This is a genomic window from Janthinobacterium amylolyticum (genome assembly GCF_051380655.1).
Classification (GTDB): Bacteria; Pseudomonadota; Gammaproteobacteria; order Burkholderiales; family Burkholderiaceae_D; genus Janthinobacterium.
Genome location: NZ_JBNYXL010000012.1, coordinates 57,672 through 113,627, shown reverse-complemented (window position 1 = coordinate 113,627; position 55,956 = coordinate 57,672). Strand labels below are relative to the sequence as shown.

General features: G+C 63.7%; 57 protein-coding genes (2 of these 57 running past the window's edge). 22 read left to right on the top strand and 35 right to left on the bottom strand.

Features of this window, described 5'->3' with window-relative positions; genetic code table 11:
* On the bottom strand, positions 1 to 646 hold the beginning of the coding sequence (locus ACQ4WR_RS23780; RefSeq protein ID WP_436490301.1) for a M3 family metallopeptidase. It extends 1,535 nt beyond the left edge of the window; only the first 646 of its 2,181 coding nucleotides appear in the window; the start codon lies at positions 644 to 646; its stop codon lies beyond the left edge, outside the window.
* Between the two features lie 129 nt (positions 647 to 775).
* On the opposite strand from ACQ4WR_RS23780, the gene ACQ4WR_RS23775 reads away from it, so the two are divergent.
* On the top strand, positions 776 to 1,282 hold the full coding sequence (locus ACQ4WR_RS23775; protein WP_436490299.1) for a DUF6404 family protein: 507 nt from the start codon (positions 776 to 778) through the stop codon (positions 1,280 to 1,282).
* Between the two features lie 8 nt (positions 1,283 to 1,290).
* Here ACQ4WR_RS23775 and ACQ4WR_RS23770 read toward each other — a convergent pair whose 3' ends face one another.
* Positions 1,291 to 1,509: a SlyX family protein gene (locus ACQ4WR_RS23770; RefSeq protein WP_070290273.1), complete on the bottom strand. Its 219-nt coding sequence runs from the start codon at positions 1,507 to 1,509 to the stop codon at positions 1,291 to 1,293.
* 155 nt (positions 1,510 to 1,664) lie between these two features.
* On the opposite strand from ACQ4WR_RS23770, the gene ACQ4WR_RS23765 reads away from it, so the two are divergent.
* The gene (locus ACQ4WR_RS23765) at positions 1,665 to 2,063 is read left to right on the top strand and encodes a type II toxin-antitoxin system RelE/ParE family toxin (protein ID WP_219726846.1); all 399 of its coding nucleotides are present in this window, start codon (positions 1,665 to 1,667) and stop codon (positions 2,061 to 2,063) included.
* Positions 2,060 to 2,416, top strand: a complete 357-nt coding sequence (locus ACQ4WR_RS23760) for an addiction module antidote protein (protein WP_102296142.1) — start codon at positions 2,060 to 2,062, stop codon at positions 2,414 to 2,416. The genes ACQ4WR_RS23765 and ACQ4WR_RS23760 overlap by 4 nt, the downstream gene beginning before the upstream one ends.
* A 7-nt stretch (positions 2,417 to 2,423) precedes the next feature.
* On the opposite strand, the gene ACQ4WR_RS23755 is transcribed toward ACQ4WR_RS23760, so the two are convergent.
* Positions 2,424 to 4,484 (bottom strand): UvrD-helicase domain-containing protein, encoded by a 2,061-nt coding sequence (locus ACQ4WR_RS23755; protein ID WP_102296140.1) that lies wholly within the window; start codon positions 4,482 to 4,484, stop codon positions 2,424 to 2,426.
* A 209-nt stretch (positions 4,485 to 4,693) separates the two neighbouring features.
* Here ACQ4WR_RS23755 and ACQ4WR_RS23750 point away from each other — a divergent pair, with 209 nt between their 5' ends.
* The gene (locus ACQ4WR_RS23750) at positions 4,694 to 5,179 is read left to right on the top strand and encodes an SRPBCC family protein (RefSeq protein ID WP_436490296.1); all 486 of its coding nucleotides are present in this window, start codon (positions 4,694 to 4,696) and stop codon (positions 5,177 to 5,179) included.
* A gap of 9 nt (positions 5,180 to 5,188) precedes the next feature.
* Here ACQ4WR_RS23750 and ACQ4WR_RS23745 read toward each other — a convergent pair whose 3' ends face one another.
* Together ACQ4WR_RS23745 and ACQ4WR_RS23740 are read right to left on the bottom strand one after the other, a co-directional pair.
* Positions 5,189 to 6,310: an HD-GYP domain-containing protein gene (locus ACQ4WR_RS23745; protein WP_258003076.1), complete on the bottom strand. Its 1,122-nt coding sequence runs from the start codon at positions 6,308 to 6,310 to the stop codon at positions 5,189 to 5,191.
* Positions 6,311 to 6,497: 187 nt separating this feature from the next.
* Positions 6,498 to 7,946, bottom strand: coding sequence for a dihydrolipoyl dehydrogenase (locus tag ACQ4WR_RS23740; RefSeq protein WP_436490293.1), 1,449 nt, complete (start codon positions 7,944 to 7,946; stop codon positions 6,498 to 6,500).
* Positions 7,947 to 8,076: 130 nt separating this feature from the next.
* Here ACQ4WR_RS23740 and ACQ4WR_RS23735 point away from each other — a divergent pair, with 130 nt between their 5' ends.
* Positions 8,077 to 8,967 (top strand): ArgP/LysG family DNA-binding transcriptional regulator, encoded by an 891-nt coding sequence (locus ACQ4WR_RS23735; RefSeq protein WP_436490291.1) that lies wholly within the window; start codon positions 8,077 to 8,079, stop codon positions 8,965 to 8,967.
* A 6-nt stretch (positions 8,968 to 8,973) separates the two neighbouring features.
* Here the strand turns inward: ACQ4WR_RS23735 and ACQ4WR_RS23730 are convergent, their stop codons facing one another.
* Positions 8,974 to 11,013: a primosomal protein N' gene (locus tag ACQ4WR_RS23730; protein WP_436490290.1), complete on the bottom strand. Its 2,040-nt coding sequence runs from the start codon at positions 11,011 to 11,013 to the stop codon at positions 8,974 to 8,976.
* 406 nt (positions 11,014 to 11,419) lie between these two features.
* On the opposite strand from ACQ4WR_RS23730, the gene ACQ4WR_RS23725 reads away from it, so the two are divergent.
* From ACQ4WR_RS23725 to ACQ4WR_RS23670, 12 genes are all read left to right on the top strand, one after another.
* Positions 11,420 to 11,587: a Flp family type IVb pilin gene (locus tag ACQ4WR_RS23725; protein ID WP_102296132.1), complete on the top strand. Its 168-nt coding sequence runs from the start codon at positions 11,420 to 11,422 to the stop codon at positions 11,585 to 11,587.
* Between the two features lie 79 nt (positions 11,588 to 11,666).
* Positions 11,667 to 12,215, top strand: a complete 549-nt coding sequence (locus ACQ4WR_RS23720) for a prepilin peptidase (RefSeq protein WP_436490288.1) — start codon at positions 11,667 to 11,669, stop codon at positions 12,213 to 12,215.
* Between the two features lie 24 nt (positions 12,216 to 12,239).
* The gene (gene cpaB / locus ACQ4WR_RS23715; RefSeq protein WP_436490286.1) at positions 12,240 to 13,073 is read left to right on the top strand and encodes a Flp pilus assembly protein CpaB; all 834 of its coding nucleotides are present in this window, start codon (positions 12,240 to 12,242) and stop codon (positions 13,071 to 13,073) included.
* Positions 13,074 to 13,115: 42 nt separating this feature from the next.
* Complete coding sequence (locus ACQ4WR_RS23710; RefSeq protein WP_436490284.1) at positions 13,116 to 14,579, top strand: type II and III secretion system protein family protein; 1,464 nt, start codon at positions 13,116 to 13,118, stop codon at positions 14,577 to 14,579.
* A complete protein-coding gene (locus ACQ4WR_RS23705) occupies positions 14,572 to 14,859 on the top strand; it encodes a hypothetical protein (RefSeq protein WP_436490283.1) in 288 nt (95 codons plus the stop codon). The genes ACQ4WR_RS23710 and ACQ4WR_RS23705 overlap by 8 nt, the downstream gene beginning before the upstream one ends.
* Complete coding sequence (locus ACQ4WR_RS23700) at positions 14,856 to 16,028, top strand: CpaE/TadZ family protein (RefSeq protein WP_258003229.1); 1,173 nt, start codon at positions 14,856 to 14,858, stop codon at positions 16,026 to 16,028. Before ACQ4WR_RS23705 ends, ACQ4WR_RS23700 begins: the two co-directional genes overlap by 4 nt.
* A 36-nt stretch (positions 16,029 to 16,064) precedes the next feature.
* Positions 16,065 to 17,414 (top strand): TadA family conjugal transfer-associated ATPase, encoded by a 1,350-nt coding sequence (locus tag ACQ4WR_RS23695; protein WP_102299414.1) that lies wholly within the window; start codon positions 16,065 to 16,067, stop codon positions 17,412 to 17,414.
* A 1-nt stretch (position 17,415) separates the two neighbouring features.
* Positions 17,416 to 18,390 carry a type II secretion system F family protein gene (locus ACQ4WR_RS23690; protein WP_436490280.1) on the top strand — a complete coding sequence of 325 codons (975 nt, stop codon included), beginning with the start codon at positions 17,416 to 17,418 and terminating at the stop codon, positions 18,388 to 18,390.
* A 26-nt stretch (positions 18,391 to 18,416) separates the two neighbouring features.
* Positions 18,417 to 19,355, top strand: a complete 939-nt coding sequence (locus ACQ4WR_RS23685) for a type II secretion system F family protein (protein ID WP_436490278.1) — start codon at positions 18,417 to 18,419, stop codon at positions 19,353 to 19,355.
* Positions 19,345 to 19,797, top strand: coding sequence for a TadE/TadG family type IV pilus assembly protein (locus ACQ4WR_RS23680; RefSeq protein ID WP_436490276.1), 453 nt, complete (start codon positions 19,345 to 19,347; stop codon positions 19,795 to 19,797). The genes ACQ4WR_RS23685 and ACQ4WR_RS23680 overlap by 11 nt, the downstream gene beginning before the upstream one ends.
* A gap of 8 nt (positions 19,798 to 19,805) precedes the next feature.
* Entirely contained in the window at positions 19,806 to 20,207 is a 402-nt protein-coding gene (locus ACQ4WR_RS23675) for a TadE/TadG family type IV pilus assembly protein (protein ID WP_180979648.1), read from the top strand.
* A gap of 41 nt (positions 20,208 to 20,248) precedes the next feature.
* Positions 20,249 to 21,442, top strand: coding sequence for a pilus assembly protein TadG-related protein (locus tag ACQ4WR_RS23670; protein ID WP_436490274.1), 1,194 nt, complete (start codon positions 20,249 to 20,251; stop codon positions 21,440 to 21,442).
* Positions 21,443 to 21,508: 66 nt separating this feature from the next.
* On the opposite strand, the gene ACQ4WR_RS23665 is transcribed toward ACQ4WR_RS23670, so the two are convergent.
* The 3 genes from ACQ4WR_RS23665 to hemE all read right to left on the bottom strand — a co-directional run bounded on the left by ACQ4WR_RS23665 (position 21,509) and on the right by hemE (position 25,820).
* Positions 21,509 to 22,204 carry a response regulator gene (locus tag ACQ4WR_RS23665; protein ID WP_436490272.1) on the bottom strand — a complete coding sequence of 232 codons (696 nt, stop codon included), beginning with the start codon at positions 22,202 to 22,204 and terminating at the stop codon, positions 21,509 to 21,511.
* The gene (locus ACQ4WR_RS23660) at positions 22,201 to 23,865 is read right to left on the bottom strand and encodes a sensor histidine kinase (RefSeq protein WP_436490270.1); all 1,665 of its coding nucleotides are present in this window, start codon (positions 23,863 to 23,865) and stop codon (positions 22,201 to 22,203) included. Before ACQ4WR_RS23660 ends, ACQ4WR_RS23665 begins: the two co-directional genes overlap by 4 nt.
* An 869-nt stretch (positions 23,866 to 24,734) precedes the next feature.
* Positions 24,735 to 25,820, bottom strand: a complete 1,086-nt coding sequence (hemE, locus tag ACQ4WR_RS23655) for a uroporphyrinogen decarboxylase (RefSeq protein WP_436490269.1) — start codon at positions 25,818 to 25,820, stop codon at positions 24,735 to 24,737.
* A 198-nt stretch (positions 25,821 to 26,018) separates the two neighbouring features.
* Here hemE and ACQ4WR_RS23650 point away from each other — a divergent pair, with 198 nt between their 5' ends.
* The 5 genes from ACQ4WR_RS23650 (at position 26,019) to ACQ4WR_RS23630 (ending at position 35,592) form a co-directional block, all read left to right on the top strand.
* Positions 26,019 to 27,977, top strand: a complete 1,959-nt coding sequence (locus tag ACQ4WR_RS23650) for a dipeptidyl-peptidase 5 (RefSeq protein WP_436490267.1) — start codon at positions 26,019 to 26,021, stop codon at positions 27,975 to 27,977.
* On the top strand, positions 27,974 to 32,155 hold the full coding sequence (locus ACQ4WR_RS23645; protein ID WP_436490265.1) for an SNF2-related protein: 4,182 nt from the start codon (positions 27,974 to 27,976) through the stop codon (positions 32,153 to 32,155). The genes ACQ4WR_RS23650 and ACQ4WR_RS23645 overlap by 4 nt, the downstream gene beginning before the upstream one ends.
* Before the next feature lie 67 nt (positions 32,156 to 32,222).
* Positions 32,223 to 32,711 (top strand): hypothetical protein, encoded by a 489-nt coding sequence (locus ACQ4WR_RS23640; protein WP_436490263.1) that lies wholly within the window; start codon positions 32,223 to 32,225, stop codon positions 32,709 to 32,711.
* A 176-nt stretch (positions 32,712 to 32,887) separates the two neighbouring features.
* The gene (locus ACQ4WR_RS23635; protein ID WP_436490415.1) at positions 32,888 to 34,747 is read left to right on the top strand and encodes a DUF885 domain-containing protein; all 1,860 of its coding nucleotides are present in this window, start codon (positions 32,888 to 32,890) and stop codon (positions 34,745 to 34,747) included.
* Positions 34,748 to 34,926: 179 nt separating this feature from the next.
* Complete coding sequence (locus ACQ4WR_RS23630) at positions 34,927 to 35,592, top strand: hypothetical protein (protein ID WP_436490261.1); 666 nt, start codon at positions 34,927 to 34,929, stop codon at positions 35,590 to 35,592.
* A gap of 83 nt (positions 35,593 to 35,675) precedes the next feature.
* Here the strand turns inward: ACQ4WR_RS23630 and tatC are convergent, their stop codons facing one another.
* The 26 genes from tatC to ACQ4WR_RS23500 form a co-directional block, all read right to left on the bottom strand.
* Positions 35,676 to 36,431 (bottom strand): twin-arginine translocase subunit TatC, encoded by a 756-nt coding sequence (gene tatC, locus ACQ4WR_RS23625; RefSeq protein WP_102296062.1) that lies wholly within the window; start codon positions 36,429 to 36,431, stop codon positions 35,676 to 35,678.
* Complete coding sequence (gene tatB / locus ACQ4WR_RS23620) at positions 36,428 to 36,970, bottom strand: Sec-independent protein translocase protein TatB (RefSeq protein WP_102296061.1); 543 nt, start codon at positions 36,968 to 36,970, stop codon at positions 36,428 to 36,430. The genes tatC and tatB overlap by 4 nt, the downstream gene beginning before the upstream one ends.
* 47 nt (positions 36,971 to 37,017) lie before the next feature.
* Positions 37,018 to 37,254: a Sec-independent protein translocase subunit TatA gene (gene tatA / locus ACQ4WR_RS23615; RefSeq protein WP_102296059.1), complete on the bottom strand. Its 237-nt coding sequence runs from the start codon at positions 37,252 to 37,254 to the stop codon at positions 37,018 to 37,020.
* Positions 37,255 to 37,333: 79 nt separating this feature from the next.
* The gene (locus ACQ4WR_RS23610) at positions 37,334 to 37,705 is read right to left on the bottom strand and encodes a histidine triad nucleotide-binding protein (protein ID WP_436490258.1); all 372 of its coding nucleotides are present in this window, start codon (positions 37,703 to 37,705) and stop codon (positions 37,334 to 37,336) included.
* A 15-nt stretch (positions 37,706 to 37,720) separates the two neighbouring features.
* Complete coding sequence (locus tag ACQ4WR_RS23605; protein WP_102296056.1) at positions 37,721 to 38,092, bottom strand: phosphoribosyl-ATP diphosphatase; 372 nt, start codon at positions 38,090 to 38,092, stop codon at positions 37,721 to 37,723.
* A complete protein-coding gene (hisI, locus tag ACQ4WR_RS23600; RefSeq protein ID WP_102296054.1) occupies positions 38,089 to 38,526 on the bottom strand; it encodes a phosphoribosyl-AMP cyclohydrolase in 438 nt (145 codons plus the stop codon). The genes ACQ4WR_RS23605 and hisI overlap by 4 nt, the downstream gene beginning before the upstream one ends.
* A gap of 34 nt (positions 38,527 to 38,560) precedes the next feature.
* A complete protein-coding gene (gene hisF / locus ACQ4WR_RS23595) occupies positions 38,561 to 39,322 on the bottom strand; it encodes an imidazole glycerol phosphate synthase subunit HisF (protein ID WP_102296052.1) in 762 nt (253 codons plus the stop codon).
* Between the two features lie 61 nt (positions 39,323 to 39,383).
* Positions 39,384 to 40,157, bottom strand: a complete 774-nt coding sequence (gene hisA / locus ACQ4WR_RS23590; protein WP_102296050.1) for a 1-(5-phosphoribosyl)-5-[(5-phosphoribosylamino)methylideneamino]imidazole-4-carboxamide isomerase — start codon at positions 40,155 to 40,157, stop codon at positions 39,384 to 39,386.
* Positions 40,158 to 40,212: 55 nt separating this feature from the next.
* Entirely contained in the window at positions 40,213 to 40,851 is a 639-nt protein-coding gene (gene hisH, locus ACQ4WR_RS23585; protein WP_436490255.1) for an imidazole glycerol phosphate synthase subunit HisH, read from the bottom strand.
* A 33-nt stretch (positions 40,852 to 40,884) separates the two neighbouring features.
* A complete protein-coding gene (gene hisB, locus ACQ4WR_RS23580; protein WP_436490253.1) occupies positions 40,885 to 41,475 on the bottom strand; it encodes an imidazoleglycerol-phosphate dehydratase HisB in 591 nt (196 codons plus the stop codon).
* 19 nt (positions 41,476 to 41,494) lie between these two features.
* A complete protein-coding gene (hisC, locus tag ACQ4WR_RS23575; RefSeq protein ID WP_436490251.1) occupies positions 41,495 to 42,589 on the bottom strand; it encodes a histidinol-phosphate transaminase in 1,095 nt (364 codons plus the stop codon).
* A gap of 33 nt (positions 42,590 to 42,622) precedes the next feature.
* Positions 42,623 to 43,591 (bottom strand): DNA-methyltransferase, encoded by a 969-nt coding sequence (locus tag ACQ4WR_RS23570; RefSeq protein ID WP_436490250.1) that lies wholly within the window; start codon positions 43,589 to 43,591, stop codon positions 42,623 to 42,625.
* Positions 43,588 to 44,913 (bottom strand): histidinol dehydrogenase, encoded by a 1,326-nt coding sequence (hisD, locus tag ACQ4WR_RS23565; protein WP_436490248.1) that lies wholly within the window; start codon positions 44,911 to 44,913, stop codon positions 43,588 to 43,590. The genes ACQ4WR_RS23570 and hisD overlap by 4 nt, the downstream gene beginning before the upstream one ends.
* Positions 44,914 to 44,937: 24 nt before the next feature.
* Complete coding sequence (hisG, locus tag ACQ4WR_RS23560; RefSeq protein WP_436490246.1) at positions 44,938 to 45,618, bottom strand: ATP phosphoribosyltransferase; 681 nt, start codon at positions 45,616 to 45,618, stop codon at positions 44,938 to 44,940.
* 18 nt (positions 45,619 to 45,636) lie between these two features.
* Positions 45,637 to 46,887 (bottom strand): UDP-N-acetylglucosamine 1-carboxyvinyltransferase, encoded by a 1,251-nt coding sequence (gene murA / locus ACQ4WR_RS23555; RefSeq protein WP_102296041.1) that lies wholly within the window; start codon positions 46,885 to 46,887, stop codon positions 45,637 to 45,639.
* Between the two features lie 4 nt (positions 46,888 to 46,891).
* Positions 46,892 to 47,128, bottom strand: coding sequence for a BolA family protein (locus ACQ4WR_RS23550; RefSeq protein WP_034753824.1), 237 nt, complete (start codon positions 47,126 to 47,128; stop codon positions 46,892 to 46,894).
* A gap of 46 nt (positions 47,129 to 47,174) precedes the next feature.
* On the bottom strand, positions 47,175 to 47,936 hold the full coding sequence (locus ACQ4WR_RS23545; RefSeq protein WP_102296040.1) for an ABC transporter permease: 762 nt from the start codon (positions 47,934 to 47,936) through the stop codon (positions 47,175 to 47,177).
* Complete coding sequence (locus ACQ4WR_RS23540) at positions 47,933 to 48,850, bottom strand: ABC transporter ATP-binding protein (RefSeq protein WP_102296038.1); 918 nt, start codon at positions 48,848 to 48,850, stop codon at positions 47,933 to 47,935. Before ACQ4WR_RS23540 ends, ACQ4WR_RS23545 begins: the two co-directional genes overlap by 4 nt.
* Before the next feature lie 209 nt (positions 48,851 to 49,059).
* Entirely contained in the window at positions 49,060 to 49,407 is a 348-nt protein-coding gene (locus tag ACQ4WR_RS23535; protein ID WP_102296037.1) for an STAS domain-containing protein, read from the bottom strand.
* Between the two features lie 52 nt (positions 49,408 to 49,459).
* Positions 49,460 to 50,095 carry an MlaC/ttg2D family ABC transporter substrate-binding protein gene (locus ACQ4WR_RS23530; protein WP_102296035.1) on the bottom strand — a complete coding sequence of 212 codons (636 nt, stop codon included), beginning with the start codon at positions 50,093 to 50,095 and terminating at the stop codon, positions 49,460 to 49,462.
* Positions 50,096 to 50,166: 71 nt separating this feature from the next.
* Complete coding sequence (locus ACQ4WR_RS23525) at positions 50,167 to 51,039, bottom strand: MlaA family lipoprotein (RefSeq protein ID WP_436490242.1); 873 nt, start codon at positions 51,037 to 51,039, stop codon at positions 50,167 to 50,169.
* Between the two features lie 11 nt (positions 51,040 to 51,050).
* Entirely contained in the window at positions 51,051 to 51,521 is a 471-nt protein-coding gene (mlaD, locus tag ACQ4WR_RS23520) for an outer membrane lipid asymmetry maintenance protein MlaD (protein WP_102296032.1), read from the bottom strand.
* A gap of 79 nt (positions 51,522 to 51,600) precedes the next feature.
* Positions 51,601 to 52,386, bottom strand: coding sequence for a lipid asymmetry maintenance ABC transporter permease subunit MlaE (gene mlaE, locus ACQ4WR_RS23515; RefSeq protein ID WP_102296030.1), 786 nt, complete (start codon positions 52,384 to 52,386; stop codon positions 51,601 to 51,603).
* Entirely contained in the window at positions 52,383 to 53,192 is an 810-nt protein-coding gene (locus ACQ4WR_RS23510; protein WP_102296028.1) for an ABC transporter ATP-binding protein, read from the bottom strand. The genes mlaE and ACQ4WR_RS23510 overlap by 4 nt, the downstream gene beginning before the upstream one ends.
* Before the next feature lie 241 nt (positions 53,193 to 53,433).
* Positions 53,434 to 54,897 carry a glutamate synthase subunit beta gene (locus ACQ4WR_RS23505; protein ID WP_436490239.1) on the bottom strand — a complete coding sequence of 488 codons (1,464 nt, stop codon included), beginning with the start codon at positions 54,895 to 54,897 and terminating at the stop codon, positions 53,434 to 53,436.
* Positions 54,898 to 54,974: 77 nt separating this feature from the next.
* Positions 54,975 to 55,956 carry the end of a glutamate synthase-related protein gene (locus ACQ4WR_RS23500; protein WP_436490237.1) on the bottom strand. It continues 3,719 nt past the right edge of the window, so only the last 982 of its 4,701 coding nucleotides appear in the window; its start codon lies beyond the right edge, outside the window — the gene reads right to left on this strand; its stop codon occupies positions 54,975 to 54,977.

The window sequence follows — 55,956 nt, the reverse complement described above, 5'->3', positions numbered from 1 at the left end:
ACTTGGTCGACAGGGCTGCCAGCTGGCCGTTGTAGGCGCGCAGCTTTTCCTTGTCGGCGGCCGACAGCTTGGCGCCAGCGCGCACGAAATCGGTGTTGTAGCGTTCCAGCAAGCGTTTCGACTCCGCATCCAGACCCAGCTTGTCGCGTTTGGCGTACAGGGTGTCGATGCGCTTGAACAGCTTGTCGTTGAGCATGATCGCGTCGCTGTGGGCGGCCATTTTTGGCGCCAGCTCGCGTTCCAGGCCCTGGATCGTCTCATTCGTGTTCGAACCCGACATCACCGAAAACACGGTGCGCACGCGGCTCAGCAGCTGGCCCGAGCGTTCCATGGCCACGATGGTGTTGTCGAACGTGGCCGCTTTCGGATTGTTGGCGATGGCGTTGATTTCGGCCAGGTGGGCGGCCATGCCTGCCGTAAAGGCGGGCGCGTAATCGGCGTCCTTGACCTTGTCGAACGGCGGGTAGTTGAATGGCAGGCTGCTGGCCTGCGCAAACGGGTTCGACGCGGGCAGTGCCGTCGCCGCGGTAGCGGTGGCCTTGGCGGTAGCGGCGGTGGCTGGCGCGGTGGTGGCGGTAGCGGCAAAAGCGGCGGCTGGTGCCAGCATCAGGCTGGCGGCGATGACGAGCAGGGTTGGACGGGTCATGTCTTCTTTCAAGAAACGCAAGAGAGCCGCGATTGTGTCGCGGGCCAGCCTGAAATAATAACAGCCAGAAACACTTGCGTCACCCGCAATGACCGATGGTAGCGATACAACCGTACATGAAAGGTTTTCATGCCCTATCATCGCGCATGCGTTCCCCTGCGGCAAGTCCAGGTCCATGCCATGGAAATGCCTGTCTGTCCGCTTGCGTTTCTGGCGTATAGTATCCATTCGGCAACGATATACGGAGAAACTATGAGCTTTGAGCAACGTAAGGCACGCGCGCTGGAACTGTTGAGCAGAACGGGCATGGCCCGTAGCCACTATGCGCCACCGCTGGTGCGCCTGTTGTGGAAGGCCGGTGTGCAGGTGCCGCCGCCGCATTTCCAGTCCTTCCTGCGCAACACGCTCGGTGCCGGGTTCTGGTTTGGCACCTTCTGGGGCCTGTTCATGTGGATCTTTTTCGGCTTGTGGAACGATGCCGCCACCCCGCTATCGCCCTTCGCGGCGCTGATCGGCGCCTGCGTGGCCGGTGGCCTGTTTGGCATCGCCATGGCCAGTTCCTATGCGCGCGAACGGCGCAAGCACCAGTTGCCGGCATGGACCGCCCTGGACGAGCAAAAGGCGTCGCCAGCCTAGTTCCGGTCTCAGTAGTGCGGCGGGCGTTCGTTGACCAGCCCGCCATTGGCCTGCTGCGCCCCGTCGCGCACGTGTTCGCCCAGCTTGTGCAGCATCGCTTCAAGCTGGTCGATGCGCTTGCCCTGCTGGTACACCATCTGGTTCAGCGACTCGACCAGGTCTTCCTGCTGCGCCAGCTTGATTTCGATATCGACGAAACGTGTTTCCATCTGTTCTGCATTGTCCATGGTGCTCATTCCTGACTGAAAGGGGGCATTCTACCGCCGCGGCGGCGTGCGCCAGGACAAACAAGCGGCATTCTTCCCGGTGCGGCGCCGATTCCTGCCTATTCTCTCCATATGGCTGCGTCAAACCGCTTGACGAATGAGAACAAACGATTACAATGATTGAACCAACACCAACACCAACCGAGCCACTGCTGATCGACACGCGCAAGACGGCCGAATACCGGCGCTGGGAAGACTCCCTGCACGACGTGGCGGCGGCCGCCATCGATGCGCGTATCAAGCACTTGCAGCACGGCAAAAAGGGCGACTGGCGCGCGGTGGGCGAAGGCGTGTGCGAACTGCGCTTTTTACAGACCGGGCCTGGCTGGCGCGTGTATTTTCACGAAACCAATCTGGGCACCCTGATCTTGCTGCTGCTCGGTGGCAATAAATCGAGCCAGCGGCGCGACATCCAGCAGGCGCAGGCGATACTCAAGACATTGAAGGCCATGCAGGCGGCCATCCGGAAACAGAAAGCGGCGGCCAGCCCACCCACAGGAGCACGCAAAAAATGAGCCAGGATATCTCCCACGACACCTTCGACCTCGACGACCTGGAAGCATTAGGGCTGAGCAAATTTGACCCGACGCAACACCTGACGAGCAAGGAAGCCGTGGCCGCCTACATGAGCGAAATCGTCGCCACCGGCAACGCGGAACTGTTTCAATCGGCCATGAATGACGTGGTGCGCGCCTACGGCATGGGCAAGGTGGCGGCACGGGCCGACATCACGCGCGAAGGCGCCTATAAAGCCTTGCGCGCAGGTAGCAAGCCGCGCTTTGACACTATTTTAAAGATGCTCGATGCGCTGGGCATGCAGCTGGCCATCGTGCCGAAGGCCACGCCGGACGGCGGCGTGGAAGCCTGAACGCCGCTTAGCCTTTCGGCGCAGCCAGCAAGGCCTTCATGCGCGCCAGGCGTTCTTTCGGCGATATCACTTCCGCTTCCGTCGGCACGGCGTCGCCCACGTCGAGCTGCATTTCCTTGATGAAGCGCGACGGGTCGCAATGCACCTGCTCGCCGGCCCGCTTGCGCTTCTTGCACCACGTGACGTGCAAGGTGCGCTGGGCCCGCGTAATGCCCACGTACATCAGGCGGCGCTCTTCCTGGATGCGCGCGGCGATGGTTTCGGCGGGCGCGTCGGCGTCGCCCTTGTGCGGCAAGATCCCCTCTTCCACGCCCACCAGAAACACGTGCGGGAACTCCAGGCCTTTCGACGCGTGTAGGGTGGACATGCGCACGGCGTCCTGCTCTTCGTCCTTGCCTTCCAGCATGGTCATCAGGGCCACCATCTGCGTCAGTTCCAGCACGTTCTTTTCTTCGCCGTCGCGGTCCTTGCCGCCCCGGCCCCGTTCCTTGAGCCAGTTGACGAATTCCAGCACGTTCTGCCACTTGCTTTGCGCCTGGCGTTCCTCGAAGGCATCGTACAGATACGATTCGTAGTGGATTTCCTTCATCATGTCGTCCAGCACTTCGGCCGCGTTGTCGCCGCTGCCGGCCGCGCCGGGCCGGCTGGCGCGCGATTCGAGGTCATTGATGAAGTTGCAGAAGTCGCGCAGCGGTCCCAGCTGGCGGTCCGTCAGCTTGGCCTCGATGCCGCCCTTGAACACGGCCTGGAACAGCGAGCACTGCCACTGCCCCGAGAACGCCCCCAGCACTTCCAAAGTCGACTGGCCCACGCCACGGCGCGGCGTCGTCACGGCACGAATAAATGCCGGGTCGTCGTCTTCATTCGCCAGCAGGCGCAGGTAGCTGATGATGTCCTTGATCTCGGCCTTGTCGAAGAAACTCTGGCCGCCCGAGATGGTGTACGGAATGCGTTCCTTGCGCAAACACTGCTCGATGATGCGCGCCTGGTGGTTGCCGCGGTACAGAATCGCGTAATCGGAAAATTTGTTCTTGCGCTCGAAATGGTCGGCCGAGATCATGATGGCGACCTGTTCCGCCTCCTGCTCGTCCGTCTGCATGCCCAGCACCTTGATCGGCTCGCCCAGGCCGTGCTCGGACCACAGCGACTTTTCAAACAGTTTCGGGTTGTTGCCGATGACGGCATTGGCCGCGTTCAGCACGCGCATGGTGGAGCGGTAATTCTGCTCCAGCTTGATCACCTTCAAATCGGGGAAATCCGTCTCCAGCGTCTTCAGGTTTTCCACGGTGGCGCCGCGCCAGGCGTAGATGGCCTGGTCGTCGTCGCCCACGGCCGTAAACATCGGCTTTTTGCCGATGCCCGTCACCATCAGTTTCACCAGTTCGTACTGGCAGGTATTCGTGTCCTGGTATTCATCGACCAGCAGATAGCGCAGGCGCCGCTGCCACTTGTCGCGCACGGGGCCGTTGTTGCGGAACAGTTCCACGGGCAGGCGGATCAGATCGTCGAAATCGACGGCCTGGTAGGCGGACAGGGTCGCCACATAGCTGCGGTAGATGCGCGCCGCGTTTGCCTCGTCCTCATCCTTGGCTTGCGCCAGCGCCATGTCCGGATCGATCAGTCCATTTTTCCACAGCGACATGGCGTTCTGGATGCCCCGGATAATCTGTTTATCGGTGGTAATGGCCAGGTCTTGCACCAGCGAAAAACAATCGTCGCTGTCCATGATGGAAAAGCGGTCCTTCAGCCCCACGCCATTGGCTTCCTGGCGCAGGATTTTCACGCCCAGCGAGTGGAAGGTCGACACCGTCAACTGTTTCGCCTGGCGCGGTTGTTTCAACAGCTTGGCGATGCGCTCCTGCATCTCCAGCGCCGCCTTGTTGGTGAAGGTCAGCGCGGCGATGGTGCGCGGGTCGTAGCCCCGGTCTTCGATCAGGTGGGCAATCTTTTGCGTGATCACACGCGTCTTGCCCGAGCCGGCGCCCGCCAGCACCAGGCAGGGGCCGTCGAGGTAGGTAACCGCTTCGCTTTGGGGAACGTTAAGACCGAATTGTGGCGCTTTGGACATCAGGGTATTTCCGGAGGGAACAGCAGTCCATTGTAACAGCGTCGCGCCCGCCTTTTGCACCTTGGCACCTGCCTGAAAAACAGGCAATGGCATTGATATATCGCCATATGCCGCCATCTTGGGGCATTCAATGCGTGCGGCGCAGCCATGCCTGGAGTACCATTCCGCCTATATCGCGCACGCGCACTCCCTTACCGAATGGCAGTCCTATGAAATTTGAACACCTGATTGAAATTAACGATCCGCTCAACCCGCTGATCGACACCTTGAGCCTGGAACAAGTGTGGCGCGGCCTTGTCTTGCGCGCCGAATCGCCGAAACTGTTCGTGCCGCACCTGGACGAGTGCAAGATCAGCGAGCATAGCGATACCGGCTTCTGCCGCAGCCTGCGCTATGGCGAGCTGGTCATCAACGACAAGGTGGTGCTGGTGCCGCAGCTGCAAGTGCGTTATGAAGTGCCGGCGCAGGAAGATATCAGCGCCTCGTCGCTGGTGATGACCATCGAAATGCCCGACGAAGCGAGTCTGTGGGTGCGCTTCCAGTACGACGACGGCCACGACGCGGCCACCGATGCTGCCAACGTCATGTACGACGACTTCCGCCGCTCGGCCTACAAGGAGTCCGATATCGACACCGTGCGCATCATGCGCGAACTGGCGCTCGAAGGCCGGCTCGATGCGGGCTTGCTGAATTAAACTCATGCATTAAATTCGTGCGCTGCGGCCCCATAGTTGGTCGGGGCGGAATTGCAGGCCCGCCTGCTCGGCGCTGAGCACTTCGCGGATGGCGTGCAGATCCACGCGCGTGTCGCGCCGCAAGGGCACGTCGAGGCGCGCGCCGCGCGGGCCGATCAGCGACTGCACGTGCGGCGTGGCCGCGCTCAGGCCCTTGCGCGTGACGACGCCGATTTCCCCATTGAGCAATTTGACGAAGGTGCCGACGGGGTAAATGCCCAGCTCGCGCACCAGCAGCGATGCCAGCGGCGCATCCAGGGTAGCCTTGTCCGCCATCAGCATTTCACGCAGGGCCGCGTTCGGCAGCAGGGGCTTGCGGTAGCTGCGCGCGGAGACGCGGGCGCAATAGCGGTCGGCCAGCATGATCAGGCGGGCGCCCACGCCGATATCGGCGCCCTTGATGCCCAGCGGATAGCCGCTGCCATCGATGTTTTCATGGTGCTGCAGCACGGCTTGCAGCCAGACGCCGTCCGAGACGCCGGCGGCGCGCAGCAGGTTGACGCCCGTTTGCGGATGGGCGTGGATGTAGGCGCGCTCGTCCGCGTCAAGCGGGCCCTCCTTGCGCTGGAACTGCGCGTGGCGCCCCAGCATGCCGACATTCATGCTGAGCGCGGCCAGCAGCACGCTGCGCACGGCGCCGTCCTCGAGTTTCAGGGCGCGCGCCAGCAGGGCCGTGATGACGGCCGTGTCGACGCTGTGGCGCACGGCAAAGTCGCCCGCGCCCTGGTTGTGCAGGATGCAGGCCAGCGCCACGTCGGCGTCCAGCGCGACGGCCTCGTCCACCAGTTGCGCCAGCGGCGCCAGCTGCTCGTGCGCCAGCGCTTGCCCGGCGGCGATGGCCGGCAAGACCAGCGCCAGCCCTGCCGTGACCAGGTTCAGCATGCGCAGCGACGAGGGTGCCTCTGTTGGCGCGCGCGGCGCGTCGTCGCTGGTATCGGCGATGACGCCGCGCGCCAGCAGCAGTTCAAGCTGCGTCTCGCTGCTGATCACGTGGCCCAGCCTGGCCAGCAGGCTGCCCGTCTCGCCGTACACGTCCCAAGGCAGGGCCAGGCCCAAGGCCAGTTCCCCCGCGTCAATGCGCCGAATCTTCACATCGTCTCCGTGTCATCGCCAGCCGCTCTCCCTTGTACCATTGCGGCGTGGGCGGCATGAACCATTTGAAATGTTTTTTGCTTTTAATCAATATTTCAATATGGCAGCGATGATCGCGTAATCATGTGAGCTTGTCTACATAATTAATGAAATCGCAAAGTTGCAACAAATTTTCATTCGCTTGTCATCAGACGCCGGGCGAGCAGTCGGCGCAGCCGGGCGCGTGTTCCGGGTCTTTTTCCAGGTGCAGCGCCAGTTCGCGCAGCGCCGTGCGCACGCCTTCCTCGATGACGGGGTGGTAGAACGGCATGTCGAGCATGGCCGGCACCGTCAGCTGCGCCTGGCACGCCCAGGCCAGCAGATGGCCCAGGTGTTCCGCCCGTGGGCCGATCAGCTCGGCACCGAGAAAACGCTTGCTGCCGAATTCCGCATACACGCGCAGCAAGCCCTGGTTTTGCAGCATCACGCGGCTGCGGCCCTGGTTGCCGAACGACACGGCGCCGACGGCGAAGCGGCCCGCGTGGCTCACGCACAATTGCTGGTAGGTGGCGCCCAGGGTGGCGATCTGCGGCTCCGTGAAGGCGATCGTCAGTGGCGTGCGGCGCAGGCCCGGCTGCACGTCGGGAAAGCGCGCCGCATTCTCGCCGGCGATGCGGCCTTCGTCGGCCGCTTCCGGCAAGAGCGGCAAGACATTGTCGGCGTCGCCCGCGATGAAAATGGCGCTCTTGCCGCACTGCATGGTGCGCTGGTCGTGCAGGGGAATGCCGTGGCGGTCGAGCTCGATCTGCGCCGTTTCCAGGCCGATCTGGTCGACGTTCGGGCGGCGGCCGATGGCGGCCAGCACATACTCGAACTGCTCGGTTTTTTCCGCGCCGGCGTCATCGCGACTGGTCAGCAGGATACCGCTGCCGTCCGGCGTTTTTGCCATGTGCGCGACCTTGGTCATGAAACGGATATCGAGTTCGCGCGCCAGCACGGCGTCCGCCTCGCGCAGCACCAGCGGATCGGTCAGCTGCGCGACTTTATTGCCACGCGCAAACAGCGTCACGCGCACGCCCAGCCGCGCCAGCGCCTGGCCCAGTTCCAGGCCGATGACGCCGCTGCCCACCACGGCGACGGACTTGGGCAAGTCCGTCCACTCGAACACGGCGTCGCTGGTGATGACGCGCTCGCCGGCCGCCTGCCACTCGGGCGGCACGATGGCCGTGGAACCGGTGGCGATGACGACACTGCCAGCCTCGACGATGGTATGTTCATCCACCTGCAATGTACCGGGGGAAATAAAACGCGCATGGCCGCGCAGCTTTTCTTCGTCAGGGACGGCATTGACGCCGTCGAGCACGAAGCCGACAAAACGGTCGCGCTCGCTGCGCACCCTGGCCATCACTTGCTGGCCATCGATGCGCACGGGTCCCGGATGCACGCCAAAGCCGGGCGCGGCAGCCACCGCATGGGCCGCCTCGGCCGCCGCGATCAACAGTTTGCTGGGCATGCAGCCGACCCTGGCGCAGGTCGTGCCGTACGGTCCGCTTTCGATCATCAGCACGCGCTTGCCCTGCATGCGCGCCGCCTTGTGCGCCGTCATGCCGGCCGTGCCGCTGCCGATCACGGCCACATCCACTTGTATCGTCTTCATGCTGCCCTTACTCCCTATATACATTGCTCACAGCGTTCGATACTACCCGTTTGCCGAAAATAAGGTTTTACTTTGCTGCAACATATGCATTAGTATAACTAATCATTTCCAAAATTTATAAGCTGAGCTAATGGGATCACTCGATTATCGCGCGCTGGCCGTGCTGGACGCCGTTGCCAGCCATGGCAGTTTCGACAAGGCCGCGCTGGCCCTGGGCATCACCCAGTCAGCCGTCTCGCAGCGCATCAAGGCGCTGGAAGACGCCAGCGGGCGCTTGCTGATCATCCGTGGCCAGCCGGCCGTGCCGACGGGACTGGGGCAGCGCCTGATCGTGCATCACCGCAACGTCAGGCTGATGGAAGCGTCGCTCGACATCGACCTGGGCAACAGCGTCAGCATGCCGGAAATCGCCATCGCCATCGATGCCGACAGCCTGGCCACCTGGTTCCCCGACACCTTGACCGCCCTGCTGGCGCCGCCGCGCTGCCAGCTCGACGTGCGCCTGGCCGACAGCGATGCCGCCTTGCAGATGGTGCGCGACGGCACGGTATTTGGCTGCGTAGCGGCCTCCTCCGGCACGGCGATCGATGCGGCGGCCGCCACCAGCGTCACGCCGCTGGGTACCATGCGCTATGTCTGCGTGGCCACACCCGTGTTCGCGGGCCACTGGTTTGGCGATGGGTTTATTGCCGAGGCGGTACAACTGGCGCCGGCCGTGGTGGGCCAGCACGGCTTGCTGGCGCGTTTTCTCGCGGAACAACTGGAGATGCGCGAACCGTTTCCGCACCACACCTTGCCCGTGGAAGCGGCACGCCGCGGCTGCGTGCAGGACAGCCTGGCCTACGGCCTGATGCCGCAGCGCCTGGCCGCACCGGCGCTGGCGACGGAGCGCCTGGTCGATCTGTTGCCGGGCCGCACCCTGGACGTGCCCCTGAGCTGGCATGCCTGGACCCTGGACACGCCGTTTACCAAGCTGCTGTCGGAGCAAGTCATACAGGCCGGCCGGGCCTACCTGAATTAAATTTGCTCAGATATCCAGCGGGTCCACTTCCAGCGACCATTTCACGCGCGTCTTCATGCCGCGCAATTGAGTGAGCCATTCTTTCAGGAACGCCTGCAGCGCGGGGCGCGAGGCCGATTCCAGCAGCAGCTGGGCGCGGTCGACGTTGTAGACGCGCGTCATGCTCATGGGAATCGGATCGTTGATGGTCACTTGCGGGTGTTCCATGCATTCCTTGGCCGCCTGCAGGAACTCGATGGCGGTGGCCAGCTCGGGCGCCTCGGCGCGCAGCAGGGCCTGGAACAGATACGGCGGCAGCGCCGCCTGCGCCCGCTCTTCCAGCAAGGTGGTGGCGAAGTGGTCGTAATCATGGTTGACGACGGCGTCGTACAGCGGATGGCGCGCATAGCGCGTCTGGATCAGCACTTCGGAAACGCTGCCCCCTTCCGTCTGCGCGGCCCGTCCGGCGCGGCCCGCCACCTGCATCAATTGCGCGAACAGGCGCTCGCTGGCCCGGTAATCCTGCGAGAACAGGGCCGTATCCGGGTTCAAAATGCCCACCAGCGTGAGCTTTTTGAAGTCATGCCCCTTGGCCACCATCTGCGTGCCGATCAGAATATCCACTTCGCCCCGGTGCACGGTGTCGAACGCTTCCTGCGCGCTGCCCTTCTTGCGCGTCGAATCGGCATCGATGCGCAGAATGCGCGCCTCTGGGAACAGTTGCTGCAGTCCCTCTTCCACGCGCTGTGTGCCGCGTCCCAGCGGCTGCAGGTCGACGTTGCCGCAGGTAGGGCAATGGCGGGGAATGCGCAATTCCAGGCTGCAATGGTGGCAGCGCAAACGGTGTTCCGGCTTGTGCAGCACCATGAACGAGGTGCAGCGCGTGCAATTGCTGATCCAGCCACACGACTCGCAGCAGATGACGGGCGAATAGCCGCGCCGGTTCAGGAACAGCAGCGACTGCTCGCCACGCTCCATGCGCAGTTTTAATGCGGCCACCAGGTGCGATGTCAGCCCGTCTTTCGGCTTGTCGCGCTCCATGTCGAGTATCTTGACACGCGGCAACACCGCATTTTTCACGGCCCGCTCGCGCAGCTCCAGCTTGCGGTAGCGTCCCGTCTGCGCATGGTGCCAGCTTTCCAGCGACGGCGTGGCCGAACCGAGCACGATGGGGATCTGCAATTGCCAGGCGCGCCACACGGCCAGGTCGCGCGCCGAGTAGCGCAAGCCTTCCTGCTGCTTGTACGACGGGTCGTGCTCCTCGTCGATGACGATCAGCTTGAGTTTCGGCATCGATGCGAGGATGGCCAGGCGCGTGCCGAGGATGATGCGCGCCTGGCCCTGGTGCGCGGCCAGCCAGTGCAGCATGCGCTCGCCTTCGGACAGGCTGCTGTGCAAGGTGGCCAGCATGACGCTGGGAAAGCGCGCGCGGATATTGCCTTCCAGCTGCGGTGTCAGGTTAATTTCCGGCACCAGGATCAGGATTTGCGCGTCGTCCTCGCGCGCCAGCACCTGGGCGCAGGCTTGCAGATACACTTCCGTCTTGCCGCTGCCCGTCACGCCATACAGCAGGGTGGGCTGGAACCCCTGCGCGCCGCCGATGGCGTCGGCCGCTTCCTGCTGGGCTGCATTGAGCGCCGGCATGTTCAACGGCGTGCCGTCATGCGCGTCGGCCAGCTTGGCCAGTTTCTTGATGGCGCGGTCCAGCGCCACGGTGGTCAGCACGCGCAAGTTCTTCGGCAAGCCCGGCAAAGCCACTTCACCGAGCGGACGCTGGTAGTAATCGGCGGCAAAGGCGGCCAGCGCCAGCCACTGCTGCGACAACGGCGCCAGCTGGCTGCGCACGGCCAGCACGTCCTTCAGCTTGGCATCGGGCACGTCCGTGCTGTCGGCCACGCCAACGATCAGCCCCATCACTTCCCGCCGGCCGAACGGCACCAGCGCCAGCTGTCCCACCTGCGGCAGCGCGGCGTCGGCACCGCCGTTCCAGCGGTAGTCGAACAGGGCGTTCAGGGGCGTGTCGAGCGCAATTTTCAAAATGCATTGCGGCGTGGGGCACTGCGGCATGGATGGGGCCTATCTCAATCAGGGGCAAGAACAACGCGCGGCGTGGCGTCCGGTGCCGGCGCATGCGCCAGCCGGCCATGATACTAGCTCCGCCCGGCAAACACCTAGCGGGACGCGCCCGCCCAATGCAATAGTTATCTGAATTATCACCAAAAATAACAGTGTTATTGCCGCGCCAGCGGGGCTGCGGCCCCTGGTACAAATGTCCTGCGCGCTGGCGGCAAAAAGGGGCCGATTGTACCAAGCGGAAAGTGACCTTTGTGGGATGACCGGCCCGCACGCGCCGCCTATAGTTAGCGCTTCGGCAATTTCTGGCAACGCCGCCAGGGCACCGAAGCAGTGCCTGCCCGGCCTCGATCCCGCCTGGCGCAGGCCCTGCACACCCCTCACTCACAAGGAAAACAGCATGCAAGCCATTCAACGATTCATCCAGAACGAAGACGGCGTCACGGCCATCGAATACGCCCTGATGGCAGCCCTGATCGCCACCGCGCTGATCGCCGCCGTCACCATCCTCGGCGATGGCATCAAGGCCGGCTTTACCGCCGTCGTCAATAAAATGACCGTCGCCTGAGTCGTGCCTGCCCGGGCGCGCAGCGCGTCCGGGTCTCTCGCCCCACCGCCTTCGCCGCAGAGTCCCACCGCTGACCGCCATGTCCCTCCTGTTTGCCATCTCCGTGCCCACCTTGCTGCTGGGTATCTTGCTCGCCTGCGCCGTCTGGCACGACGTGCGCGAGCGCCGCATTCCCAACGCCCTTGTGGCCGGCGGCGCCGTGGCGGCCGTGCTGCTGCATGTCCTGCTGACGCCGGCAGGCGGCGGCCTGGGCGCCTTGAACGCGCTGGCGGGCATGGCGCTGGGGCTGGGCTTGCTGTTGCCCATGTACATGCTGCGCACCCTGGGTGCGGGCGACGTCAAGCTGATGGCCATGGTGGGCGCCTTTATCGGTCCCCAGCAAGTGCTGTCGGCCACCTTGCTGACCCTGCTGGCCGGCGGCGTGCTGGCCCTTCTCGTGGCCGCCTGCACGGGTGTGCTGCGCCAGGTGCTGGGCAATGGCTACCGCATGCTGTTGCACAGCATGGCGCGCGGCCTGGGCGGCGGCGATGCGCGCCTCGATGCGCTGCCCGCCGTCAGCGGCAAGCTGCCGTATGCGCTGGCCATCGCGGCCGGCACCTTGCTGTCCTTTTTCTGGAGTGTCGCATGAGGAAGTTTGCATCAGGAGAACTGCATGAAGCATAGCCGCGCCATCGCGCTGATCGTGCTGGCCCTGGTGGTGGCGCTGGCCGCCACCCTCGTGGCCCTGCGCTGGATCCATGCCCAGGCGGCGCCCGTCAGCAGCAAGGTCGCCGTGGCGCAGGTCGACTTGCCCCTGGGCACGCGCCTGGCGCCCGACATGATCACCCTCATCGACTGGCCCGCCAACGCGCTGCCGCCCGGCGCCATCGGCGACGCCACGCTGCTCGAGGCCAGGGTCACGCGCCACGCCATCGGCCGCGGCGAACCTCTGCTCGACAGCAAGCTGGCGCCGCCCGGCACCGTCGGCGGCCTGTCGGCGGCGCTGGGCGACGGCAAGCGCGCCATGACGGTGCGCGTCAACGACGTGGTGGGCGTGGCCGGCTTCGCCCTGCCCGGCAACTTTGTCGACGTGCTGGTGAATACCCAGGGCGAGCCGCTGCGCAATGCCACCATGCAAGGGCCGGCCATCTCGAAAATCGTGCTCGAACGCATACGCGTGCTGGCCATCGCGCAGGAAGCCACGCGCGACGATACCAAGCCCAAGGTGGTCAATGCCGTGACCCTGGAACTGACGCCGGAGCAGACGGAAAAACTCGACCTGGCACGCAGCGTGGGCACGCTGTCGCTGGTGCTGCGCAACCAGGTGGAGGACCAGCCCGTCAACACGGAGGGCGCCACCAAGTCGACCTTGCTCGACATCAAGGCGGCCAGCGCCGTGCCGGCCGCCAGCGGCAAGCGCGCGGCGCCAAAGATCGTCCAGGCGCCCGCGCCCGGCCTGCGTGTCGAAGTCATCAAGGGACTCGAGCGCAGCGCCCAGCATTTTTAACGTTCACTATCGCAGACACCGGGGAATCCTTTGACCTACACCATGAATCGCGCGGCCCTGCTGCTGGCGCTGGCCGCCTGCGCGCTGGCGGACACGGCGCACGGCGCCCGGGCCAGCGCCAGCAGCAAAGCCGCCAAGGCGGCAGCGCCCGCGCCCGCCGCCACCCCCGCGCCTGCGCCTGCACTGGCGCGCCTGATCGCCTTGTCGGCCGGCAAATCGCAATTGCTGTCACTGCCATTTGCCGCCAGCCGCCTGGCCGTGGGCGACGCGGCCATCGCCGACGTGATCCTGCTCAATCCGAATGAAGTGTATTTGCTGGGCAAGCGTCCCGGCACCACCAACCTGATCCTGTGGGACCGCGCCAAACAGGCGAGCATCATCGACCTCAGCGTGGCCATCGACACGGCTGGCCTGCGCCAGCAGCTCGACCTGCTGTTTGCCGAGGAAACGGCCGTGCACATCCATGCGGCGGCCGATACCCTGATCCTGTCGGGCACGGTGGCCGATGCCGTCAAGGCCAGCCAGATCATGTCCTTGGCGCAAGCGTACGCGGCCCGTCCCGCCGCTGGCGCCAGCGCCGCGACGCCCGCCGATGGCGCCATGGCGGCCACGCCGGCCAGCGTCAAGGTGGTCAATATGCTGGCCATCGCGGCGCCGCAGCAAGTCATGCTGGAAGTGAAAATTGCGGAAGTGTCGAAAAGCCTGGTCGACCAGCTGGGCGCCAGCCTCGGCGTCAATGTGCAGGCGGGCAACTGGACCCATTCCCTGCTGTCGAATCTGCTCAGCGGCAACCGCAGCCTGATCGAAGCGTTCAACAACAAGAACGGCAATTTCATCAAGGTCGATGCGCAAAAGCGCGACGGCCTCGTGAAAATCCTCGCCGAGCCCACCATCATGGCCATCAGCGGCCAGGAAGCGAGTTTTTTGGCCGGCGGCAAGGTCTTCATTCCCGTCAGCCAGAACAACAGCGGCGGCACGCCCACCATCACCCTGGAAGAGAAGGAATACGGCGTGGCCGTGAAATTCACGCCGACCGTGCTCGACGGCGGTCGCATCAACCTGAAGGTGGCGCCGGAAGTATCCGAGCTGAACCGCGACGGCATCGGCCTGTCCGCAGGCAGCGTGAATGCCAGCGCCATCTTGCCGTCCTTCACCACGCGGCGCGCCGCCACCACGGTGCAGCTGTTCGATGGCCAGAGCTTTGCCATCGGCGGCTTGATCAAGAACAATGTGACGACGAATATCAAGGCCTTGCCCATGCTGGGCGAGATCCCCGTGCTGGGCGCGCTGTTTCGCAGCAGCGATTTCCAGACAGACCGCAGCGAGCTGGTCTTCATTGTCACGCCGCACCTGGTAAAACCGCTGCCGGCCGTGCCGCCCCTGCCCACCGATGGCTACGTGCCGCCAAGCCGGGCCGACTTCTTCATCCGCGGCCAGATGGAAGGCCAGCCGGCGCCCGCCAGCAGCACCATCGTCACCGCGCAACCGGAGCCCCGCCATGAGTAAATTCCCATCGATCCTGGCGCCCATGCTGGCACTGGCGCTGGCGTGCACGGCCAGCGGCTGCAGCGAGATGACGCCGCGGCTGGACCGGCAATTCGGCGACAGCGTGCGCGCCGCCACGGCGCTGCAGACGCGTGCGCCCGACCTGGCCGCGCGCCAGCGTGCCACGGAACAAGGGGCCGATGGCCGCGCCGGCGTGGCCGCCTACGAGCGCTACCAGGACAGCCTGCTGGCCCCGCCCGCGCCCGCCGCCGCGCCTATCATCGGCCTGGGCAAGCGATGAAAGGCCATCACGTGAAGGTCGCCATCGTCTCGCTCGACGCCAAAAGCCTCGATGCGCTTGCCGCGCTGTTGCGCGCGCGCAATCCGACGCACCAGATCGAGAAGATCCTGGGCCGGCTCGACCGGCTGCCGCCGGCCAGCACGCCCGATGTGCTGATCCTCGACCAGCCCAGCATCGAGCGGGGCGACCTGGACGCCGTCGAGCGGCTGGGCAATGTGCAGCCGCGCATCGCCTTCATCCTGCTGTGCCGCCAGCACACGCCGGACTTTTTGCTGCAAGCCATGCGCGCCGGCGTGCGCGAAGTGCTCGACTATCCGGCGCCGCCCGGCTGCCTGTACCAGGCCATCGAACGGGTGGAAGAAAAATTGCAGCGGCGCAGCGACGCGAATGGCAAGCTGCTGGCCTTTATTTCCTGCAAGGGCGGCAGCGGCGCCACCTTCCTTGCCACCAACCTGGCGTATGCGCTGGCGGCGCAGGGCGACAGCCGCGTGGCCCTGATCGACATGAACCTGCAGTTCGGCGACGCCTCGCTGTTTGTCTCCGACCAAAAGCCGCTGGCCACGCTGGCCGACGTGGCGCAGCAGATCCACCGCCTCGACCCCTCGTTCCTCGCCTCAAGCATGCTCAACGTGCTGCCCAACTATGGCGTGCTGGCCGCGCCGGAAGACCCGACCCAGGCCAACGACGTGAAACCCGAGCATGTCGACGCCATCTTGCAGCTGGCGCGCCGGCATTACGATTTCATCGTGCTCGACATCGGCCGCAGCCTTGACGCCATCAGCATCCGCGCGCTGGACCAGGCCGACATGATCTTTCCCGTGCTGCAAACCACCCTGCCCTACATCCGCGACGGCAAGCGCCTGCTCGACGTGTTCCGCTCACTGGAATACCCGATGGAAAAAGTCCACCTGGTGCTCAACCGCCACGACAAGGGCGGCGAGATCAGCGTGCTCGATCTGGTCAACGCCTATGCCAGCGATATCTACATGACGGTGCCGAACCACTACGAGGCGGCCGCCGCGTCCGTCAATCAGGGCATCCCCGTGCTGCAGCTGGCGCCGGCCAGCCCCATCACGCGGGCGCTGCAGGAATTTGCCCGGCGTCTGGGCGGCGCGGCCCCCATCGCCGCGCAGGATGGCTGGCTGGGCCGCCTGCTGCGCCGCGCGTAAAGCGACTGACACCACCGACTGAGACGAGGACCCCGCATGCATACCGCTCCCATCCCCATCCGCGAACGCCTGGGCCAGCTGCACACGCACCAGCGCGCGGGCAATATCGACAACCGCGCCTACCAGCTGCTCAAGCAGCGCATGCATGCCTTGCTGATGGAAAGGGTGGACCTGGAAAACCTGCAGCGCCTGTCGCCGGAGCAGGTGCGTGAACAGCTTCGCCTGCTGGTCGAGCGCCTGCTGGAAGAAGAAGCCGTCGTCATCAACGACCTCGAACGCAAGAACCTGACGCGCGACATCCAGCACGAAATGCTGGGCTTTGGCCCGCTGGAAGTGCTGCTGGCCGATCCCGGCGTGTCCGATATCCTCGTCAACACGCACAAGCGCGTGTACGTCGAGCGGCGCGGCAAGCTGGAGCTGACGGACGTGTGCTTCATCGACGATGCGCACCTGATGAAAATCATCGACAAGATCGTCTCGCGCGTGGGCCGGCGCATCGATGAATCGAGCCCGATGGTCGATGCGCGCCTGCCCGACGGCTCGCGCGTCAACGCCATCATCCCGCCGCTGGCCATCGACGGGCCCGTGATGTCGATCCGGCGCTTCTCGGCCGACCCGCTGCGCCTGGCCGACCTGGTGGCCTACGACAGCCTGACGGCGGGCATGGCGGAAATTTTGCAGGGATTGGGCAAGGCGAAAATCAACATCCTCATTTCCGGCGGCACGGGCAGCGGCAAGACCACCATGCTCAACGTGATTTCCGGCTTCATCGGCGCCACCGAACGCATCGTCACGGTGGAGGACGCGGCCGAGCTGCAACTGCAGCAGCCGCACGTGGTGCGCCTGGAAACGCGGCCGGCGAATATCGAAGGCAAGGGCGAGGTGACGCAGCGGGCGCTGGTGCGCAATGCGCTGCGCATGCGCCCCGACCGCATCATCCTGGGCGAGGTGCGCGGCGGCGAAGCGCTCGACATGCTGGGCGCCATGAACACGGGCCACGAAGGCTCGATGGCCACCATCCACGCGAATACGCCGCGTGACGCCATCACGCGGCTGGAAAACATGATCAGCATGGCGGCGGCAAGCCTGCCCAGCAAGGCCATGCGCCAGCAGATCAGCTCAGCCGTCAGCGTGGTGGTGCAGGTGTCGCGCCTGACGGACGGCAAGCGCAAGGTCACCTCGATCCAGGAAATCACGGGCATGGAGGGCGACATGATCACCATGCAGGAAATCTTCAGCTTCCGCCAGACGGGCGTGGGCGAGGGCGGCACCGTGCTGGGCCACTTTTCCTCGACGGGCATCCGCCCGCGTTTCCTCGAACGCCTGCACACCTTCGGCATCAGCGTGCCGGCCGGGCTGTTTGAACCGACGCGGCAGGGCTTGTGAGATGGCGCTCCTTTTGCTGTTTGGCGCCCTCGTCTTCGCCGCCGCCCTGCTGCTCTCGGCCGGCCTGTACCTGCTGTGGCGCGGCATGCGCAACCGCGCGCCGGGACGCCTGGCCCAGCGCGTGAGGAATGCCAGCGGCGGCGATGCGGGCGGCGGCACGCTCTTGTCGATCAGCAAGCGGCGCCTGCTGTCGCAGCAGCCGCTGCTGCAGCAACTGCTGGAGCGGCTGCCGCCAGCGGGCGCCCTCGACCGCCTGATGCTGCAGGCCGGCAGCGGCCAGACGGTGGCGCAGGTGCTGGGCTGGTCGGTGCTGGCGCTGCTGGCCGGCCTGGCCGCCGGTGCGCTGCTGGGCCTGGCATTGCCCTTGCAGCTGGGCCTGGGCGCGCTGGGCGCCGCCCTGCCCTGCTGGCGGCTGCTGCGCGCGCGCCAGCGCCGCCTGGCGCGCATCGAACAGCAGTTGCCGGAAGCGCTGGACCTGATGGGCCGCTCGATGCGCGCCGGCCATGCGTTTCCCACGGCCCTGAAAATGGTCGGCGACGAGCTGCGCGCGCCGCTGGGCAGCGAGATGCGCATCGTCTTCGATGAAGTCAACTTTGGCGTGGCCATGGGCGATGCGCTGGGCAACCTGGCCAGCCGCGTGCCCAGCACCGACTTGCGCTATTTCGTCGTGGCCGTGCTGATCCAGCGCGAGACGGGCGGCAACCTGGCTGAATTGCTGGGCCGCATCAGCGCCATCATCCGCGACAGGCTGACCTTGCTGGGCGAGATCCGCACCCTGTCGGCCGAGGGCCGCATGTCGGCATGGATCCTGTCGCTGATGCCGTTCGCCGTGGCACTGATGATGCAGCTGAGCAGCCCCGACTTCCTGCGCCTGCTGTACACGGACCCGGGCGGACGCAAGATGCTGACGATGGCCCTCGTCATGATGGGCCTGGGCATCCTGGTGATCCGCAAGGTCACGCGCATCCGCCTGTAAGGCCAACTTTTTTGGAAGGAAATACCATGACATGGCTGCACTTGCTGTTACTGGCGCTGACGTTCTGCGCCACCCTGGGCCTGATGCTGCTCGTGCTGCGCCCGTTCGGCGCGCCCGCCGTGCAGGCACGCCTGCAGGCGCAAGCGGGCATGGGCGCCGGCACGCGGCGCGGCGGGCGCTGGCTGGCGCGGCTGCTGCGCCTGGCCGTACCGCTGGGCAAATGGTCGCTGCCCGCGGAAAACTGGGAAGCGTCGCCGCTGCGCCTGCGCTTCCTGCACGCGGGCCTGCGCGCGCCGGCCGCGCCGCTGCTGTTTTTTGCCGCCAAGACGGCACTGGCCGCGGGCTTGCCGGCGGCGCTGTTTTTCCTGCTGCTGCACTGGCAGCCCAAGCTGGCCGGCAGCGCCTTGCTGCTGTGCCTTTGCCTGCTGGCCACCTGCGGCTACTACCTGCCCAACCTGATGCTCACGCGCCTGGCAAGGCAGCGCCAGCGCGACATCGTCGACACCTTTCCCGACGCCCTGGACCTGATGACGGTATGCGTCGAGGCGGGCCTGGGTATGGATGCGGCGCTGGCCAGGGTGGCCGCCGAGATCGCCCTGAAAAGCACCGTCGTCAGCGAGGAACTGACCCTGGTGACGCTGGAATTGCGCGCCGGCAGCAACAAGGAAACGGCGCTGCGCAACCTGGCCATGCGCACGGGCGTGGAAGACGTCGATATCCTGGCCACCATGCTGATCCAGGCCGAGCGCTTCGGCACGGGCATCGGCGCCTCGCTGCGCGTGCTGTCGGAACAGCTGCGCACCCGGCGGCGCCAGGGCGCCGAGGAGCAGGCGGCGAAAATCTCGCTCAAGCTGCTGTTTCCCCTGATCTTTTTTATCTTTCCTTCGCTGCTGGTGGTGCTCATGGGGCCCGCCATCCTGCAAATCTACCGCCAGCTGCTGCCGGCCATGGCCAATGCGAGCTGAACCACAATCGATCGCGCGCCAGCGGGGCGTGGCCGCCGTCGAACTGGCCTTGCTGCTGCCCGTGCTGCTGCTGATTTTCTTCGGCATCGCCGGCTTGAGCCGCCTGTATTTCGTGCAGCTGGCCCTGGCCAATGCGGCGCGTGCCGGCATGCAGTTTGCCGTGGCAGGCAACTCGCGCGACGTGGCAAGGATCGCCGCCGCCGCGCAGGCCGATGCCCGCCTGGACCTGCCCGACATGGCCTTGCCGGCGGTGGCGATCGTGCAGCGCTGCGCCGATGGCAGCCCCTACGGCGGCGGCCTGTGCGCCGGCGCCGCCAGCGCGCCGTGGACGTATGTGGAAGTGCGCGCCAGCTACCAGCTCGGTGCCGGCTTGGTGCCCATGCTGCCCGACTTTGCACGGCCGCTGCGGCTGCGGCAAAGCGCCGTGGCGCGCCTGCAATGAGGCAGCGCATGCACGCACGCCAGCGCGGCGCCTTCGCCGTCGAATTCGGCCTCATCCTGGGCCTGCTCCTGCTGCTGGTGTTTGCCATTGCCAACCTGGGCCTGGTCGCCTGGAACTACAACACCATCTCGCATGCGAGCCGCGAAGGCGTGCGCCATGCCAGCGTACTGAGCAACAGCGAAGGACGCTACAGCCGCGAACAGGCGCGCGCGCTGATCCGCGCACGCGTGCAGGGCCATGCCGTGGGCCAGCGCTTCGATGCCATCGAAGTCAGCTGGGAAGATGGCGAGAACGCGCCCGGCAAGGTCGTCACGGTGACGACCCGCTATGTCTTTTATCCCGTCACGCCCCTGTTCGGCACGCTGGGCATTGCCCTGCACAGCTCGGCCAGCATGATGATTTCCAACTAACCACTACCAGGCTCCCGATGCGCTTGCGTCCTCCCCTTTTTGTGCGGCACCAACGCGGCAGCATTCCCGTCGCCACCGCCCTGCTCCTGCCGTTGCTGCTGGGCTTTGCCGGCCTGACCGGCGACAGCGGCAATGTCTACCTGGCCAAGCGCCGCATGCAGACGGCGGCCGACGCGGGCGCCATTTCGGCGGCGCTGGAACTGCAGCGCCAGGCCGGCGTGGCCGAAGTCATCGCGGCCGGCAAGCACGATGCCGCCCTGAACGGTTTCGCCGCCAGCGGCACGCAGGTCGATACGCCGCCCGTCTCCGGCGCGCATGCGGCGCGTCCCGGCTACGCGGAAGTGCGGCTGGCGCAGGACGTCCCCACGCATTTCATGGGCCTGTTCGGCTTTCCCACGGTGGAGGTGACGGCGCGCGCGGTAGCCGGCGCGCGGCCCGACGCCAGCTGTTTTCTCGCCCTCAACAGCAAGAACGTGGCCGACGCCATGACGGTCACGGGCGCCGGTGAAATTTCGGGCGAGCACTGTTCGATCTTCGTCAACGGCAGCACGCCCAACACCCTGTCGGCCAGCGGCGCCATGACCATCCGCGCCGACAGCATCGGCGTGCAGGCGCCCGGCTACCGGCACGACAGCGGCAGCGTCTTTTTGCCCGCGCCGCAGGTGGGGCAGGCGGCGCGGCGCGACCCGCTGGCGGCCCTGCAGGCGCCCGGCGGCGGCGCCACGCAGGCCAATGGCAAGCTGACGGGCACGGGCACGCATACACTGCAGCCGGGCGTGTATCCAGGCGGCATTCATTTATCGGGCGGCATGACGGTCAACTTCAACCCGGGCATCTATGTGCTGCAGGGCGGCTTCACGGCCGATGGCGCCGTCAACCTGAACGGCAGCGGCGTGGCGTTTTATACGCAGGGTCCCGTGACGATCACGGGCAGCGGCGTGCTCAAGCTGTCGGCGCCCGAGGTGGGTCCCATGGCCGGCATTCTGTTCTATGGCGACCGCGCCAAGGTCACGGGCAGCAATGCGATCACGGGCGGCGTCAGCGGCGAGCTGGCGGGCACGTTGTACTTTCCTTCGTCGGCACTCAACCTGGTGGGCAGCGGCGCCCTGAAAGGCCAGCCCTATCTGATGCTGATCGCCGACACCATGTCGTTTACGGGCGGCATGCTGACGCAATTTAACAAGCCCGTCTACAACGCCGCCTATCAGGGTTCGCGCGTGGCCATTGCCGAATAGACGCCTGTGCCGGCAGCGAGCGTCCTTGCCGGCGAGACAGGCACCTGGCGGGACAGGCTGCTGGCGTCACGGGCAAATCTTGTGCCGCGTGGCATACACGTACAGCTCCAGGCGGTTGCTCACGCCCAGCTTGTGATAGATCGAGCTCAGGTGGTTGCGCAAGGTGTGTTCGGCGATGAAGGCGCGCTGCGCCAGGTCCTTGTTGAGGGCGCCATTGCCATCCATGATCATGCCGACGATCTTGCGTTCCTTGGCCGTCAGGCTGGCGATGCGCGCATCCTCGGGATTGCGCGGCGGCGGCGCCTTGGGCGCCAGCAACTCGCCCAGCAGGGAGCCAAGCAAGGTCTGCTCCAGCCACAATTCGCCCTGGTGCACCTTGCGGATCACCTGCAGCAGCAGTTCCGCCGGCGCCTCCTTGCCCAGCGCGCCGCGCGCGCCCGCGCGCACGGCCTTGCCCAGCAATTCCTGGCTGCGCGTGCCGCTCAGCACCAGGGCCCGCGTCGCGCCATCGGCCAGCAGCTGGGGCAGGATATCGGTGGAGCAGGAGCCGCCCAGGTCCAGGTCCAGCACGATCACGTGCGGCCGCATGGCCGCCGCCATGGCCAGCGCCGCGTCGGCGTCGCCGGCCGAACCCACCAGACACATTTCCGGCGTGCCCTCGATGAGTTTTTCCAGGCCCCACAGCATGGTCTTGTGGTCGTCGACCAGCATCACGCGGATGGCCGTGCCGGCACCGGGCGGCAGGTTGCCGTGCGGGCTCACAGGGGAATCGCAATCTGCAGCGAGGTGCCGCCATCGCCAGGACGCAGCACCAGCAGGCGCCCGCCCAGCGCGCTGGTGCGCGTGGCGATCGACGAGGGCGTAAACGGCGTGGCCGGCATGCCGTCGCCCTCGTTTTCAATCAAGATTTGCAGCCAGCCATTGTCGCAGCCCAGCTCGATCACGCCATGCCGCGCCCGCGTATGCTTGCGGATATTGCTGATGCCCTCGCTGACGATCTGGAACACTTCGGCCGCCAGGCGGTCGCTCACTTCGATGGCGGGCGAGGCGCGCAGGACGATGTCGATGTCATAGAACTGGCGCACCTGTTCCGCCTGGCGCCGCAGGGCCAGCAGCAGCTCCGGCTCCTTGCGCAGCTGGCCGTTGTTCAGGTTGGTGACGAAATGGCGCATGTCGCCCACCACTTCGGTGGCCATCGCCAGCAGCTTGTCGAGATCATCGATCAGGGGGTTGCCGGGCGCGGCCGCCTGGCGCACGGCGCTGATGCCGTGGCGCAAGCCGATATACGGCTGCAAGGTACTGTCATGCAAGTCACAGGCGATCTTCTGCCGTTCGCGCTGGCCCGCTTCCGAGGCCAGGCGGTCAAGCAGTTCGATGTTTTCCATCATCGGGAATACTTGCGCCACGATATGCTTGAGAAACAGCGCATCGGCCTTGCTGAAACCGTGCTGCGACGACATCAGGTAGACGCGCCCCTGCCCTTTGCGCAGGCGCAGGGAGGCGCTGATGAAGGCGCGCGCCTCGAGCAGTTCGACCAGGCGTTCGCCCGCATCGCCGCCGAAGCGGCGCCACTTGCTGCAGCCGCGCGCCAGCACGCGCGTGCCGCCCAGCCAGGGCCACAGGCGCGCACGCGCATGCAGCACGCTCTGGTCGGGCGCGAAGGCCAGCAGGGCCGGCATGGCGCTGGCGCTCAGGCGCACGGGCGCGATGGCCATGCCCGCATTGGCCGCCGTCGCCGTGCGCAGCAGCCATTTGTCGGAATCGCCATCCTGCAGCACCAGGATGCAGCTGCTGGCACGGAAGAACACCCGGTTCTTTTCCATCACGGACGACAGCGAATGGTTGACGCCGAAACGGGGATTGGACAGGCGGCTGACGTCGCGCAGCAGGGCCAAGCGGCGCTTCTGCTGCAAGCCCATGCCGCCCCAGTAGGCGATCAGGTGGCCCAGCGCCAGCAGGAAGCTGGTACACCACAGCAAGTGCCAGCGCTGTTCCGGCGTCTCGGCCAGCAGGGCCACAAGCATCAGCGCGGCGGCCGACAGCAGGGTCACGCGCGCGCCTTCGCGAAAGCCGAACTGGAACGAAGCGGCCAGGATGGCGAAAAAGAACAGCAGGAAGACATAGCCGTTGCTGCTGCCGCTGTAATACACGATCAGGCCGAACCAGGCCACGTCGTACCAGTAGATGGCCTTGCCGGGCATGCTGGACAGGCGGATCAGCATGACGGCGAACAGGGCCGCGCTGTGCAGGGCATACGCGCCGCAGACGACGGTGGCCAAGCCGCTCAGGCGGGTGTCGCCGCCCGGGTTGAATACGCAGATGAGTACGGCAAACACGGCCAGCAGCAGGCGGATCCCGCAGACCATGGCAGCGTCGGCGGTATCGCTCGTCAACTGCACGCTGAATGCGTTCTCGTCCTTCACCGTACCTCCGCGCCGTGGGATGTCATCCAGGCAAGGTCAAACGTCTTGCCACTATGCAAAAACTATAAAATTGCTTTCTTTGCAATGCGCGAGTGTACGCAGGGAACTAGTGTTTGTCTACAGGAAAATATGCGCTTCTTTACCCAGGCAAAGAATGCCGCTGCCTGTGAAAGATGTCTGTGGATAACTTTGTGGACAAAACAAAATTAACGTCAAGAATAATGTGGACAGAAAATTTTGAGCGCCGTCAAGGGGGGCACGCAAGAAAATTAAACTATTTAAAATCAATGACTTGAAAATCCCTGCCCGGGACGGCGAAAAGCGGGAGACTTTCCACGCGTCTGTGCATAACTGAGCTGTTCATGCTTTTTTTACACAAGAATAGACACAATTTGTATGACTCAAATCAATGTCTTTCTGGCCACGCCCGGGCAAACTACGCTGTTGTCTGGCAAGCGCCTGGTCAACGCGCCACCGGCGCCTGAAAATTGTTTAAATATCATGCGCTGCAACATACACTTCGCGTGAAACCTGCACATCTGCGCTAAGTACCGGTTAACAAAATACTTTTCAATTTTATCCACAGAATCTGTTGATAACTTTGTGGACAATGAACTGATAAGCCGTCCAAAGGCAAGCATAACCTCGTCCGCAAGCCTGAAGTCCGTGCGGAAATGAAATTTTTAGTTCTTAATAATCAAATACTTGCATAGACTCCCCGGGCAAGGCGTATTCGTTGCCTATTATTTCCGCAGCAAAAAAAATTGTGCATAAGTCGGTCTTTCCTGCTATGCGGCAGCCATGAAAAAAGGCAGGCTTCCGTGGGAAAGCCTGCCTTGTGCGTCCCCGATCAGGGGAAGAACGCGGTATTACTGGCCGCTGCGCATGGCGCGGCTCATGCTGTGCACCGCTTCCACCATGGCTTCCACGGATTCCGGCGGCGTGAACTGGGAAATACCATGGCCCAGGTTGAATACGTGACCCGTGCCGGCCGATGGCGCGCCAAACGCGTTGAGCACTTTCGCCACTTCGGCGCGGATCTGCTCGGGGCTGGCGAACAGGATGGCGGGGTCGAGATTGCCCTGCAAGCCCACTTTATGACCGACCAGCTGGCGCGCGCGCGTCAGGTTGACGGTCCAGTCCAGGCCCACGGCATCGGCGCCGATGTCGGCGATCTGCTCGATCCACTGGCCGCCGCCCTTGGTAAACACGATGGCCGGGATCTTCACGCCGTCCTTGTCGCGTTTCAGCTGCGCCACCACCTGCTGCATGTAGGCCAGCGAGAATTCCTGGTAGGCGCCATCGGCCAGCGCACCGCCCCAGGAATCGAAAATCATCACGGCTTGCGCGCCGGCATCGATTTGCGCGTTCAGGTATTGCGCCACGGAGGTGGCGTTGATGGCCAGGATGTGGTGCATCAGGTCCGGACGGCTGTACAGCATCTTCTTGATGGTATGGAACTCTTTCGAGCCGCCGCCTTCCACCATGTAGCAGGCCAGGGTCCACGGGCTGCCGGAAAAACCGATCAGCGGCACGCGACCGTTGAGTTCCGTGCGGATCTGCGTGACGGCCTTGAACACATAGTCGAGCGAGTCCAGGTCCGGCACTTGCAGGGCCTTGACGTCCTGTTCCGTGCGCAGCGGGCGCTCGAACTTCGGTCCTTCGCCATCGGCGAAATACAGGCCCAGGCCCATGGCGTCGGGCACCGTCAGGATGTCGGAAAACAGGATCGCCGCGTCGAGCGGAAAGCGTTCCAGCGGCTGCAAGGTGACTTCCGTGGCGTAGTCGGGATTCTTTGCCAGGCCCAGGAAGGAGCCGGCCCGCTCGCGCGTGGCGCGGTACTCGGGCAGGTAGCGTCCGGCCTGGCGCATCAGCCAGACAGGCGTGTGCTCGGTCGGCTGGCGCAGCAGGGCGCGCAGGAAAGTGTCATTCTGGAGCGGAGCAAATTGTGGCATGGAAGGCAATCAATAGCTTGGAGAAGCGGTATTATCGCATCCAATCGCCGCCATTTCATTGATTCCGGTGCCGCTTTGCAGCATTTGCCGCACGCGCCACCGCTTTCGTTGTGCCTGCCCTTCCATTATGATGACGGACACCGCCGCGCGCCCTGACCCTGCCTGGCGGCCCCGATCCCACCACCATACGGAGCCCGCATGACATCGACCGCATCCAGTCCATCCGCCCTCACCGCCCCTTACGGCACCTGGCCCTCGCCGATCAGCGCGGCCATCGTCGCCGCCGGCGCCTCGCCGCTGACGCAGCTGGCCCTGGGCGGCGCCGCTGGCGATGACGTGTACTGGCTGGCGGGCCGCGCCAGCGAAGCGGGCCGCAACACCCTGCTGCGCCAGCGCGGCGCGCGCGTCGATGAACTGACGCCGGCGCCGTTCAATGTGCGCACGCGCGTGCATGAATACGGCGGTGGCGCGTATGCCGTTGCCGGCGACAGCATCGTGTTCTCGCATTTCGCCGACAACCGCCTGTACCGCATTGCCGGCGATGGCGCGCCGGAAGCCTTCAGCGCGGGCGGCAACACGCGCCATGCGGACTTCGTCATCGATGCGGCGCGCGCGCGCCTGATTGCCGTGCGCGAGCAGCATCCGCACGAGGGCCATGCGCAGCCGGAAAACAGCCTGTCCGCCGTGGCGTTCGACGGCAGTGAAACGGTGCTGGCGCGCGGCCACGACTTCTATGCGGCGCCGCGCCTGTCGCCGGACGGCAGCCAGCTGGCCTGGATCAGCTGGGATCACCCGCGCCTGCCGTGGCAAGGCACGGAACTGTGGCTGGCCGACGTGCAGGCCGATGGCAGCCTCGGTTCGCCCCGCCTGATCGCCGGCGGCATGCGCGAGTCGATTTGCCAGCCGGAATGGTCGCCCAATGGCTTGCTGCATTTTGTCTCCGACAGCAGCGGCTGGTGGAATTTGTATCGATTGCACGCCGGCGAGATCGAAGCGCTGTGCCCGATGGAAGCGGAATTTGCCACGCCGCACTGGACCTTCGGCGGCAGCATGTACGGTTTTCTTTCCGATGACGAGATCGTCTGCACGTATATCCAGGCCGGCATCAGCTATCTGGCGCAATTGAACGTGGCGGCGGCCAAGCTGGAACCGATACCCCATCCATACCAGGAAATCCGCGAACTGCGCGTGGGACCCGGCTTCGTCGCGCTGCTGGGCGGCAGCCCCACCATCGCGCTGGAACTGGCGCGCATCGATCTGGCTAACCATGAGCTGGAAGTGCTGGCGCAGTCGATCACGGCCCTGCCGGCGCTGGGCTACCTGTCCGTGCCGCGCAGCCTGAGTTTTAGCAGCAGCAATGGCCGCACGGCGCACGCCTTCTTCTATGCGCCGCACAACACCGACGTGCAGGCGCCGGCAGGAACGTTACCGCCCGTCATCGTCATCAGCCATGGCGGCCCCACCAGCATGGCCAGCAATACCCTGAAACTGGCGACGCAGTACTGGACCAGCCGCGGCATCGGCGTGCTCGACGTCAACTATGGCGGCAGCAGCGGCTTCGGCCGCGAATACCGAGACGCGCTGCGCGGCCAGTGGGGCATTGTCGACGTGGAAGACTGCATCGCCGGCGCGCGCTACCTGGCCGCCAACGGCCTGGCCGACCCCGAGCGCCTGATCATCCGCGGCGGCAGCGCCGGCGGCCTGACGACCCTGTGCGCCCTGACCTTCCACGATGTGTTCAAGGCGGGCGCCAGCTACTATGGCGTGTCCGACCTGCAGGGCCTGGACAACGATTCGCACAAGTTCGAATCGCGCTACACCGACTACCTGATCGCCTCGCAGCCGCAAGCCGAGGCCCTGTACCGCGAGCGTTCGCCCATCCACCACACGGATAAGCTGTCGCGCCCCATGATCTTCTTCCAGGGACTCGATGACAAGGTGGTGCCGCCGCAGCAGTCGCAGCTGATGGTCGACGCGCTGCAGGCGCGCGGCGTGCCGGTGGCCTACGTGCCGCTCGAAGGCGAGGGACACGGCTTCCGCAAGGCGGAAAACATCGTGCGCACGCTGGACGCGGAACTGTATTTCTACCAGCGCGTGTTCGGCCTGCCCGTGGCGGCCGGCGAGCCGCCCGTGCATATCGATAATCTGCCTGCATGACCGAACAGACTGTAGACCAGCATTTGCTGGAGGAGTTCGCGGCCCTGGAGCGGCACGAGCAAATGATCCTGGCCTTGCTGGCGATCACGGGCGAGCCGGTGGGCAAGCATGCCGTGTATGAACACTTGCAGCGCGCCAACGTGGTCGAGCCGGACGGCACGCCATTTACCCTGGCTGCCGTCACGGGCATGCTGCAGCGGCTGGCGCGCCTGGCGCTGGCGTCGGAAATCGTCGGGCGCGGCTATGCCTGCGAAGCGAAGCTGCGCTGGCCCGCCATGCGCGCGGCCATCGAGCACCTGGCGTTCCGCGACCTGTGCCAGGCCATCGAAACCATCAATCCCGTGCGCCGCAACTGGGATGGCTATGTGGAATTGCGCAGCTACCGGCAAGGCGTGGCGCGCCTGCGCATCGCCCTGCTGCGCAATGACGAGGTACGCCACGTGGCTGCCATCCTGGCCGCCTGCATGGCCTGCTATGAAGCGCAGCAGCTGCATCCGCTGATCGAGATTTTCGGCCGTCCATTCGAACCGGAAATGTTGTCCTTCGTCATGCCGCAATTGCAGGATGACATACTCGCCGTGCTGCTGGGCAATGCCCCGCGCGAGCCAGGCACGGCGCACGCCATCCGCGCCTACGCGCGCGCGCATCACGCGCGCCAGGCGGCGGCCGGCGACCATATCGGCGCCGCCCTGCCGCTGGCCCTGGCCGAGGATGCCCTGCTGTGCGGCGAACTCGACACGGCCGCGCGCTACCTGGCGGGCCAGCAAGGGCCGCAGGTGCTGTTTATCGACAGCAGCATCGCCCTGTTGCGCGGCGAACATGCGCGCGCCGTGGCGGGCTTTGAAACGGCCTTGAAAGGGCTGCGCAAGGAGGCGGGCAAGCGCAAGCTGTGTTTCACCGGCATCGGCGGCCATTTATATGTGCTGGCCCTGCTGCGCGGCAACGACGCCAAGCTGCTGAAAAACGCGGAAAGCTATCTCGATATCGCCCTGCACGCGCAGCCCAACCACGACAGCATCGTCTACCATCAGCTCAATACCTTGCGCCTGGTACGCGCCGGCGTGCTGCAAGCCGACGCGATTCCCACACGTAACTGGGAGACCGGCTTGCAGGCGCAGCTGTTCCAGGCCTTGCTGTATTACTGGCTTGCGTTGCCGCAACTGGCCGAACGCAAGCCCCAGCTGCGCCTGCTGGTGCAGCAGGCGGACGCGGCTGGCTACGAGCTGATCGCGGCGCAGGCGGCCGGCCTGCTGGGCCTGATGAGCGAGCCGGAACAGGAGCGCTATGCCACGGCCAGGCGGGCCAGGCACGGCTTGACGGACATGGCGCCGTGGTTCGAGCGCCAGGAAGCGTGGCAGCGCCAGCTGAGCGCGCTGATCAACCTGCAGCAGAACGCGCCCGCCGAAGCCATCGGCAGCGTTTCGCGCCTGGTGTGGCTGGTGGCGTTCGACCCGCGCTTTGGCCTCACGGCCGTGGAGGTGCGCGAGCAGAAACGCGATGCCCGTGGCGGCTGGAGCAAGGGCCGCGCCATGGGCCTCAAACGCCTGGCCGAAGAGGCGGGCGACATCGATTTCCTCACGCCGCAGGATGCGCGCGCGGCCGGCAGCATCGCACCGTTCAAGCAATATTATTCATCCGCGCCACGCTATGAAATCGAGCTCGACAAAGCGGCCGTGCTGCTGGTGGGCCACCCGCTGGTGTTCTGGCTCGACCATCCCGACACGCGCGTGGAACTGATCGCCGGCGCGCCCGAGCTGCTGATCAAGTCGCACGAAGGGCAGTTGTGGCTGGGCATGCAGCCGCCGCTGCCCGACAGCGGCAGCAACGTGGTGGTGCAGCGCGAGACACCGACGCGCCTGCGCGTGGTGCACATCCTCGACGAGCACCGGCGCATCGGCGCCATCGTCGGCCTGGGCCTGTCCGTGCCGCTGCATGCGGAAAAACAGGTGATGCAGGCGATCGGCGCCATCTCCTCGATGGTGACCGTGCAATCGGACATCGGCGGCGGCGCCGGCGACGCGGAAAGCATCACGGCCGATCACCGCCTGCACGTGCACCTGCTGCCGTATCAGCAAGGCCTGAAAATGCAGATTTTGGTGCGCCCGCTGCTCGACAACGGCGCCTATTACGCGCCCGGCAGCGGCGCCGAAAGCGTGTTTGCCGATGTGGCGGGCCGGGCCGTGCAGGCGCGGCGCGACCTGAACGCGGAACGCGAAGCGCAGCGCCAGCTGATCGGACAATGCCTGGTGCTGGAAGAGGCGGAAGAAGAGCATGGCGAATGGCTGCTGGGCCAGCCAGCGCTGGGCCTGCAACTGCTGGTGGAATTGCAGGCGCTCGATCCCGCCGGCATGGTCCTGGCATGGCCCGAAGGCGAAACCATGCGCGTGTCGAAACGCATCGACAGCGGCCAGATGCGACTGAACATCAAGAGCGAAAAAGACTGGTTTGCCGCCAGCGGCGAAGTACAGATCGACGAAGACAAGGTGATGGATTTGCGCGCCCTGCTCGACTTGATGCAGAACAATAAAAGCCGCTTCGTGGCCCTGGGCGACAACCAGTTCCTGGCGCTCAGCGACGAATTGCACCGCCGCCTGTCGGAGCTGGCCGCGTATGGCGAAGCGCATGCCGATGGCGTGCACATCCACCCCCTGGCCGCGTTTGCGCTGGAAGAGCTGGCCAACGATGCGGGCGGCGTCAACGCCGACAAATTGTGGCGCGAACACTTGCTGCGCCTGCGCGCCCTCGACGACTATCAGCCGCAGCTGCCCAGCACCTTGCAGGCGGACCTGCGCGACTACCAGCTGGCCGGCTTCAACTGGCTGGCGCGTCTGGCGCACTGGGGCGTGGGCGCCTGCCTGGCTGACGACATGGGACTCGGCAAGACATTGCAGGCGCTGGCACTGATCCTGGCGCGCGCGCCCAATGGCCCTACCCTGGTCGTGGCCCCCACGTCCGTGTGCATGAACTGGATCAGCGAAGCGCAGCGCTTCGCCCCCACCTTGAACATCAAACTGTTCGGCTCGGGCGACCGCGCCGGCATGCTGGAGACCCTGCAACCGTTCGACGTGGTGGTGGCCAGCTATGGCTTGCTGCAGCAGGAAGCGGCCATGTTTGCCGGCGTGCACTGGCATACGATCGTCCTGGACGAAGCGCAGGCAATCAAGAATGGCGCCACCAAGCGCTCGCAAGCCGTGATGGGCCTGCAAGGCGACTTCCGCATGGTAGCCAGCGGCACGCCGCTGGAAAACCACCTGGGCGAATTGTGGAATCTGTTCCGTTTTATCAATCCCGGTTTGCTGGGCACGCTCGACCAGTTCAACCTGCGCTTTGCCGGTCCCATCGAGAAGGACCAGGATAAACGGGCGGCGGCCGGTGCGCGCCTGCGGCTGCGGCGTTTGATCGCGCCGTTCATCCTGCGCCGGACCAAGACGCAAGTGCTGTCGGAACTGCCATCGCGCACGGAAATCGTGCTGGAAGTGGAATTGTCACCGCAGGAAACGGCACTGTACGAATCCTTGCGCCGCGAAGCGCTGGAAAAGCTGGCGATGGTGGAAGGGCCGGCATCGAAAAAGGCCATCCAGATCCTGGCGGAAATCATGAAGCTGCGCCGCGCCTGCTGCAATCCGCAGTTGGTGGCGCCGGAACTGGGCCTGGCCAGCAGCAAGCTGGCGGCCTTCGCGCAACTGCTGTCGGGCTTGCTGGAAAACCGCCACAAGGTGCTCGTCTTCAGCCAGTTCGTCGACCATCTGACCTTGATCCGCCAGCACCTGGAACAGCATGGCGTCAGTTACCAGTATCTCGACGGCAGTACGCCCATGCAGGAGCGCAAGCGCCGCGTGGATGCCTTCCAGGCCGGCGAAGGCGATGTCTTCCTGATCAGCCTGAAGGCGGGCGGCATGGGCATCAACCTGACGGCGGCCGATTACGTGATCCACATGGACCCATGGTGGAATCCGGCCGTCGAAGACCAGGCCTCGGACCGCGCCCACCGCATGGGGCAGTTGCGTCCCGTCACCATTTATCGGCTGGTGGCCAGGCACACGATCGAGGAAGGCATCGTTGAATTGCACCAGCACAAGCGCGACCTGGCCGACAGTCTGCTGGAAGGCAGCGACGCGGCCGCGCGCATGTCGGCGGGCGACATGCTGGGCATGCTGCAGGAGGGCTTGAAGCGATGAGCTTGAAAAATAAACGGCAAGCGGCGTTCCATGCGATGATCTCTTTTCCCTGTGTTGATACCCTGCCATGACCGACCTTATCGCCACCAGCGCCGGCCAGCGCGCCACCTTCTTGTGCGGCAAATCCTGGACCGCCTACGTCAGCACCTTCATCATCGCCGTGCTGCTGTTTTTCGCCGCCCTGCCCCTGGCTTTCAAGTACAACACGCGCGCCGCCCTGGTGGTGCTGATCGGTTCGGCGCTGATCGTCGGCTACCGCGTGCTGACCATCCGCAGCTACCAGCTGTACTACGACGAGGCGGGCGTGTGGCTGGCCTCCGGCATCTTGCCGTGGAAGAAAAAACTGATGGGCGTCAAATGGCGCGACATGGATGAAGCCGTCTATGAAACGAACTTCTGGAGCTGGCTGTTCCAGTCGTATACGGTGCGAGTCAGCCAGCGCTACACGCAGGACATCGAGATCCACGCCACCGGCATGGCACGCGGCAAGGATGCCGTGGCGGCCCTGAATGCGCGCCATCAGGAACTGCTGGGCGGCAGCGCCATCATCGTCTAGGCCAGGCAGCCGGGCGGCGCGAGCGCAAAAATCTGCGCAGCGGCGGCAATTAATGCTAATCTTTGGGCCGCCCTGGCAAGCAAAGCCAACCTTTCAATAGTTGTTTGTTGCCTATATTGTCAGTTTTTTGTTTACTGATAATAACAAATAGCCAAATATTCAAGAGATGAACTATGCTGATAAAAAATAAAGTTGCGCTCGCCGCATTGATGATGGCCTTCACGCTGACACCGGCCAGCGCCGCCAAGAAGCCGCAAAAGAACGGCAAGGCAAGCACCAGCAGCAGCAAGAAAAAAAGCGTCGGCAAGAAAGCCGCCGTCGTCACCGCCGCCACGGCTGCCACCGCCGCGGCCGCCGCGAACGAGACCAGCAGCGACCGCTCGATGAATAACCTCAGCGGCCAGTTCCTCACGGCCCTGTGGCGCCTGGATCCGGAAAGCGCGATTGCCGCGGGCAAATACGACGGCGCCGCCAACCTCACCATCCCGGATGCGGCCAGCCGCCAGAAGCAACTGGCGTTTATCGAAGAATGGCTGGGCAAGTTCGGCAAGCTGAACGCGAGCAAAATGTCGGACAAGCAACGTACCGACCTGGCCCTGCTGACCAACAAACTGCAGTCGGACCGCTGGTATCTGACCACCTTCCGCGAGTTCGAATGGAATCCCGCCCAGTACAACGTGGCCGGCACCATCGACTTCATCCTGAACACGGAATACGCGGCGCAGCCGCAGCGCCTGCGCACCTTGCTCAAGCGCATCGCCACGGTGCCGCAATACTACCTGGCCGCGCGCGCCAGCATCGTCAACCCGACACGCGAACACACGCAGCTGGCCATTGCCCAGAGCGCTGGCGTGCTCAGCGTGCTTGACGACCTGAACAAGACGGCGCAGGCGTCGATCCTGACGCCGACCGAGAAGCAGCTGTACCACGCCCGCGTCACCGCGGCCCGCACGGCCGTGCAGGGCTATGCCGCCTGGCTGACGGAGCAGGATGCCGCGCTGGCGCAGAATGGCAATGCGCGCTCCTTCCGCATCGGCAAGGATTTGTACGAGCAGAAATTTGCCTACGATATCCAGGCCAGCGTGAGCGCCGAACAGATGTACCAGAAAGCCCTGGCCGCGCGTGAAAAGCTGCTTGAACACATGGATAGCCTGTCCGACGAACTGTGGCTGAAAACCATGGGCAACGCGGCCAAGCCGGCCGACCGCACGGCGAAGATCGGCATGGTGATCGACAAGCTGTCGAGCAACCACGTGGCCGCCGCCGACTTCGTGCCGGAAATCCGCCGCCAGATTCCCGAGCTGCAGGAATGGGTCACCAGCCACAACCTGCTGACCATGGATCCGAAAAAGCCCCTGGTCGTGCGTGAAACGCCGGCCTATCAGCGCGGCGTGGCCGGTGCCAGCATCGAAGCACCGGGCCCTTACCGTCCGCAGGACCGCACCTATTACAACGTGACGCCGCTCGATGGCGAAACACCGGAACAGGCGGAAAGCAGCTTGCGTGAATACAACCACTGGATCTTGCAGATCCTGAATATCCACGAAGCCATTCCCGGCCATTACACGCAGCTTGTGTACGCCAACAAGTCGCCGTCCTTGGTCAAGTCGATCTTCGGCAATGGCGCCATGATCGAAGGCTGGGCCGTGTATGGCGAGCGCATGATGCTCGAGTCGGGCTATGGCAATAACGCGCCGGAAATGTGGTTGATGTACTCGAAGTGGAACTTGCGCAGCGTCACCAACACCATCCTCGACTACAGCGTGCACGTGCTGGGCATGACGGAAGCGCAGGCACTCGACCTGCTAACGCGCCAGGCTTTCCAGACCAAGCGCGAAGCAACGGAAAAATGGCGCCGTGTGCAGTTGAGCTCGGTACAACTGACCAGCTATTTCAGTGGCTACAGCGAAATCATGGACTTGCGCGAACAGCGCAAGCAAGCCCTGGGCAACAAATTCGTGCTGAAGGATTTCCATGAGCAATTCCTCAGCTACGGCAGCGCCCCCGTGAAAGTCATCAAGGAACTGATGAATTAAGCGGCTTTGTTTCCATGGGAAGGGCGCTGCGGCGCCCTTTTTTTGTGCTCCGCATGCGCGTTTGCGCCAGCGCAAACCACCCCGCTCCGTGAGCGCTAATCTGCTGTGAAGGCAGGCGCCGCCGCACTCCTCACTGGCAATTGCCGATTTTCCTGCTAGGCTGGATATCAGGAGCGTCCATGCATATGCCCATCCAGTTCGACACCCTCGATTACGCCAAACGCCTCGCCTCGGCCGGCGTGCCCATGCCGCAGGCGGAAGCGCATGCATCGGCCCTGGGCGATGTGCTCGGTTCGGCTGTCGTCGTGCATGGCGAACTGGCGGCGCTGGAGCGCAATGTGCTGGGAGAAATCAAGCTGGTGTCGCACAAGGTCGACACCAAGTGTGGCGCCCTGGAATTCAAGATCGACGGGCTGGAGCGCACACTCGATGGCAGCAAAGATGCGCTGGAGCAGACATTCGATACGAGGGTAAATGCACTGGAACAAAAATTCGATACCAGAATCGATGCGCTGGAACAGAAAGTCGATACCCGCGTCGATGCGCTGGAACAGAAAGTCGATGCCCGGATCGATGTACTGGAACAGAAACTCGATACCCGGATCGATGTACTGGAACAGAAACTCGATACCAGGGTCGGTGCACTGGCACAGAAATTCGATACCAGGGTCGATGCGCTGGAACAGAAATTCGATGCCAGATTCGATCACTCGGAGCACAAATTCGATGCCCGCCTGGAACGCCTGGACTTGCGCCATGGCGCGGACATGAAACACGTGTACTGGATGATGAGCACCCTGATCCTGCTCAACCTGGGCATCCTCAGCAAACTGATGCTGCAGTAAGCACGCACCAAGCGACGGCCCAAAGAAAAAGCCGCGGCTCCCGAAAGAGGCCAGCGGCTTTTGCTTGCGCGCCCGCCAGGCGTCTAGGACGCCTCTTCCGGCGCCTGTGTGGCCTTGACGAAGATCGGCGCCACCAGCAGGCCCAGCTCGAACAGCAAACACATGGGGATGGCCAGCGAGAACTGGCTGACCACGTCCGGCGGCGTGACGATGGCGGCGATGACGAAGGCGCCGACGATGATGTAGGGGCGCACTTCCTTGAGTTTCGCGATGGAAACCAGGCCCATGCGCACGAGGATCACCACCACGACGGGCACCTCGAAGGTGGCGCCAAAGGCCAGGCACATCGACATGACGAAGTCGAGGTAGTTTTCGATATCCGGCGTGACCGCGATCGAGGAAGGCGAAAAATCGCTGATAAAGTGGAAGACGCGGCCAAAGACAAAGAAATAGCAGAAGGCCACGCCGGCCATGAACAGCAGCGACGAGGAAATGACCAGCGGCGCGATCAGGCGCTTTTCATGCGTGTACAGGCCGGGGGCGATGAACGCCCACATCTGGTACAGCACCCAGGGCAAGGCAACGATGAAGGCGATCACCAACGTCACTTTCATCGGCACCAGGAACGGCGAAATGACGCCGGTGGCGATCATTTTCGAGCCGGCCGGCAGCGAGGCGATCATCGGTGCGGCGATGAAATCATAGATCTGCGACGGACCGGGCCAGTAAAACAGGATGGCGCAGACGACGGCGATGCCGATCGAGGCTTTCACCAGGCGGTTGCGCAGCTCGATCAGATGCGAGATAAAGGTTTCTTCCACCGGGGATTTGCTACTCATGAGTAAAAGGAGGAGGAACTGGCGCGCGGACGGAAGCGCGCCACGCGGGCGGCCGCCGACTGCACGTGCGTCTTGCCGCCATGGCGCTGCTTGTACCAGCCAGGCACGGCGGAGTTGCGCACCAGCTTTTTGCGGCGGAATTCGCGCGCCTTGCGGGCCAGGTCATCGTTGGTGGCGCGCAGCATGGCTTCGTGGGCGTCATGCCCGTCGTCGTGACCCGCATACGAGGTCGAGTCGCCACGCCAGGCGTTTTCCACCTCGGCCAGGTTGCCGGAAATCGAGTTTTCCACGCCATGCATGGATTTCTCCACGCTTTGCTTGACGGACTGGGCGGCATCCTGCACTTCCTTCTGCAGGTTTTTCAGCTCCTCCATCTCGATTTCACGCGAGACTTCGGACTTCACCTGGTTCAGATAGCGCTGCGCGCGGCCATACAGGGTACCGGCCATGCGCGCCACTCTCGGCAGCTTTTCAGGGCCGATGACTATCAACGCAACCACGCCGATGATGGCGATTTTAGAGAGACCGAGATCGATCATAAGCGGACAAGGCTGTTACCGGACGAGGCAAGCGCCCCGCCACGCTATCAGGACTTGTTTTTCTCTTTCGTCTCGACGTCGATGGTGCTTTTGTCGGCCACTTGCGATGGCGCAGCAGGAGGGGTGTTGGTGGCAGACGCATCATCGTCGCCCTTGACGCCATCCTTGAAGCCTTTGACGGCCTTGCCGATATCACCGCCCATATTGCCCAGTTTCTTGGTGCCGAAGACCAGCATCACAATGACCAGAACGATCAGCCAGTGCCAAATACTCAATGAACCCATCATATTCTCCTTGCGGGACGGTGCCCGATAGCGTCAACCAATGCCGGTAGTATACACGCGAACCCGGCGCGCGGCGAAATCAGTGCTGGCCGCGCCAGGGACGCGGGCCGCCATACACGTGCATGTGCAGGTGATACACCTCTTGCCCGCCGTCCGGGCCGCTGTTGATCATGGTCTTGAAGCCACCGGAGGGCACGCCATCGGCGTCGTAGCGGACGGCGCAACCGAACTCGGCAGCGAGTTTTGGCGCCAGGCGCAGCAGCTTGCCCAGCACTTGCGTGTGGCTGTCGTCGCAGTCGGAGAGGCTGGCCACGTGCTGTTTCGGGATCAACAGCAGGTGCACGGGCGCGGCCGGATTGATGTCCTTGAAGGCCAGCAAGTCCTCGTCTTCATACACGATGGTCGAAGGAATTTGTTTTGCAGCAATCTTGCAGAAAATACAGTTATCCACGTCCACTCCAATAAGTCAGTGTTGATCCGCTTCGCCCGCGTCGCGCAACTCGTCCTTGCGCGCGGCTTTCTCTTCCAGTCCGGACAGGCCTTCGCGGCGCGCCAGCTCGTCGAGCACCTGCTGCGGCGTCAGGTCGAACTGCGCCAGCATCACCAGCGAGTGAAACCACAGGTCGGCGCACTCGTACAGCACCTTCGACGGGTCGTTGTCGCGGCGCGCATCCTTGGCGGCCATCACGGTTTCCGTCGCTTCCTCGCCGATTTTTTTCAAAATCGCATCATCGCCCTTGGCAAACAGGCGCGCCACGTACGAGGTGGCGGGGTCGCCGCCATTGGCCAGCTTGCGCGATTCGATCACGGCGGCCAGGCGTTTCAAGGTTTCGCTCATTTGTTCTTGCTTTCCGCGTAAATCGTCTCAGGGTCTTTCAGCACGGGATCGGTGACTTGCCATTCGCCGGTTTTTTCGTCGCCTTCAAACTTCTGGAAGAAGCACGAGTGGCGGCCCGTATGGCAGGCGATGCCGCCAGCCTGCTCGATTTTCAGCAAGACCACGTCTTCGTCGCAATCGAGGCGGATTTCCAGCACCTTTTGCGTGTGGCCAGACTCTTCGCCCTTGTGCCACAGCTTCTTGCGCGAACGGCTCCAGTACACGGCTTCGCCCAGCTCCACCGTGCGCGCCAGCGCGTCGCGGTTCATCCAGGCAAACATCAGCACGTCATTGCTGCCCGCTTCCTGCGCGATCACGGGCACCAGGCCATGCTCGTCCCACTTGACCTTTTTCAGCCACTTGGCATTGCTCGATACAATTGTTGCGTTTTGCATGTTCTTCTATCCTGCTGATATTGACTGCTGCTATTTACGCCAGACGCATGGGAATGCCCTGCTGCGCCATGAAACGCTTGGCTTCCTGCACCGTGTGCTGGCCATAGTGGAAGATGCTGGCGGCCAGCACGGCGTCCGCGCGGCCCACCTTGATGCCATCGACCAGGTCCTGCAAGCCGCCCACGCCGCCCGAGGCGATCACGGGAATGCTGACGGCGTCGGACACGCCGCGCGTCAGGCCCAGGTCGAAGCCCACCTTGGTGCCGTCGCGGTCCATGCTGGTGAGCAAGATTTCTCCGGCGCCCAGGCTTTCCATTTTACGCGCCCACTCGAACGCATCCAGGCCGGTGGCATTGCGCCCGCCGTGGGTAAACACTTCCCACTTGCCGGGCGACACCTGCTTGGCATCGATGGCCACGACGATGCATTGCGAACCGTGCTTTTGCGACGCCTCGTACACCAGTTGCGGGTTCGTCACGGCCGAGGTGTTGATGCTGACCTTGTCGGCGCCAGCGTTGAGCAGCCGGCGCACATCTTCCACCACGCGCACGCCGCCGCCCACCGTCAGCGGAATGAACACTTGCGAGGCGACGGCTTCGATGATGTCGAAGATCAGGCCACGGTTGTCGCTGGACGCGGTAATGTCGAGGAAAGTGATTTCATCGGCGCCCTGCTCGTCATAGCGGCGGGCAATTTCCACCGGGTCGCCGGCGTCGCGCAATTCCGTGAAATTGACGCCTTTGACGACGCGGCCATTGGTCACGTCGAGGCAGGGGATGATACGTTTTGCAAGCATGATGAGTTCCAGATTGTCGCCAGGCCGGGACGTGCGCGTGCACGCTCCCGGCCGGGCTGGCTTAAACGGCGGCGTCGGTCAGTTCGTCGGCGCGTTCCTGCGCCTGCGCCAGGTCGATCGTGCCTTCATAGATGGAACGGCCGCAGATCACGCCTTCGATGCCTTCGGCCTGGACCGCGCACAGCGCTTCCACGTCGCCGATATTGTGCAGGCCGCCCGAAGCGATGACGGGGATCTTGACGGCTTGCGCCAGCTTGACGGTGGCCTCGATATTGATGCCGCCCATCATGCCGTCGCGGCCGATGTCCGTGTAGATGATCGATTCAACGCCGTAGGCTTCGAATTTTTTCGCCAGGTCGATCACTTCGTGGCCGGACATCTTGCTCCAGCCATCGGTTGCCACCTTGCCATCCTTGGCGTCGAGGCCGACGATGATGTGGCCGGGGAAGGCGCTGCAGGCGTCATGCAGGAAGCCGGGGCTTTTCACGGCCGCCGTGCCGATGATGATGTAGCTGATGCCGGCGTCCAGGTAGCGCTCGATGGTGTCGAGGTCGCGGATGCCGCCGCCCAGCTGCACGGGGATTTCCTCGATGTCGTGTTCCACGGCGAAATCCTGCACGGCCTTCAGGATGGCCTTGACGGCGCCTTCGTTCTTCGGCTTGCCCGCAAAGGCGCCATTCAGGTCGACCAGGTGCAGCCGGCGCGCGCCTTGCTTGAGCCAATGGAGGGCCATGTCGGCCGGGTCTTCGGAAAATACGGTGGCAAGTTCCATATCGCCTTGTTTCAGGCGTACGCAGTGACCGTCTTTCAGGTCGATGGCGGGAATAAGCAGCATGGTCAGTGTGGTCTAGAGTGAGTGTGAGGAGCGAAAAAAAGCCGGAAAGATAAGGTCAAGGTTGCCAATGAACGAAGTTCTTGTACAGCTGCAAGCCAGCGGCAGCGCTTTTCTCAGGGTGAAACTGTGTCGCGAAAATATTATCACGGGCGACGGCGCACGCGAACGGTGCGCCATAGATAGTCTCGCCGACCGTGTGCGCCGCCACTTGAGGTTGAGCAAAATAGCTGTGCACAAAGTAAAAATAAGCGTTGTCGGCGATGCCAGCCCACATGGCATGGGACGCCGTTTGCCGCACTTGGTTCCAGCCCATTTGCGGCACCTTGAAGCGCGAGCCGTCTTCCTGCTCCTGGCCGTCGAGCTGGAAGCGCACGACTTTGCCTGGCAGCAAGCCCAAGCCGGCCGCATCGCCTTCTTCGCTGCGTTCGAACAGCATTTGCTCGCCGATGCACACGCCCAGCACGGGTTTGCTGTCGGCGGCGCGCAGCAGCGCTTCGAGCACGCCCGATTCGCGCAGGCTGCGCATGCAGTCGGGCATGGCGCCCTGGCCCGGCAGGACGATGCGGTCGGCGCTGTCGATGTCGGCCGCTGCGCCGGAAATACGTACATCGGCTTCCGGCGCCACGGCACGCAGGGCCTGCGCTACCGAGCGCAGGTTGCCCATGCCGTAATCCACCACCACAATTTTATTCATGTTTGATCTCGGAATCTACAGGATAGCGGGCGCTTACAGGCTGCCCTTGGTCGACGGAATGATGCCGGCCGCGCGCTCGTCGAGCTCGGCAGCCATGCGCAGCGCGCGGCCAAAGGCCTTGAACACGGTTTCGCACTGGTGGTGGGCATTCGTGCCGCGCAAGTTGTCGATATGCAAGGTCACGCCCGCGTGGTTGACGAAGCCGCGGAAGAATTCCAGGGTCAGGTCGACGTCGAAGCCGGCGATCATGGCGCGCGTAAACGGGATGTGGTATTCGATGCCCGGGCGGCCCGAGAAATCGAGCACCACGCGCGACAGCGCCTCGTCCAGCGGCACGTAGGCATGGCCGTAACGGCGGATGCCCTTCTTGTCGCCGATGGCCTTGGCCACGGCCATGCCCAGGGTGATGCCCACGTCTTCCACCGTATGGTGGTTGTCGATATGCACGTCGCCGGTCGCTTCGATATCCAGGTCGATCGAGCCGTGGCGGGCGATCTGGTCCAGCATATGGTCGAGGAAGGGCACGCCGGTGTTCAGCTTTTGCTGGCCGGTACCGTCCAGGTTGAGGGCGACGCGAACTTGCGTCTCATTGGTGTTGCGCGTGATTTCTGCGGTGCGGGTCATGGGAGGCTCTGGCGATTGGCTAAACGAGGGATGCCTTGAAGGCATCGTAAAAAACGGAATTGTCTTCCGGGGTGCTGACGCTGATGCGCAGGCAATTGGCCAGCGCAACATGCATTTTACTCATATTTTTAATTAAAACCCTGTGGGCAAGCAGTTTGGCGCAAACATCGTCGGCATCAGCCACACGAATCAGAAGAAAATTTGCCTTCGAGGGAAACACGGTCACGCCAGGCAGCTCTGCCAGGCGCAGCGCCAGGTCATCGCGCGCGCTGTTGAGCAAGGCCGCCTGCGCATTGAGCACATCGATGTGTTCAAGCGCGAATTCGGCCGCCGCCTGCGTCAGCACATTGACGTTGTACGGCGGGCGCACTTTTTCAAATTGCGCCAGCAGCTTGGGTGCGGCCGACATATAGCCGAGGCGGATGCCGGCCAGGCCCAGTTTCGACACGGTGCGCATCACCACCAGGTTTTCGAACTCGGGCAGGCGGCCCATGAAACTTTGCTGCGCGAACGGCTCATACGCTTCATCGACGACGGCGATGCCCGTGTCGCCGAGCGCCGCGAGGATGCGCTCGATATCGGCGCTGGCAAACAGGTTGCCCGTCGGGTTGTTCGGGTACGCGAGGAAGACCAGCGCCGGGCGGTGCTGTTCGATGGCCGCCAGCATGGCCGGCATGTCCAGGCTGAAGTCACTCTTCAAAGGCACGCCGACGAAATCCATGCCGGCAAACTGCGCCGAACGCGCATACATGACGAAGGCGGGAACGGGCGCCAGCAGCACGGCGCGCTGGCCCGGCTGCTGCGTGGCGCAGGCCATGGCCAGGATGGAGATCAGTTCATCGGAACCGTTGCCCAGCAGGACATCGTAGCCGGCGGGCACGCCGAGTTTGGCGCAAATGGCGTGTTGCAGGCTGGCGTACGACGGCGGGTAGCGGTTCAGCACGACACTGGCCAGGCGCGCGCCCAGCTCGTCGCGCAAATGCTGAGGCAGCGGATACGGGTTTTCCATCGCATCGAGTTTGATATATCCGCTGGCATCGGCTACCTGGTAGCTGTTGACGGCCCGCACATCGGGCCGCACGGTGTTGCTGATTAACTGATCGAGGAAAGACATGCTGCAAACACTCCTGAGGGAATTAAATGGAGACTAAATAACGACGTCTTCCGGCACGGCGGCGCTGCGCGCCTTGCGGGCCGGGGCTTTTTTCACGGCCGGCGGCTTTTTTGCGGCGGGCGTTTTTTTACTCACCGCCTTGGCGGCCTTCGGCGCGGTGCTGGCCGCGGTGCGGCGCTTGGCCGCGACCTTCTTTTCCGCCTGCGGCGCGGCCGGTTCGGCCAGCTCCTGTGCCAGCGCCGTCAATCGCTGTTCGATAATGGCGCAGTAGTCGGGATTGAGTTCAAAGCCGACGAAGTCGCGACCGCAGCGCTTCGCCGCCAGCGCCGTGGTGCCGCTGCCCATGAACAGGTCGAGCACCACGCCGCCGGGCGGGCACGAGGCCTTGACCATGCGCTCGATGATTTCGAGCGGCTTTTGCGTCGGGTGGTCGGCCCGTTCCGGGTGTTCCTTGTGCAGGCGCGACACGCTCCACAAGTCTTTCGGGTTGTAGCCCACTTCCAGCCATTTGGCGCCGATGAAAATCGAACGCGAACGGGCTTTCTTGGTGGCCGCGTCGTAGGCGATGCGCACCGCGTCAAGGTCGAAGTAGTAATCCTTGCGCTTGACGAAGAAGCCGATGGTGTCGTGCACCGATGAAAAGCTGCGCACGCTGCCGCCCATGGACGGCACGCGGCGGTCCCAGATGATTTCATTCATCATCGCCATGCGCTGTTTCAGCATGACGAAAATTTCCGGCGAATAGCGCCAGGTCAGAAAAATGTACAGGCTGCCGTTGGCTTTCAGCTTGGGCAGCGCCGCATCGATCCACTGTTCCGTCCAGCGCAGGTAGTCGGCCACCGACTGCTGGTCCGAGGCATTGCCGTAATCCTTGCCCAGGTTGTACGGCGGGTCCGTCAGGATCAGGTCCACCGAGCCATCGGGAATGCGCGCCAGCCCCGCCAGCGCGTCTTCGCAATACACCCGGTTGACCCAGTCCGGCCGCTCCGCCGCTGCCATCATGGCTGCGGCTTCAAACGCAGTTCCGCGCTGCGCGCGTGCGCTTGCAAGCCTTCGCCGTACGCCAGCGTGGCGGCGACACGGCCCAGGGTTTGCGCGCCCGCTTCACTGACGTGAATGATGGACGAGCGCTTCTGGAAGTCGTACACGCCCAGCGGCGACGAGAAGCGTGCCGTGCGCGAGGTCGGCAGCACGTGATTGGGACCGCAGCAATAGTCGCCCAGCGATTCGGACGAGAAGCGACCGAGGAACATGGCGCCCGCGTGGCGGATCTGTTCAGCCCACTGCTGCGGGTTGTCCGCCGATATTTCCAGGTGTTCCGCGGCGATGCTGTTGGCGATCTCGCAGGCCTCTTCCATGCTGCGCACCTTGATCAGCGCACCGCGGTCGGCCAGCGAAGTGCTGATGGTGGCCTGGCGCGGCATCGTCGGCAGCAGCTTGGCGATGCTCTCTTCGACTTGCGCGATGTAGTCCGCGTCCGGGCACAGCAAAATGGCTTGCGCCAGTTCGTCGTGCTCGGCCTGCGAAAACAGGTCCATCGCCACCCAGTCCGGGTCCGTGGTGCCGTCGCACAGCACCAGGATTTCGGATGGTCCGGCAATCATGTCGATGCCGACGATGCCGAACACGCGGCGCTTGGCGGCGGCCACGTAGGCGTTGCCCGGACCGACGATCTTGTCCACGGCGGTGATGCTCTGCGTGCCATACGCCAGCGCGCCGACGGCTTGCGCGCCGCCGATGGTGATCACACGCGTCACGCCGGCGATGGCGGCGGCGGCCAGCACCATCTGGTTTTTCACGCCATCGGGCGTCGGCACCACCATGATGATCTCGCTCACGCCCGCCACGTGCGCGGGAATGGCGTTCATCAGCACGGACGACGGATACGCGGCCTTGCCGCCCGGGACGTAGATGCCGACCCGGTCCAGCGGCGTGATCTTCTGCCCCAGCACCGTGCCATCGGGCTCGGTGTAGGTGAAGCCGCGCAATTCCTCGCGCTGGCGTTCGTGGAAGGCGCGGATGCGCTGGGCGGCAATCTGCAGCGCCTCGCGCTGGGCCGACGGCAAGCCGTTCAGGGCCGCCTGCAATTCGGCCTGCGAAATATCGAAGGCCGCCATTTCCGCAGCGCCGCCATGCGGGATGCGGTCAAAACGGTTGGTGTATTCCAGCACGGCGGCATCGCCGCGCGTCTTCACATCGGCCAGGATTTTTGCGACCGACGTTTCAATCGCCGCATCGGTACCCTCCTCGAACGCCAGCAGCGTGTCGAGCGATTGTTGGAAACCTTCCTGGCTTGAATCGAGCTTGCGTATCTGTATCGGCATAATCGGCTTTCTGCTACTGAATGTCTAGGCTTGCGAGGCGGTCTGCGAGGCGCGTTCAAACGCCTCGATGATCGGCTGCAGGCGCTCGCGCTTGAGTTTTAACGCCGCCTGGTTGACCACCAGGCGCGACGAGATTTCCATGATGTGCTCAACCTCGACGAGGTTGTTGGCGCGCAGGGTGCTGCCGGTGCTGACCAGGTCGACGATGGCGTCGGACAGGCCGACCAGCGGCGCCAGTTCCATCGAACCATACAGCTTGATCAGGTCGACGTGCACGCCCTTGGCGGCGAAATGCTCGCGCGCCGTGTGCACGAACTTGGTGGCCACGCGCAAGCGCGCGCCCTGGTGCACGGCTTTTTCGTAGTCAAAACCGGCCTGCACCGCCACCGACATGCGGCAGGCGGCGATATTCAGGTCGATCGGCTGGTACAGGCCTTCGCCGCCGTGTTCCAGCAGCACGTCCTTGCCAGCCACGCCGAAATCGGCCGCGCCGTACTGCACATAGGTCGGCACGTCGCTGGCGCGCACGATGATGACGCGCACGTTCGGATCGTTGGTGGCCAAAATCAGCTTGCGCGAGGTCTCCGGGTTTTCCAGCACACGGATGCCGGCCGCTTCCAGCAACGGCATGGTGTCTTCAAAAATGCGGCCCTTCGACAGCGCCAGAATCAGCTGGGAGCTATCTCCCGTGTTCGATCCGTTCATGCTCGTTCCTTGTTATTGTTATTTGACGCGTACGATGTTGGCACCGACTGCAGAGAGCTTCACTTCCATGCGGTCGTAGCCGCGGTCGAGGTGATAGATGCGGTCGATCAGGGTTTCGCCATCGGCGGCCAGGGCCGCGATCACCAGCGATGCCGAAGCGCGCAGGTCGGTGGCCATCACGGGTGCGCCGCGCAGCTGCTTAACGCCGGCGATGCTGGCGGTATTGCCGTCGATGGTGATGTCGGCGCCCAGACGGTTCATTTCCTGCACGTGCATGAAACGGTTTTCAAAAATCGTCTCGGTGACGCGGCTGGCGCCATTGGCGATGGTGTTGACGGCCATGAACTGCGCCTGCATGTCGGTCGGGAAGCCCGGGTATTCCGTGGTGCGGAAGCTGACCGGATTCGGACGGGCCGACATCTCGGCGCGGATCCAGTCGGCGCCGAAGGTCATCGTCAGGCCCATGGCGCGCAGCTTGTCGAGCGCCGCGTCGAGGATATCGGTGCGCACGTTGCGCAGGGTGATATCGCCGCCGGTGGCCGCCACGGCGCACAGGAAGGTACCCGTTTCGATACGGTCGGCGATTACCGCGTGCGAGGCGCCGTGCAGCGCGTCGACGCCCTGGATCACCAGGCGGCTGGTGCCGATGCCGTCGATCTTCGCGCCCATGGCCACCAGCAGGTGCGCCAGGTCCGTCACTTCCGGTTCGCAGGCGGCGTTTTCCAGAATGGTCTCGCCTTCGGCCAGGGTCGCGGCCATCAGCAGGTTCTCGGTGCCGGTGACGGTGATCATGTCGGTGACGATGCGCGCGCCTTTCAGCTTGGCGCACTTGGCGTAGATGTAGCCCGCTTCAATGCGGATCTCGGCGCCCAGCGCCTCCAGACCCTTGATGTGCTGGTCGACAGGACGCGAACCGATGGCGCAGCCGCCCGGCAGGGAAACCTTGGCTTCGCCGAAGCGCGCCAGCAGGGGGCCGAGCACGAGGATCGAGGCGCGCATGGTTTTCACCAGTTCATACGGCGCTTCCAGGGTGTCGATGGCGCTGCCGTTGAGGACCACGCGGTCGCCGTCCTGCTGCACTTTCAGGCCCGTCTGGCCCAGCAGTTTCAGCATGGTGGCGACGTCGTGCAAATGCGGCACGTTGCTCAGGTTCAGGTCACCCGCCGTCAGCAGGCCGGCGCACAGGATGGGCAGGGCGGCGTTTTTCGCGCCAGAGATGGCGATGTCGCCGTTCAGGCGGTTGCCGCCGTTGATCAGGAGCTTGTCCATGTGCTTATCCTTGGAATTCTTCAGGTGTCAGGGTTTTCATCGACAGCGCGTGGATTTCTTCGCGCATGCGGTCGCCCAGTGCCGCGTAGACGATCTGGTGGCGCTGAATCAGGCGCTTGCCGGCAAACGCGGGCGAGACGATCACGGCCTGGAAGTGCTGGCCATCGCCCTCCACTTCAAGGTGCGTGCATTCGAGGCCGGCCGACAAGTAGCCGTGGATCAGTTCTGGTGTGGTGGTCACGATAAGTCCTTGATATTGAATAATGTGGTGATGTGATGTGCCGCGATCAGTGGCGCAAACGATAGCCGCTTTTCAGCAGGCGGATCGATACCAGCGCCAGGATCACGAGGAAGCCGGCGACGATGGATAAACTCAGCCACGGGCTGACGTCGGAGGTGCCGAAGAAGCCGTAGCGGAAGCCGTCGATCATGTAGAAAAAGGGATTCAAATGCGACACCGTCTGCCAGAACGCGGGCAGCGAGTGGATCGAGTAGAACACGCCCGACAGGAAGGTGGCCGGCATGATCAGGAAATTCTGGAAGGCGGCCAGCTGGTCGAATTTCTCGGCCCAGATGCCGGCGATCAGGCCCATGGTGCCCAGCATGGCGGCGCCCAAAAAGGCGAAGACGACGATCCACAGCGGTGCGACAAACGACAGGTCGGCGAACCAGCAGGTGATGGCAAATACGCCAAAGCCCACGGCCAGGCCGCGCGCGACAGAAGCGAGTACATACGCCGAAAAAATTTCCCAGTGCGACAGGGGCGTCAGCAGCACGAACACCAGGTTGCCCGTGATCTTGGACTGGATCAGCGAGGACGAGGAATTGGCGAAGGCGTTTTGCAGCACGCTCATCATCACCAGGCCGGGAATCAGAAAGGCCGTATAGCTGACGCCGGGGCTAGGCTCGACCCTGCCGTCGAGCACATGGCCGAACACCAGCAGGTACAGCATCGACGTGAGCACGGGCGCGGCCACGGTTTGCGTCGCCACTTTCCAGAAGCGCAGCGTCTCTTTGTAGACGAGGGTGCGAAATCCTGTCGAAATCATACGGTACCTTTATCCATGATCTGCAAGAAGATATCTTCCAGGTCGGCTTGTTGCAATTGCATTTCGTCGATCTCGGCGCCCGCTTCACGCAGGCGGGCGAGGATTTTCTCGACTTCGCTGTATTCGTTGACGCGCAGGCTGAACTTGTTGGGCGCCTGCGGCTCCTCCGGGTGCAAGACCAGGTGCCGCAGGTCGGCCGGCAAGACGCCGTGCTTCAGGTGCACCTGCAGCTGCGAGCCGGCGATGCGGCGGATCAGGGCCGACATGGTGTCGAGCGCCACCACCTTGCCGGTTTTCAGCATGGCGACGCGCTGGCACATGGCTTGCGCCTCTTCCAGGTAGTGGGTGGTCAAGACGACGGTGTGGCCGCCTTCGCGGTTCAGGCGCGAGATGAACTTCCACAGGGTCTGGCGCAGTTCCACGTCGACGCCGGCGGTCGGCTCATCGAGCACGATGACGGGCGGCTTGTGCACCAGCGCCTGCGCGACAAGCACGCGGCGCTTCATGCCGCCGGACAGAGCGCGCATGTTGGTGTCGGCCTTGCCGGTGAGGTCGAGGTTTTCCATGACCTCGTCGATCCACTTGTCGTTGTTCGGCAGGCCGAAGTAGCCGGACTGCAGGCGCAGGGTTTCGCGCACGGTGAAGAAGGGATCGAACACCAGTTCCTGCGGCACCACGCCCAGGTTGCGGCGCGCGTTGCGGAAGTCCTTGACCACGTCGTGGCCGTGGATCTTGACAGTGCCCGCGTCGGGCCGTATCAGGCCGGCGATGATGGAAATGAGGGTGGTCTTGCCGGCGCCGTTGGGACCGAGCAGGCCAAAGAACTCGCCTTCCTCGATGGCCAGCGACACGCCGCCCAGCGCCTTGAGCGATTTATAGCTCTTTTCTACATTCGTTATTTGAATTGCGGTCATGTGCTTGTTTCAAGTGTGATGCGTCTGGTGTGATGCGCCAGTGCCGGCAAAATCCAGGCCGACAGGCCGGTGCAGGGCGCCACCTTCAGGGAGGACGGCGCAACAGTCAATTATAGTTGGAAAATTCGTGGAACACTTGGAGTTCAATCCGTCGGCGCTGCTGGCCTGCCGGCTTGAAAGCTACTGCTGATGCGGGGAGTGGGACAGGATCAATGATGATGCAGGTCGGACGGGCTGCGTTCGGCGTGGCCGCCGGCGCTGGCGCAGTCGTCGGCGCTCAAGGTGCTCGAGACGAGCGAGCAGACGCCATACAGCTTGGTGAGGTTTTTCAGGTTGTCCGGCAGGTTTTTCAGCTCCAGCACGCCGCCCGCATCCTGCGCCGCGCGTTGCCACGTGAGCATGACGGAGACGGCGGCCGAATCGACGGCCTTGACGTTGCGCAAATCAAACTTCGTCTGGCCCGAGCGGATGGCGTCCAGACCCTGCTCCAATGCCGAGGTGGCATTGTGCACGGTCAGGGAAGTCAGGGACTGCAAGGTGTCAAGAGAGTCGGGCATGGCGTCGGGCTGCGCTGGTCTGGAGCTGGGTCAGGAGCTATATGATAGCCGATTATTTGGCTTTGGCAGCGGGACGGCTGGCCAGGGCCTTGTTTTTCGCTTGCAAGGTCTTGATCAGGCCATCGATGCCGCCCTTGCTGATCTCGCTGGCAAAGCTGCTTTTGTAGGTTTCCACCAGCCACGCGCCCAGCACGTTGATGTCATAGATCTTCCAGCCGGCCGGGGTTTTCGCCACGCGGTAGTTCAGGGGCACGGGTTCGCCGCGCGCCATGTTCACCTGCGAACGCACTTCCACGTCCGTATCAGCGGGATCGGCGCGCAGCGGCTTGAATTCCACGGTTTCGTTCTTGATCTGCGACAGGGCGCCCGAATACGTGTAGATCAGCAGGGTGCGAAATTCCGCCGCCAGCTGCTTTTGCTGCTCCGGCGTGGCATCGCGCCAGAAGCGGCCGGCGGCCAGGGCCGTCATGCGCTGGAAGTCCACGTACGGCAAGATCTTGCTTTCCACCAGTTCGGTGACGCGCTTGATATCGCCAGCCTGGATGGCCTTGTCGTTCTTGGCCGTGTCGATCACGTCCTGGCTGATGCGTTTTACCAACACATCAGGCGCTTCCACGGCAGGCGCGGCCTGGGCGGCGGTGGCAAAGGCGATGGTCGCCATCGCGAGCAATTGTTTCATCAATTTCATGGTTGTACCTTTCATGGTGTTGCTATGCACCGGCTGGCGTTGATCGCAGCCGTGGTGTTCTTGCGTCCAGTTTACTCTTGCGGCCTGGCTTGGGCAGCGACGGTATTGCTACCAGATGTTACGAGGCCGGCCGGCGCGATGTCGGCCGCTGCCGTGGCAGGCGGCGTTTCCACGGGGGCCGGCTGCGGTTGTGCATCGTACTCCGGCGCGTAATCGCTGGTGTCGTTTTTTGGCACTTTACGGTCGCGGCGGTCCGTGTCGCCGTCGAATACCTTGCTTTCGCGTGCCTGCAGGAAACCGTCACGGATGAATTCATAGCGGTCCAGCGCAGCCGCTTCCATCAGGTTGGTGGCGTCGAGCAGCGCGGCGCGCTTGTCGACCACGCGCGTCACCGTGCCGATGTTGCGCACATAGGCCGGATCCTTGTAGCGCCATGGGTCGCCCGCGATATCGAGCGGCAGGGCCACCGTGTCGCGCACGGTCGACGGGCCCAGCAGCGGCAGCATCACGTACGGACCAGACTGCACGCCATACCAGCCCAGGGTCTGGCCAAAGTCTTCGCTATGCTTGGGAATGCCCGCCTGCGACGCGATGTCGATCAGGCCGAAGATACCGAAGGTCGAGTTCATGCTGACGCGCACGACGTCCTGCAAGCCCGCTTCGCCCTTGCCTTGCAGCAAGTTGTTCATGGCGCTCCACACGTCGGACAAGTTGCCGAAGAAGTTGCCCACGCCCGTTTGCACGAACGACGGCGTGACCTTCTTGTAGGCGGTGGCGACCGGTTTCAGGGCCACCTGGTCAACGGTATCGTTGAACTTGAACATGGCGCGGTTGTAGCCCTCTAGAGGGTCGCGCGGATTGGTGCCGGTGGCGCAAGCGCTGACGCTGGCGGCGATGGCCAGGGCCAGGCCGATACGCGCCAGGCTGCCTTTGTTGCTATTCATGGTCGACTCGCTCATTTGCTGTCCTTTCCTTCCGCTGCCTTGCTGTAGATGAACTGATTGATCAGGTCTTCCAGCACTGTGGCCGATTGAGTACGGGCAATCTTGTCGCCCTCCGCCAGGTTGGCCAAATCACCGCCTGCTTCCAGGCCGATATATTGTTCACCCAGCAAACCGGCCGTCAGAATCTTGGCCGAGCTGTCTTTCGGAAATTTGTAGCCATCTTCGATGTCGAGTTGCACCAGCGCCTGATACGTCTTGTCGTCAAACGTGATGGCCGCCACGCGGCCCACCACCACACCGGCGCCCTTGACGGGCGCTTGCGGCTTGAGGCCGCCGATATTGTCGAACTTGGCTGTAATGGTATACGTCTTGCTGAACGACAGCGAGCTCATATTGCCGGCCTTGAACGCCAGAAACATCACCGCCGCCACACCCAGCAAGACGAACAGGCCCACCCAGACATCCAAAGATTTACGTTGCATAAACAATCCTAAATAATTTTTACTTGCTGCCCCCTGCGCAAACCCTGCGCCAGCGGCTAATTTTGTCGCCGATCGGCAATTACTTGCTAAACATCAACGCCGTCATCATGAAATCGAGCCACCACACCATCAGCGACGAAATCACCACGGTGCGCGTGGTGGCACCGGAGACGTCTTCCGGCGTCGGCTGTGCCTGATAACCCTGGAACAGGGCGATGAAGGTCACCGCGACGCCGAAGACCATGCTTTTCACATAGGTGCCGTTGCCAATATCTTTCCAGACATTCACGCCGCCCTGCATCTGCGACCAGAACGAGCCTTCGTCGACGCCGATCAGCACCACGCCGACCAGGTAGCTGCCGATGATGCCGACGGCCGTGAAGATGCCGCCCAGAATCGGCATGGCGATCACGCCGGCCCAGAAACGGGGCGCCAGCACGCGCTGGATGGGGTTGACGGCCATCATTTCCATGGCCGACAGCTGCTCGCCCGCCTTCATCAGGCCGATTTCGGCCGTCAGCGAGGTGCCGGCGCGGCCGGCGAACAGCAGTGCCGTCACGACCGGACCCAGCTCACGCATCAGTGACAGCGCCACCAGCTGCCCCAGCGACTGCGTCGCGCCGAAGGTGCTCAGGGTGTAATAGCCTTGCAAACCCAGCACCATGCCGACGAACAGGCCGGACACGGCAATGATCACCACCGAGCGGCTGCCGATATAGAACAGCTGCTCGACCACCAGGCGCGGACGGCGCCACAGGCCACCCGAGGCGCCGATGATGACAAAGAAGGAACGCACGGCAAAGCCGAGGTCTTGTACCGAACGACGCAACCACGCTCCGATCGCTGCCAGGAAACCGGCGATCATCGGCCCGCTCCCGCTTGCAGACCCAGGTCGTCGGCCAGCGACTTGCCCGGATAATGGAAGGGCACGGGGCCATCGGCCTCGGCATTGACGAACTGCTTGACGTACGGATGCGTCGACACGGCCATCTCGGCGGGCGTGCCGTGCGCCACGATCTTGCCCGATGACAGAAAATAGACGTAATCAGCGATGGCGAAACACTCCTTCACATCGTGCGATACCAGAATAGACGTGGAGCCCAGCGCATCGTTCAAATTGCGGATCAAATTGGCCGTCACGCCCATGGAAATCGGATCCAGGCCGGCGAACGGCTCGTCATACATGATCAATTCGGGGTCGAGCGCGATGGCGCGCGCCAGGGCGACGCGGCGGCCCATGCCGCCGGAAATCTCGGCCGGCTTCAGTTGCGCGGCATTGCGCAAGCCCACGGCATGCAGTTTCATCAGCACCAGGGTGCGGATCAGCTCTTCATTCAAGTCCGTGTGTTCGCGCAGCGGGAAGGCGACGTTCTCGAACGCCGTCAGGTCCGTAAACAAGGCGCCATGCTGGAACAGCATGCCCATCTTGCGGCGCAGCTGGTATAACTGCTCGGTCTTGAGCGTATGCACGATCTGGCCGTCGACATTCACGGAGCCCGAACTGGGCCGCAATTGTCCGCCGATCAGGCGCAATACGGTTGTCTTGCCACTCCCGGAACCACCCATGACGGCCACAACTTTTCCACGTGGGAAATCCATTTGAAGGCCCGATAAAATCGAACGTTCTCCATAGGCAAAGTGTAAATCACGGATTTCAACAAGATTTGGCACGACGAGACTCGCTATTTTAATGGCGTATTGTAGTGCAGAAACGCCAATCTCTGCTGAGGCGCCCCCTTGTGCAACCCGGTAGAGGGGGAGAATACAACACTAATGAATCGAAAGTCAGATATTTTATTGTAAAAAACGCCTGCCTGCACGTCCATCCCCCTGCGCCTGGCGACGTGACTAAAATAGCAAGGGCCACGGCGCAACGCGCGCCGTGGCCCCCGCTAGAGCAAGCGAGCGAAATCTAGCGCGGCAGCAGGGAGCCGCCCATCAGGAATTCATCGACGGCGCGCGCGCACTGGCGCCCTTCGCGGATGGCCCACACCACCAGCGACTGGCCGCGGCGCATGTCGCCGGCGGCAAACACCTTGGCCACCGAGGTCTGGTAGCAGCCGGCCCCATCCGTTGTCGCCTTGGCATTGCCGCGCGCATCCGTGTCGACGCCGAACGCTTGCAGCACCTGTTGTACGGGAGAAACAAAACCCATGGCCAGGAAGACCAGGTCGGCCTTCATCTCGAATTCCGAGTTCGGCACTTCGCTCATCTTGCCGTCTTTCCATTCGACTCTGCAGGCGATCAGCTTTTCCACCTTGCCGCCCTTGCCTTCAAAACGCTTGGTGGCCACGGCCCAGTCGCGTTCGCAGCCTTCCTCGTGCGAGGACGAGGTGCGCAGCTTGGTCGGCCAGTACGGCCAGACCAGCGGCTTGTTTTCCTGTTCCGGCGGCTGCGGCATCAGTTCGAACTGCGCCACCGAAGCGGCGCCATGGCGGTTCGAGGTGCCGACGCAGTCGGAGCCCGTGTCGCCGCCGCCAATCACCACCACATGCTTGCCGGTGGCCTTGATCTGATCCTTGAGTTTGTCGCCCGCGTTGACCTTGTTTTGCAGCGGCAGGAAATCCATGGCGAAATGCACGCCTTTCAGTTCGCGGCCCGGCACGGGCAAGTCGCGCGGCTGCTCGGCACCACCGGCCATGATGACGGCGTCGAATTCCTTTTCCAGGTCTTCGGGGAAAATGGTTTCCTTGGCCCAGTTGTTCACGTGGGCAGGGAAGTCCTTGCCGACCAGCACGCTGGTGCGGAAGACCACGCCTTCGGCTTCCATCTGTTTCACGCGCAGGTCGATGTGCGACTTTTCCATCTTGAAGTCGGGAATGCCGTAGCGCAGCAAGCCGCCCACGCGGTCGCTCTTTTCAAACACGGTGACGGCATGGCCGGCGCGTGCCAGCTGCTGCGCCGCCGCCAGGCCGGCAGGGCCGGAACCGACGATGGCCACTTTCTTGCCCGTGCTGAATCCCGCTGGCTGCGGCGTGACCCAGCCGTGCTCCCAGCCCATGTCGATGATTTTATGCTCGATGGACTTGATGCCGACGGGATCTTCGTGGATGCCCAGGGTACAGGCCGATTCGCACGGCGCCGGGCAGATGCGGCCCGTAAATTCCGGGAAGTTATTCGTCGAATGCAAGACGTCGAGCGCTTCGCGGTAATTACCGCGGTACACCAGGTCATTCCAGTCAGGAATGATGTTATTTACGGGGCAACCCGTGGTACAGAAGGGGATGCCGCAATCCATGCAGCGCGCGCCCTGCACGGTTGCTTGCGCATCCGACAGGTGCAGCACGAATTCCTTGTAGTTCTTCAGACGCGCGGCAGGCTCCAGATAGTGCTCGTCCTGGCGCTTGAATTCCATGAAGCCGGTAATTTTACCCACGATGTTTCCTTTGTATTTGGCTGGCGGGGAGCGGCCGGGCCGCTCCCTGGTCATTCATTTGGCAATGAGCTGCTGGCTCAGGCGGCGACGGCTTGCACTTCCATGGCGGCGTCAGCTGCCATTTCAATCAGCGCGCGCTTGTATTCGTTCGGGAAGACTTTCACGAACTTGCCGCGCGCCGCGGCCCAGTCATCGAGCAGGACGCGGGCGCGGGTGCTGCCCGTGTGCTTGAAGTGGCGCTCGATCAGGCGCTTGAGGATCACCTCATCGGCTTCCGGCGCGCCGTCGCGGTGCTGCGTATGCCAGGCGTCGCGGTCGACATGCTGTTCCGCTGCCGACACGACCTTGTCCAGGCTGACCATGGCCGTGTTGCACTTGCTGGCAAAGTCGCCGGCCGGGTCGTACACGTAGGCGATGCCGCCCGACATGCCGGCCGCAAAGTTGCGGCCCGTATTGCCCAGGACCACCACCGTGCCGCCCGTCATGTATTCGCAGCCATGGTCGCCCAGGCCCTCGACCACCGTGGTGGCGCCCGAGTTGCGCACGGCAAAGCGTTCGCCGGCCACGCCATTGAAGAAGGCTTCGCCGGCAATCGCGCCGTACAGCACCGTGTTGCCGATGATGATGTTGTCTACCGCCCAGCCGCGGAACTCGGTATTCGGCCGCACGATGATGCGCCCGCCCGACAAGCCCTTGCCCACGTAATCGTTGCCCTCGCCCACCAGGTCGATGGTGATGCCGTGCGCCAGGAAGGCGCAGGCCGACTGGCCCGCCGTGCCTTGCAGCTGGATGTGGATGGTGTCGTCCGGCAAGCCGGCATGGCCGTATTTCTTCGCCACTTCGCCGGACAGCATGGTACCCACCGTGCGGTTCAAGTTGCGCACGGGCGAGATGAACGAGACGCGCTCGCCCTTTTCCAGCGCCGCGCGCGCTTGCGCGATCAGCTTGTGGTCGAGCGCCTTTTCCAGCGCATGGTCCTGGAACTCGACGTGGCGACAGGCCTGGCCGTCCGGGGTTTCCGGCTTGTGGAAGATGGCCGAGAAGTCCAGGCCCTGTGCC

Coding starts and splice junctions, on each gene's coding strand:
- ACQ4WR_RS23675 (WP_180979648.1), top strand. CDS start 19,806: ATGCACGCACGCCAGCGCGGCGCCTTCGCCGTCGAATTCGGCCTCATC.
- ACQ4WR_RS23535 (WP_102296037.1), bottom strand. CDS start 49,407: ATGCCCGACTCTCTTGACACCTTGCAGTCCCTGACTTCCCTGACCGTG.
- tatB (WP_102296061.1), bottom strand. CDS start 36,970: ATGATCGATCTCGGTCTCTCTAAAATCGCCATCATCGGCGTGGTTGCG.
- ACQ4WR_RS23730 (WP_436490290.1), bottom strand. CDS start 11,013: ATGCCGCAGTGCCCCACGCCGCAATGCATTTTGAAAATTGCGCTCGAC.
- ACQ4WR_RS23685 (WP_436490278.1), top strand. CDS start 18,417: ATGACATGGCTGCACTTGCTGTTACTGGCGCTGACGTTCTGCGCCACC.
- ACQ4WR_RS23755 (WP_102296140.1), bottom strand. CDS start 4,484: ATGTCCAAAGCGCCACAATTCGGTCTTAACGTTCCCCAAAGCGAAGCG.
- ACQ4WR_RS23630 (WP_436490261.1), top strand. CDS start 34,927: ATGCATATGCCCATCCAGTTCGACACCCTCGATTACGCCAAACGCCTC.
- ACQ4WR_RS23705 (WP_436490283.1), top strand. CDS start 14,572: ATGAGTAAATTCCCATCGATCCTGGCGCCCATGCTGGCACTGGCGCTG.
- hisA (WP_102296050.1), bottom strand. CDS start 40,157: ATGCTGCTTATTCCCGCCATCGACCTGAAAGACGGTCACTGCGTACGC.
- hisH (WP_436490255.1), bottom strand. CDS start 40,851: ATGAATAAAATTGTGGTGGTGGATTACGGCATGGGCAACCTGCGCTCG.
- ACQ4WR_RS23690 (WP_436490280.1), top strand. CDS start 17,416: ATGGCGCTCCTTTTGCTGTTTGGCGCCCTCGTCTTCGCCGCCGCCCTG.
- mlaD (WP_102296032.1), bottom strand. CDS start 51,521: ATGCAACGTAAATCTTTGGATGTCTGGGTGGGCCTGTTCGTCTTGCTG.
- murA (WP_102296041.1), bottom strand. CDS start 46,887: ATGGACAAGCTCCTGATCAACGGCGGCAACCGCCTGAACGGCGACATC.
- ACQ4WR_RS23525 (WP_436490242.1), bottom strand. CDS start 51,039: ATGAATAGCAACAAAGGCAGCCTGGCGCGTATCGGCCTGGCCCTGGCC.
- ACQ4WR_RS23570 (WP_436490250.1), bottom strand. CDS start 43,591: ATGATGGCAGCGGCGGAGCGGCCGGACTGGGTCAACCGGGTGTATTGC.
- hisB (WP_436490253.1), bottom strand. CDS start 41,475: ATGACCCGCACCGCAGAAATCACGCGCAACACCAATGAGACGCAAGTT.
- hisG (WP_436490246.1), bottom strand. CDS start 45,618: ATGAACGGATCGAACACGGGAGATAGCTCCCAGCTGATTCTGGCGCTG.
- ACQ4WR_RS23770 (WP_070290273.1), bottom strand. CDS start 1,509: ATGGACAATGCAGAACAGATGGAAACACGTTTCGTCGATATCGAAATC.
- ACQ4WR_RS23640 (WP_436490263.1), top strand. CDS start 32,223: ATGACCGACCTTATCGCCACCAGCGCCGGCCAGCGCGCCACCTTCTTG.
- ACQ4WR_RS23645 (WP_436490265.1), top strand. CDS start 27,974: ATGACCGAACAGACTGTAGACCAGCATTTGCTGGAGGAGTTCGCGGCC.
- hisC (WP_436490251.1), bottom strand. CDS start 42,589: ATGTCTTTCCTCGATCAGTTAATCAGCAACACCGTGCGGCCCGATGTG.
- cpaB (WP_436490286.1), top strand. CDS start 12,240: ATGAAGCATAGCCGCGCCATCGCGCTGATCGTGCTGGCCCTGGTGGTG.
- mlaE (WP_102296030.1), bottom strand. CDS start 52,386: ATGATCGCCGGTTTCCTGGCAGCGATCGGAGCGTGGTTGCGTCGTTCG.
- ACQ4WR_RS23540 (WP_102296038.1), bottom strand. CDS start 48,850: ATGACCGCAATTCAAATAACGAATGTAGAAAAGAGCTATAAATCGCTC.
- ACQ4WR_RS23650 (WP_436490267.1), top strand. CDS start 26,019: ATGACATCGACCGCATCCAGTCCATCCGCCCTCACCGCCCCTTACGGC.
- tatA (WP_102296059.1), bottom strand. CDS start 37,254: ATGGGTTCATTGAGTATTTGGCACTGGCTGATCGTTCTGGTCATTGTG.
- hisI (WP_102296054.1), bottom strand. CDS start 38,526: ATGCAAAACGCAACAATTGTATCGAGCAATGCCAAGTGGCTGAAAAAG.
- ACQ4WR_RS23765 (WP_219726846.1), top strand. CDS start 1,665: ATGATTGAACCAACACCAACACCAACCGAGCCACTGCTGATCGACACG.
- tatC (WP_102296062.1), bottom strand. CDS start 36,431: ATGAGTAGCAAATCCCCGGTGGAAGAAACCTTTATCTCGCATCTGATC.
- ACQ4WR_RS23545 (WP_102296040.1), bottom strand. CDS start 47,936: ATGATTTCGACAGGATTTCGCACCCTCGTCTACAAAGAGACGCTGCGC.
- ACQ4WR_RS23775 (WP_436490299.1), top strand. CDS start 776: ATGCCCTATCATCGCGCATGCGTTCCCCTGCGGCAAGTCCAGGTCCAT.
- hisD (WP_436490248.1), bottom strand. CDS start 44,913: ATGCCGATACAGATACGCAAGCTCGATTCAAGCCAGGAAGGTTTCCAA.
- ACQ4WR_RS23680 (WP_436490276.1), top strand. CDS start 19,345: ATGCGAGCTGAACCACAATCGATCGCGCGCCAGCGGGGCGTGGCCGCC.
- hemE (WP_436490269.1), bottom strand. CDS start 25,820: ATGCCACAATTTGCTCCGCTCCAGAATGACACTTTCCTGCGCGCCCTG.
- ACQ4WR_RS23605 (WP_102296056.1), bottom strand. CDS start 38,092: ATGAGCGAAACCTTGAAACGCCTGGCCGCCGTGATCGAATCGCGCAAG.
- ACQ4WR_RS23720 (WP_436490288.1), top strand. CDS start 11,667: ATGTCCCTCCTGTTTGCCATCTCCGTGCCCACCTTGCTGCTGGGTATC.
- ACQ4WR_RS23710 (WP_436490284.1), top strand. CDS start 13,116: ATGAATCGCGCGGCCCTGCTGCTGGCGCTGGCCGCCTGCGCGCTGGCG.
- ACQ4WR_RS23750 (WP_436490296.1), top strand. CDS start 4,694: ATGAAATTTGAACACCTGATTGAAATTAACGATCCGCTCAACCCGCTG.
- ACQ4WR_RS23735 (WP_436490291.1), top strand. CDS start 8,077: ATGGGATCACTCGATTATCGCGCGCTGGCCGTGCTGGACGCCGTTGCC.
- hisF (WP_102296052.1), bottom strand. CDS start 39,322: ATGCTTGCAAAACGTATCATCCCCTGCCTCGACGTGACCAATGGCCGC.
- ACQ4WR_RS23725 (WP_102296132.1), top strand. CDS start 11,420: ATGCAAGCCATTCAACGATTCATCCAGAACGAAGACGGCGTCACGGCC.
- ACQ4WR_RS23530 (WP_102296035.1), bottom strand. CDS start 50,095: ATGAAATTGATGAAACAATTGCTCGCGATGGCGACCATCGCCTTTGCC.
- ACQ4WR_RS23695 (WP_102299414.1), top strand. CDS start 16,065: ATGCATACCGCTCCCATCCCCATCCGCGAACGCCTGGGCCAGCTGCAC.
- ACQ4WR_RS23760 (WP_102296142.1), top strand. CDS start 2,060: ATGAGCCAGGATATCTCCCACGACACCTTCGACCTCGACGACCTGGAA.
- ACQ4WR_RS23700 (WP_258003229.1), top strand. CDS start 14,856: ATGAAAGGCCATCACGTGAAGGTCGCCATCGTCTCGCTCGACGCCAAA.
- ACQ4WR_RS23740 (WP_436490293.1), bottom strand. CDS start 7,946: ATGAAGACGATACAAGTGGATGTGGCCGTGATCGGCAGCGGCACGGCC.